The organism is Membranihabitans marinus (genome assembly GCF_021729155.1).
Classification (GTDB): Bacteria; Bacteroidota; Bacteroidia; order Chitinophagales; family Saprospiraceae; genus Membranihabitans; species Membranihabitans marinus.
In genome coordinates, this window is the sequence record NZ_JAJQYA010000010.1 from 115,344 (window position 1) to 158,760 (window position 43,417).

33 protein-coding genes and 1 tRNA gene (1 of these 34 running past the window's edge) are annotated in these 43,417 nt (G+C 38.2%); 19 read left to right on the forward strand and 15 right to left on the reverse strand.

Annotated features, from left to right (window positions below):
- The 6 genes from LVD51_RS08645 to LVD51_RS08670 form a co-directional block, all read right to left on the reverse strand.
- Positions 1-187: the 5' portion of an IS1595 family transposase gene (locus LVD51_RS08645; RefSeq protein WP_236970821.1), read on the reverse strand. It extends 737 nt beyond the left edge of the window; the window shows 187 of its 924 coding nt (coding positions 1-187); the start codon lies at positions 185-187; its stop codon lies beyond the left edge, outside the window.
- A 401-nt stretch (positions 188-588) separates the two neighbouring features.
- Positions 589-909: a hypothetical protein gene (locus tag LVD51_RS08650; protein ID WP_236970822.1), complete on the reverse strand. Its 321-nt coding sequence runs from the start codon at positions 907-909 to the stop codon at positions 589-591.
- Positions 910-926: 17 nt separating this feature from the next.
- Positions 927-1,193, reverse strand: coding sequence for a hypothetical protein (locus LVD51_RS08655; RefSeq protein ID WP_236970823.1), 267 nt, complete (start codon positions 1,191-1,193; stop codon positions 927-929).
- A 29-nt stretch (positions 1,194-1,222) separates the two neighbouring features.
- Positions 1,223-1,399: a hypothetical protein gene (locus LVD51_RS08660; RefSeq protein ID WP_236970824.1), complete on the reverse strand. Its 177-nt coding sequence runs from the start codon at positions 1,397-1,399 to the stop codon at positions 1,223-1,225.
- A gap of 18 nt (positions 1,400-1,417) precedes the next feature.
- On the reverse strand, positions 1,418-2,203 hold the full coding sequence (locus tag LVD51_RS08665; RefSeq protein WP_236970825.1) for an ion transporter: 786 nt from the start codon (positions 2,201-2,203) through the stop codon (positions 1,418-1,420).
- A gap of 331 nt (positions 2,204-2,534) precedes the next feature.
- Entirely contained in the window at positions 2,535-3,155 is a 621-nt protein-coding gene (locus LVD51_RS08670; RefSeq protein WP_236970826.1) for an RNA polymerase sigma factor, read from the reverse strand.
- A gap of 277 nt (positions 3,156-3,432) precedes the next feature.
- On the opposite strand from LVD51_RS08670, the gene LVD51_RS08675 reads away from it, so the two are divergent.
- The 7 genes from LVD51_RS08675 to LVD51_RS08705 all read left to right on the forward strand — a co-directional run bounded on the left by LVD51_RS08675 (position 3,433) and on the right by LVD51_RS08705 (position 17,638).
- Positions 3,433-4,479 (forward strand): FecR family protein, encoded by a 1,047-nt coding sequence (locus LVD51_RS08675; RefSeq protein WP_236970827.1) that lies wholly within the window; start codon positions 3,433-3,435, stop codon positions 4,477-4,479.
- Between the two features lie 10 nt (positions 4,480-4,489).
- The gene (locus LVD51_RS08680) at positions 4,490-7,873 is read left to right on the forward strand and encodes a SusC/RagA family TonB-linked outer membrane protein (RefSeq protein ID WP_236970828.1); all 3,384 of its coding nucleotides are present in this window, start codon (positions 4,490-4,492) and stop codon (positions 7,871-7,873) included.
- A gap of 4 nt (positions 7,874-7,877) precedes the next feature.
- Positions 7,878-9,356, forward strand: coding sequence for a SusD/RagB family nutrient-binding outer membrane lipoprotein (locus LVD51_RS08685; protein ID WP_236970829.1), 1,479 nt, complete (start codon positions 7,878-7,880; stop codon positions 9,354-9,356).
- Positions 9,357-9,432: 76 nt separating this feature from the next.
- Entirely contained in the window at positions 9,433-10,179 is a 747-nt protein-coding gene (locus LVD51_RS08690; RefSeq protein WP_236970830.1) for a hypothetical protein, read from the forward strand.
- 7 nt (positions 10,180-10,186) lie between these two features.
- The gene (locus LVD51_RS08695; protein WP_236970831.1) at positions 10,187-11,788 is read left to right on the forward strand and encodes a PKD domain-containing protein; all 1,602 of its coding nucleotides are present in this window, start codon (positions 10,187-10,189) and stop codon (positions 11,786-11,788) included.
- A 66-nt stretch (positions 11,789-11,854) separates the two neighbouring features.
- Positions 11,855-14,461 (forward strand): family 10 glycosylhydrolase, encoded by a 2,607-nt coding sequence (locus LVD51_RS08700; RefSeq protein ID WP_236970832.1) that lies wholly within the window; start codon positions 11,855-11,857, stop codon positions 14,459-14,461.
- 576 nt (positions 14,462-15,037) lie between these two features.
- The gene (locus LVD51_RS08705) at positions 15,038-17,638 is read left to right on the forward strand and encodes a CHAT domain-containing protein (RefSeq protein WP_236970833.1); all 2,601 of its coding nucleotides are present in this window, start codon (positions 15,038-15,040) and stop codon (positions 17,636-17,638) included.
- A gap of 1 nt (position 17,639) precedes the next feature.
- On the opposite strand, the gene LVD51_RS08710 is transcribed toward LVD51_RS08705, so the two are convergent.
- Positions 17,640-18,329, reverse strand: coding sequence for a hypothetical protein (locus LVD51_RS08710; RefSeq protein WP_236970834.1), 690 nt, complete (start codon positions 18,327-18,329; stop codon positions 17,640-17,642).
- Between the two features lie 94 nt (positions 18,330-18,423).
- Between LVD51_RS08710 and LVD51_RS08715 the strand changes: the two genes are divergently transcribed.
- The 6 genes from LVD51_RS08715 (at position 18,424) to LVD51_RS08740 (ending at position 25,856) form a co-directional block, all read left to right on the forward strand.
- Entirely contained in the window at positions 18,424-18,960 is a 537-nt protein-coding gene (locus LVD51_RS08715) for an RNA polymerase sigma factor (protein WP_236970835.1), read from the forward strand.
- Positions 18,961-18,975: 15 nt separating this feature from the next.
- Complete coding sequence (locus LVD51_RS08720; protein WP_236970836.1) at positions 18,976-19,653, forward strand: hypothetical protein; 678 nt, start codon at positions 18,976-18,978, stop codon at positions 19,651-19,653.
- 185 nt (positions 19,654-19,838) lie between these two features.
- Complete coding sequence (locus LVD51_RS08725) at positions 19,839-21,143, forward strand: Nramp family divalent metal transporter (RefSeq protein ID WP_236970837.1); 1,305 nt, start codon at positions 19,839-19,841, stop codon at positions 21,141-21,143.
- Positions 21,140-22,156 carry an NAD-dependent epimerase/dehydratase family protein gene (locus LVD51_RS08730; RefSeq protein WP_236970838.1) on the forward strand — a complete coding sequence of 339 codons (1,017 nt, stop codon included), beginning with the start codon at positions 21,140-21,142 and terminating at the stop codon, positions 22,154-22,156. The genes LVD51_RS08725 and LVD51_RS08730 overlap by 4 nt, the downstream gene beginning before the upstream one ends.
- A 20-nt stretch (positions 22,157-22,176) precedes the next feature.
- Positions 22,177-23,232, forward strand: a complete 1,056-nt coding sequence (locus LVD51_RS08735) for a dihydrodipicolinate synthase family protein (RefSeq protein ID WP_236970839.1) — start codon at positions 22,177-22,179, stop codon at positions 23,230-23,232.
- Positions 23,233-24,452: 1,220 nt separating this feature from the next.
- Positions 24,453-25,856, forward strand: coding sequence for an MBL fold metallo-hydrolase (locus LVD51_RS08740; protein WP_236970840.1), 1,404 nt, complete (start codon positions 24,453-24,455; stop codon positions 25,854-25,856).
- 232 nt (positions 25,857-26,088) lie between these two features.
- On the opposite strand, the gene ruvB is transcribed toward LVD51_RS08740, so the two are convergent.
- The 5 genes from ruvB to LVD51_RS08765 form a co-directional block, all read right to left on the reverse strand.
- The gene (gene ruvB / locus LVD51_RS08745) at positions 26,089-27,123 is read right to left on the reverse strand and encodes a Holliday junction branch migration DNA helicase RuvB (RefSeq protein WP_236970841.1); all 1,035 of its coding nucleotides are present in this window, start codon (positions 27,121-27,123) and stop codon (positions 26,089-26,091) included.
- 107 nt (positions 27,124-27,230) lie between these two features.
- Positions 27,231-27,704, reverse strand: coding sequence for a hypothetical protein (locus tag LVD51_RS08750; RefSeq protein WP_236970842.1), 474 nt, complete (start codon positions 27,702-27,704; stop codon positions 27,231-27,233).
- 7 nt (positions 27,705-27,711) lie between these two features.
- The gene (locus LVD51_RS08755; RefSeq protein ID WP_236970843.1) at positions 27,712-28,197 is read right to left on the reverse strand and encodes a BatD family protein; all 486 of its coding nucleotides are present in this window, start codon (positions 28,195-28,197) and stop codon (positions 27,712-27,714) included.
- Positions 28,198-28,249: 52 nt separating this feature from the next.
- Positions 28,250-29,449, reverse strand: a complete 1,200-nt coding sequence (locus tag LVD51_RS08760; protein WP_236970844.1) for a hypothetical protein — start codon at positions 29,447-29,449, stop codon at positions 28,250-28,252.
- Positions 29,450-29,549: 100 nt separating this feature from the next.
- On the reverse strand, positions 29,550-30,602 hold the full coding sequence (locus LVD51_RS08765; RefSeq protein ID WP_236970845.1) for a tetratricopeptide repeat protein: 1,053 nt from the start codon (positions 30,600-30,602) through the stop codon (positions 29,550-29,552).
- A gap of 182 nt (positions 30,603-30,784) precedes the next feature.
- Here LVD51_RS08765 and LVD51_RS08770 point away from each other — a divergent pair, with 182 nt between their 5' ends.
- Together LVD51_RS08770 and LVD51_RS08775 are read left to right on the forward strand one after the other, a co-directional pair.
- On the forward strand, positions 30,785-32,179 hold the full coding sequence (locus LVD51_RS08770; protein ID WP_236970846.1) for a glucosaminidase domain-containing protein: 1,395 nt from the start codon (positions 30,785-30,787) through the stop codon (positions 32,177-32,179).
- The gene (locus LVD51_RS08775) at positions 32,176-32,886 is read left to right on the forward strand and encodes a hypothetical protein (RefSeq protein WP_236970847.1); all 711 of its coding nucleotides are present in this window, start codon (positions 32,176-32,178) and stop codon (positions 32,884-32,886) included. The genes LVD51_RS08770 and LVD51_RS08775 overlap by 4 nt, the downstream gene beginning before the upstream one ends.
- Before the next feature lie 642 nt (positions 32,887-33,528).
- Here LVD51_RS08775 and LVD51_RS08780 read toward each other — a convergent pair.
- Complete coding sequence (locus LVD51_RS08780; protein ID WP_236970848.1) at positions 33,529-33,945, reverse strand: DUF1801 domain-containing protein; 417 nt, start codon at positions 33,943-33,945, stop codon at positions 33,529-33,531.
- A gap of 504 nt (positions 33,946-34,449) precedes the next feature.
- Between LVD51_RS08780 and LVD51_RS08785 the strand changes: the two genes are divergently transcribed.
- Positions 34,450-35,634 (forward strand): PepSY-associated TM helix domain-containing protein, encoded by a 1,185-nt coding sequence (locus LVD51_RS08785; protein ID WP_236970849.1) that lies wholly within the window; start codon positions 34,450-34,452, stop codon positions 35,632-35,634.
- 15 nt (positions 35,635-35,649) lie between these two features.
- On the opposite strand, the gene LVD51_RS08790 is transcribed toward LVD51_RS08785, so the two are convergent.
- Positions 35,650-36,468: a hypothetical protein gene (locus LVD51_RS08790; protein ID WP_236970850.1), complete on the reverse strand. Its 819-nt coding sequence runs from the start codon at positions 36,466-36,468 to the stop codon at positions 35,650-35,652.
- Positions 36,469-36,640: 172 nt separating this feature from the next.
- On the opposite strand from LVD51_RS08790, the gene LVD51_RS08795 reads away from it, so the two are divergent.
- Positions 36,641-36,713: transfer RNA gene (locus tag LVD51_RS08795), tRNA-Phe, on the forward strand.
- Between the two features lie 1,205 nt (positions 36,714-37,918).
- Complete coding sequence (locus LVD51_RS08800) at positions 37,919-39,328, forward strand: alkaline phosphatase (RefSeq protein WP_236970851.1); 1,410 nt, start codon at positions 37,919-37,921, stop codon at positions 39,326-39,328.
- Positions 39,329-39,627: 299 nt separating this feature from the next.
- Here LVD51_RS08800 and LVD51_RS08805 read toward each other — a convergent pair whose 3' ends face one another.
- Positions 39,628-41,595, reverse strand: coding sequence for a fasciclin domain-containing protein (locus LVD51_RS08805; protein ID WP_236970852.1), 1,968 nt, complete (start codon positions 41,593-41,595; stop codon positions 39,628-39,630).
- A gap of 173 nt (positions 41,596-41,768) precedes the next feature.
- Between LVD51_RS08805 and LVD51_RS08810 the strand changes: the two genes are divergently transcribed.
- The gene (locus LVD51_RS08810; protein WP_236970853.1) at positions 41,769-42,644 is read left to right on the forward strand and encodes a MerR family transcriptional regulator; all 876 of its coding nucleotides are present in this window, start codon (positions 41,769-41,771) and stop codon (positions 42,642-42,644) included.
- The last annotated feature ends 773 nt before the right edge of the window (positions 42,645-43,417 follow it).

Genomic DNA, 43,417 nt, shown 5'->3' on the forward strand with positions numbered 1-43,417 from the left:
TATATCCGCATGAAGTACAACGACGATCATATTTTTTAGTGGATTTACAGAACTTTTCTTTTTTACAACGCTGACATTTATAGCCGTCCTTCCATTTTTTTTCAGATAAGTACTTCAAACAACTTTCATCGTTGGGAAATAGTTGCTGGAAGTCAAATAATGATAGGCTTTTTGACATTGCTTCCATGATATTATAGTTTTATGCATTAATGATCGATATTATAGGGTGATGCAATTGCGCCTAAAGCGGAATTTTTTTCCAGTCAACCTCACCAGCTATCCACCCTCAGATATTCATCTATTCCAGCCATTCTTTACCTCAAAATCTTATTTCACTTTTTGTTTGCCGAACAATTATCCGAGTTGTAATCCTGATTTCTATATATCCTAGAAATCCATTTTCGAAGCTCGAATCCATGATTCTAGTTACTAATTAACCAGTGATCTTTAAGCTGATGTATTATTGCTTAATAGTGAATACTTTATCAAAGTAATTCTAACATATATTCTTAAAGATGTCCCTAAAATAAAAATGAAAACTAATCCCTAAATAGTTCCTGAAAATGAATAATCCAAAATATGTAAAGACTAAAAAATCAACTCCATCATTTTTTGAATTGAATCTGATTTTTTTAGTTCTTCTTCGGCATATTTTTTTAATTGGATTTTTTCTGCGAATTTTTCTTTTTTCAAAGTAGTAAATCTAAAATATGCTATAATCGTTCCTATTAGGTATGATACCCAACCCCAAGAAGGGTAGAAATAGATTAATGCAATACAAATGATATGAGCAAATAAGAAATTAAAAGGTTGAAATCTTCCAGTTTTTGCAAAATTATAAAGCCAAATTGAGCCTAATAGTAAATACTTTTTTGGTTTTATATCTATATGAAATTCCTCTAATTTCATAAGATAGTGATTATGTTTTATTTAAAGCCATTAATGGAAGTAGCTAAAACTGTTTTCAATACTGATTTTAATTTTGAAATTAGGATTGAAATTTGTTGCAATTCATTACTGTTTTTTTCTTTATCTAGTTCAAGAATATCGACAATGTCAGAGGACTTTTTTTGAAATTCAATCATCATATTTACTAATTCAACTGTCTCTTTTGGATCTAAATATTCGTCTTCAACAAATCTATTTGCTTCATTTTTTAGAACAGTATATGATCCTGCTAATTTGTTTACCAAAGTAGATGGACGATAACCTAGGGTGAAACTTATTGCTTTGTCGAATTCAGTTTTTGTAATATTTTTTTTTTTTTTTTTAATTCCACAGAAAATTCACCACCAACTGATCTGATAGGAGTAGAATGCGCATCTTTAAATATTATATTACTAGTGACTTTACCTAGATCCCGTCCTACTTGATTAATGGCACTTTGTAAAAAACTCATTAGTTGTATTTTATATAATTAAATTAAATCCTTTCCGCAATGAGGACATTTTTTATCCTTGTTTTTGATTCGTATTTCATCTATAAAACCACTGCTTATGATTCCAGTTGGGAGGGCAATAAGGCCAATTCCAATTATTGCGATGACTCCACTAATAAAGCGTCCTATGCCTGTAACAGGATAAATATCACCATATCCAACTGTTGTTAGTGTGGCAATTGCCCACCAAAAGCTATCAAGAATACTAGAAAATTTATCAGGTTGGTGAGGATGTTCTACGTAATACATGATAAAAGATGAAATTAATATGATTATCAAGGATATAAATCCAGTCATGATTAATTCAGATTTTTTATCTCGAATAACATTGCCTATAAGGTGAATAGATTTATCGTATCTGCCAATTTTTAAAATTCTAAAGAAGCGAATGAATCGAAGTATACGAAGAAACCTTAAATCCATTGTTATAAAAAGTGGTAGGTAAAAAGGTAGTATCGATAGGAGATCGATAATACCGAAACCTGAAAAAATAAATATAACTGCGGATTTTATTTTTGAAGAAGTTGGGTGGGTATACTCAGAAACATATATTCGAATTAAATATTCAATTGTAAAAATAACGATGGAAGTCAATTCAAATATTTCTAAAAATTGATTAAAAATAATTGATCTATTTGAAGTGGTCTCAAATATCATTGCTGCTAAATTGAGCAATATTAAAGTCATGATAAAAAAATAGAATATCAAATTAGATTTTGATCGATTAGTTTCGTTGCTAACTATTTTATATAATTTCTTTTTCAATACTAATTTTATCTAAATTTTTTCAAATTGAATTGTGTTGAATACAAAAGTGTTTTATGGAAAAAATGCTTTACAATATAAATATAAAATTATGATTATATTATAATGTGCAAAATAGAATTAATGCAAAGATGGTTTGTGGTCAAATTATTGTAATGCTTTATAGCCTCTTTTGATAATTGAAGATTTAAGCGATTAATAACTTTTGTATCTGTCTACTAAGTTTACTAACTGTGTTGATAAGCTTTATTAATAATTTATTGTTGGTAATGTGGCTACATATACCCTCCACGTCCTATTTTCCTCAAATTAACCCGGCTAAAAAATACTTTTAAGTAGATAACAGAATCCAAAGGATGAGAATAGGAACCAATATCTGAAGATGCTGGTTGAGGCGATCTCGATTGTTGAATTTTTTTCTGACCTTAGTCATGGCTCTGTAGGCCAAATTGCGCACTACTTGATGTTGAATGGATAGAATACTGGCAATTTCTTTGGCATCTAACTCTTGAAAATATCTTAAATAAATGATTTCACGCTCTCTTGGGGTGAGTTCATCCAAGATGGCTGAGGTCTGAGCCGATCTTTCTTCTATTTCTTCTTCTCTACAAATCTGTATTTCTGGACTCTCACCTACTGAGGGTTGAAAGGAAATATTTTGTAATTTTTGTTCTTTTTTCTGTGACTTGATAATGAAATGTCTAAAACTTCTCAGAATATAGGGCAATGTATTGCCCTTGGGGATGAATTTGTCGGTATTTACAAAGAGTTCTAAGTAAAAATTTTGCAAATAGTCCTTTAAAAATTCTTCGTTTTTTTCAATTTGCAATCCATATATATACAATTCGTTGTAACTATCCTTGTAAAAGGACTCAAAAGCCCCTTCCTCACCCCTAATGTGGGACTGAAGTTGATTTTTAAAATTTTTGGATAGAGATTGCTTCCTCACCATGTCTAATTTGGAGTAATTAAAGTAAATTTAATAAATACAACAAGCATTTCACATAAGATCATAGTTTTTAGACAAATTTAGAAGGATTAGTATTTGATTTTTATATAAAGTCAATAATTTTCAACCTCAATCGCAAGTCTTAATTTCCTTATCTATTCCCCCATTCTACACCTTTTTTTTAAAAATAATTTAAAAAAAATATAAAAACGGGTTACACTGCCTTCATATTTTGACTGGGTATGGTATATAACTTTGATAAAAGATAAAACACAAACTTTTGGATCAGAATAAATATATTCATTTCACCGCGGTCGATTTTATGGACGACACCAACTTTAGAAGTTGGATTAGACATAATACCGCAAATGAAGATTGGCTGAATTTTCTTGCCAGCCATCCTCAACAAAAGCGAGAAGTCGATACCGCACGACAACTATTACAAGAATTATACGGAAAATATAAAGCCGATGAATTGCCCGCTAATCTTATCGAATTGGAATGGGTGAAATTCAAACTAAAAGCAGAAGGAGAAAAAAAGTACCCTAAACAGGCTGCAAGAAAAATATCTTCTATATATAGTAGCCTGGCCATCGCCGCTTCCCTTCTCGTCCTTGTCGGATTGGGATTTTGGCTCTTTCAATCAGAAGATGGTCCCCAATCCTTTATGGAATACCACACCCAAGCGGGACAAATAGAAAAAATAAATCTCCCAGATTCAACCCAAGTTGTGCTTAATGCAAATTCAAGTTTGATTCTTCCCCAATCTTTTTCTTCGGATAAGCCCCGACGTGTCCAATTGATAGGGGAAGGACATTTTGATGTCACTCCAGCTGTGAATGCCCAAAACGCATTTGTGGTAGAAATGAACAAGTCTTCCATTCAAGTATTGGGAACAAAATTTAATGCTAAAAATTCTACCAACATTGTTGCCGTGGCTTTGGAAGAAGGCAATGTCAGATTCCACTACTTAAATGCATTGAATAAAATGGATGAAGTAGATATTCGCCCAGGAGAATACCTCAGTCTGGATAACCAAAGAAGGATATCTACTGAGAATATTGATGATATAGAGCAATTTGGACGTTGGACAGATGGCTATTTTATATATGATAAAACAGAAGTTGATCAAATTTTAAAAGATATCGAAAATCAATTTAGCGTTGAATTTACCTCCATGCCCAAAGACTTAAAAAATCGCAAAGTCAACGGTGTCGTGTCGGCTACATCGCTATCTGAAGCCCTAGAGGTTATACAAATACTGTTGGATGTGGAAACCACTCTAGCACAAGATTCTAGTATTGTCATTAATTATCGAAAAAATTAAACAATAAAATATGAATACATTTTATCATCGAATGAAGCATCCCTTACTCAATGTCTTGCCATTGGTAGTCTTGCTGTTTAGTTCATTTAATAGTTGGTCTAATCCAGATTATCTAAATGTCCAGTTTGGCAGCAAAGAAGTAACCTTTGATCGTGGCACCCCTGTGGTATCAGTGATAAAAGCCATAGAAACAGATTTCAAAGTAAGATTTACTTATGAGGCGGGATTGTTAAAAAATTTGGGACTTACCAAACCCTTTACCGTTAAAGAATCTAAATTGGATGAAGCTTTATTGGCTTTGTTTTCAGAATTTAAAGTGGAGTGTACTAAAATAGGACAAAAGTTATATGTCCTTAAAGGCAGTCCTCCGGCTGAAATGAAAAATCAAACTAAGCCACAAGGTAATGAAGCCAATACTCCCAAGGCTGAGCCCATTGAAGTATCTGGTAAGGTAACCGACGAAGCCAATGAACCTTTAATAGGAGTAAACATCTTCGAAAAATCAAACCCTACCAATGGAGTGAGTTCTGATTTTGATGGCAACTTTAAAATAAAAGTTAGCGATGCAAGTGCTCAGTTGGTGTTTTCATATTTGGGTTATGAAACTCAAGAAGTCAAAGTAGCTGGTCGACAGAATATCAATGTAGTACTAGCGACCAATTCTGCACTGATTCAGGAAGTGGTGGTAACTGCCTTGGGTGTAGAAAAGGATGAAAAATTATTAACCTCAAACGTCCAGGCCATTCAATCCGAAGATATTAGTCGGGGTCGACAAGAGAGTATATTGAGTGCATTGGAAGGAAAAGTTTCCGGTGTGCAAATATCTTCTACTTCTGGTGCCCCAGGAGCTTCTACTGAGATTATACTTAGAGGAGCTACTTCTGTGGATGGAGACAATCAACCTCTAATCGTAGTGGATGGTATTCCCATTTCCAATGCCAGTACTTCAGGTACTATGAACAGAGCGTCAGATATCAATCCCAACGATATTGCCTCGGTTTCTGTACTAAAAGGTGCGTCAGCGGCAGCACTCTACGGTATCGATGCCGCCAATGGTGCCATTATCATTACAACCAAAAGTGGAAAAAAAGGAAAAATCCAAGTGGGATTCAATTCATATTACGGAATGTCACAAGTCGTGAATCTTCACGATCAACAAGATCTTTATACCACAGGTTATAGCGGTCTGTACAACGGAACTACTTTTTCTCATTGGGGTCCGAGATATCGAAAAAGCGATGAAGTGTATAACAATGTCGAAGACTTTTTTCAAACAGGTACCAATTTCAAAACAGACTTGAGCTTAAGTGGTGGAACGGATAATTTAACCTATTACTTTTCTGGTTCCAACCTCAACGAAGGTGGAATTGTACCCAATACAGATTACACCAAACGATCGCTCTTGATGAAGGTAGGTTCACAATTGACCGATCGCCTTAAAATGAATGCCACCGTCAATGCTATTTATGTAGACAATAACTACGGAATCGTCGGTGCATCTGGAGGTTGGTTGTCTTCCGTTTACCGATGGCCGAGATGGGACAATATGGCTGAATACACCAATCCCGATGGTTCTGAGAGAAATATTTGGGATCCCGTTTCTGGTGATCTTTCGACCGTGCCCGACAATCCATGGTGGACGGCTTACCACAAAGTGAGAAACGATGAAATGAATCGTGTTTTAGGAAACATTCATTTGACCTATAAATTGACAGATTGGTTGGACTTGGATTATAGAATTGGTCGAGATTTCTACAATCAACACTATAAGTCCGTTCAAGAATGGGGTTCATCGGGAAGTGCCTATGAAGGTGCCATCAGTGAGTTTGATAGAAATAGCAATAAATGGACATCAACATTCCTAGCCAAAATGGATTTCACCCTAGCAGATGATTTCAATTTCAATGTGATCTTGGGTAATAATATACAGTCGGATTATGCGGAGAGAACCAGTGTAAGTGGAACTCAGTTTAAAAACCCCGACCTTCACAGTATCAACAACCTCAAAGATATTCAAAACAGTCAAGCCACTGGACAAAGAAGGGTGATTGGTGCCTTTGGAGATGTGAAATTGGATTATAAAAGAATGCTAATCCTAGGGGTTACCATGAGAAACGACTGGTCATCAACTTTGCCATTGGCCAATCGATCTTTCTTCTATCCTTCATATAGCATGGGCTTTATATTTAGCGAGTTAATGGATCCAAGTAGTCAAGACATCTTGTCTTTTGGTAAGATTAGATTGTCTTATGCCGAAGTGGGTAAGGATGCACCAGCTCATAAGTTGACCCAGGTATTGGAACAGTACTTAGGTATTGGCGGTGGTTGGAAAAATGGTGCCTTTGCGGGTAACCCAGCTCTAAAGCCCGAAATCACGAGAGAATTCGAAGCCGGTATCGACTTGAGATTCTTTAAAGGTAGATTGGGATTAGATGCGACTTATTACCAGCGAGTCAGTGATGATCAGATTATCACCCCACGGGTAACTCCGGTTACCGGTGCCATCTTACAGACGGTGAATAGCGGTTCTGTGGAAAACAAAGGGGTGGAAGTGGCCATTAATGCCAAACCCATTGAATCCGATAACTTTAAGTGGAAAATTACTTTAAATGCCTTTGGCAATAGATCTAAATTGACCAAACTATTTGGTGACTTGGTTGAGTTCCCAGTAACTTATGGACAGGTATCCTCTATTGCGATAGCGAGTTCTCGACTAGGAGAGCCTTTGTTTAGTGTGATAGGTACCGATTATCAGCGCACCGACGATGGAGTAGTCATCGTAGACGAAGAAGGATATCCATTAATAGATAATGAGAAAAAATACATTGGAAACCGCGAGCCAGATTTATGGTACGGAATAGTCAATACTTTTGATTTGTTCCGCGATTTTGAATTCAGTTTCCAAGTAGATGGTGCCATCGGTGGCGATGTGCTCAATGCCACTGGAGCTTCTATGTTGCAGAGCGGTCTTCATACCATGGTAGAAGAATACCGACGTGAAGAATTTGTATTTGATGGAGTAGTGGAAAACGAAGATGGAAGTTATTCACCAAATTCCACTCCTGTGGTTTTGGATAGAAACTTCTTTACGCAGAATTATGGTCTTGTAGGTAGCAACTTTGTAGAGACGGTTAATTGGTTGAGATTGAGAAATGTCGGTTTGACTTATTTCTTGCCCAATCATATAATCTCTAGGCTGAATATTTCTTCGCTTTCTTTCAATGTGTCGGCTCAAAACCTATTTTTAATGACTGATTACTCTGGTGGAGATCCCCAGGTAAACAATGCTGGACCTAATGGTGGTGGTGCAAGTGGTGCTGGAACCATGGGTGTAGATTACTATCAGGTGCCTGCACGAAGATCTCTTTCTTTAGGACTCAACGTAAAATTTTAAGAATATGAAAATCAACTCAATATTTTATATACTCTTCGTTGTGCTAATCTCAATGTCATGTGATGACTTTTTAGATATCAACGAATCAGTGGATACGCCAGAAACCACTTCTCCTAATTATTTAATGCCTGCTTTGCAGGGCAATCTTGCAGCTACTCATTATGAGCAAGGCGAGACGATCTCTTATTTCACTCAATATGTAACTACCCTTACTGGAGGTTATTCGCAAAAAGATCGATGGGATTATCGAAATACTTTGCGTGTGGGATTGTGGAGAAAAAATTATTTTGACGTTGCGGGAAATGCGCACAAAATGATTGAAATAGCTCAGGAAGAAGGATCTGATAATTATGCTGGTGTTGGCCTTACCTTGAAGGCATTCTCATTTTTGACAACAACTGATATTTTTGGTGAAATGCCAGTAGATGATGCATTTACTGGTATTTACAATCCAACTTATGACAATCAAGATATAGTATACGATTATATCGATCAGTGGTTGGACGAAGCATTGGATCATTTTTCTAAGTCGGATGAAACCGATCGAATCATGGATAGTAGTGCCGATTTGATCTACGGTGGTGATATCGATGCATGGGTGAGTTTTACCCACGCCATTAAGGCGCGTATGTATTTGCATACAGCCAATTTTGAGAATAAATACGAAGAGGTTTTATCGGAAATTGATTTGGCCTATGAAAATTGGGAAGATCCGGTTTACAACTATTCCAGCGATCCGGTTAACGACTGGGAGCGAAATATGTGGGGACCATCACAAGCCCGACCTCAGTGGGATTTTGTAACCAATGCCTTGAACAATAGTATTTCCACCGACTTTTTCATGAATGCTATGAGATTTGGAGATGAACTCGATCCCCGGATTAAAAAATTGACAACTCCTGGTGAAAATGGCAACTATTTTTCAGTGCCAGCGAGTGAAGGCTTAAGTGGTAATTCGCAAAACGATTTTGCCGATCTATACAATGGATACTGGACCAAGGATGATTCTCCCATCATTGTAATTACAGAAGAGGAATTAAACTTTATCGAGGCGGAAGCTGCTTTTTATACCAATGATAAATCGAGAGCTTATGACGCCTATCTTGCAGGTATAGAAAATAATTTTCACAGACTTGGTGTTACTCTAGATACCATTGCCCTGTATATGGAGTCTCCATCGGTAGCTCAGTCTGCTGCGGAATTGACGATATCTGATATTATGATGCAAAAATATATTGCCTTGTACTTGCAACCAGAAACATGGGTGGATATGCGTAGATATCACTACAATCCAGAAGTGTATACGGATTTGGAATACCCTGCCAATGTCTTGGATTTATACGAGGGCAAATACATTCAACGTCTTCCCTATGATCCTCAGACCGAATATATATACAACCCCAAAGAAATAGAAAGACTCGGGGCAAGAGATCCGCTCTGGTTGGTCGATATGGTATGGTGGGCCCAAGAGTCAACCTTGTAATTATTTTTATTTTGAATTCAATTAATTGATAATGATGATACGATATATAATATTAATGACATTATGCTTGATCGCAATGAGTTGCGAAAAAAGAGATGTTTTGGCTGAGCAAGGGACAAAAACGGGTAAGGATTATCCATATATCACCCTTTCTAGCATACCGGATAGTCGCCCAGCGGATACGGTCTATATCTCTACTCGATTTTGGGCCATCAATGACGATATCGAAAGACTCGATGTTTTTCAAGATGGGTTTAAGGTAAGAGATTTGGATCTTCAATGGGAGTGGACGGTAAATCTAGATTCTACTGTGGAAACAAGGACATTGGCATACACCGTGTCCAGTGACAGTGTTTTTTATCCAGAAACTCCGTTGTTTGAAATCCAAAATACCGGTGTAGCCCTCGATACTTTTTACCGAACCAGCGACAATGCCTATGTGTTTATTAAACCATGGGTAATTCCCGACAATTACGCCATTGCCGATTTGGACGGAGAAGAAGTAGTCGATTCCCTTAGCAGTGAAGATATGACCAGTGCTGTTGATTATTTGATAAGTCAGGTGGATCGATCAGATGTTTTGCAATGGTTGCCAAATGCTGATTCTTCCTATTTTGTCCTAGACAATTCTGGTGAATTTACAGGAGAAATTTCAGTAGAGGGTAAAACCAAACTGAAAACCGATCTCGATAAAACAGCTTTGAAGGCGTTTTTAACTTCGGCTAGTTACGTTGAAGAATCTGAAATAAAGCTGCGTGCAGCAGTCGAAAATCAGGCTGCCATTGTTGTAGAAGACGAATCCACATTTGATATTTTAAATTAAATATACCATGCAATATATAAAGAAATTAAAACTGAGATCAGGATTATGGGCTATGTTAGCTCTTGGATTATTGTCCATTGTGAGTTGTGATAAGGACGATAATGACATTACTTTTGGTCCTGCAACTACTTATTTTAGTATTGGGAATTCCGATACTTTAGAAGCTCCAGTGACGGTTCTATTTATCAACGGTTCCAAAAATGTTGATACTTATCAATGGCAGTTTCAAAACGGTGATGTAGTAGTGGACAATGCACTTACTGGATTGGAAAGCTATACGGGGATTCAACCCGATGGTGTGCGCTATGAAGAACCCGGTCAATACAGTGCCAAGTTAATAACCACGGTGGATGGAACATCGAATGAAATGGACCTGAGCTTTGAAGTTTTCAAACCACAGCCCAGAATTTCAACCGATCCCGAAGCCATTAAATTCTTGGAGCCCGTAACATTTAATGCTTCATTGTATACTTATCCGGGCAAGGAGAATGACGTTACTTATCAGTGGGATTTTGGGAATGGAGAAACTTCTACCCAGAAATCGCCGACAGTTACTTTCCAAACACCTGGGTTTTATGATGTGACCTTGACGATTAACGATACTGAGGAAACATTAACGACTACTAAGGTAATCGAAGTCAAAGGTGAATTGGCGCCTACATTGTATTTCTCTGATGCCATTACCAATAAATTGATGTCTAAAAAATTGTTTACCGTTGCGCAGTCCTCTGCTCAACCTACAGACTTAAGCTTGGGATTGCATCCATTGGGTATTTCTGTTCATCAAAATTCAGTAGTGGTAAGTATTGCTGGTGACAATATCAAGTATTCTGCATGGGGAACAGCTGCCGATGGTCAAATCATTAAGTCTGATCTCAATGGCAAAAATATGAAGGTGATTACAACGACGAATTCAGGGGGTAATGCCTATGTTCGCGATCCTTTTTCTTCCGTTGTAGATGATGACGGTATCGTCTATTGGCTCAATCGATTCGAAGGAGTAAGAAAAATGCCAATCGCTTCAGAAAATGCTGAATATCCTGCCGTTTCATTCGGTGTATTGGCTGCAGATATTGGGGAGTCATCTACTTATGGATGGACTGATGGAGATCTCAAAATTGTGGATGGAGAATTGTGGTATAGCAAGCACGGATCTGGTAAGGGTCTATACAAGTTTAAAACCGATGGGACTTTTATTGAGAAGATTGACAATCTAGCCAGCTATAAGATTCGTTCTTTTGCTGTAGATTTGCAAAATTTAAAAATATATTTGGCTATTAATATTGCCAGCGGTGGTTTGGATCCGGGATTATATGTTTCTGATATTGATGGAAGTAATATTCAATTGGTTGATGAAATGCCAGATTACTCTGGGGAAGGAAGTGCTGCTGAAAGGACTTACATTACCGATATGGAAATCGATGTACAGAATGGTTATTTGTACTATCCTTACAGAGATAAGACCGATATAGATGACAATGGTGGAGTAATCGGAGACGGTAGCAAATCTGGTATTAAGAGATATAAATTGGATCAAAGCGAAGCACCGGAATTTTATTTACAGGGATTCTTGCCTTATGGCGTAGGATTAGATAAAGAAAATAGATAGTCTTTTTTGTGGGTATTACCCATGCGGGAAGGGCGAATGTATAAAAATATGATAAATACCAATTGTTTGAAGAATTTAGGAATTGTATTGTTTTTGTTGATCCAAGGGTATGCTTTGTCGGCTCAATCCAATGATGTGGAGTTTAGAGCAGCCTGGGTGGCTACGGTGTATAATATCGATTGGCCAGATGTCAAAAACGATCCTGAACAACAGCAAAAGGAATTATTAGCCATATTGGATTCCGCTAAGCAGGCCAATATGAATGCTATTTTATTACAAATTCGCCCTAATGCCGACGCGTTGTATGCTTCGTCTATAGAACCGTGGTCTGAGTGGTTAACTGGGACCAGGGGGCAAGATCCTGGATACGATCCACTGGCATTTGCTATCGAAAAAGGACATGAAATGGGTATCGAAGTTCACGGTTGGGTTAATCCATATCGTTTCGAGACCGAGTCTGGACGATATAGTGGCAAGGCCGGAGATTATAAAGAAAGCCATCCAGACTGGATATTGGATGTAGATGGCAAGAGTTATTTCAATCCAGGCCTTCCTGAAGTAGCCCAATATATTAAGAATATCATCGGCGATATTGTATCCAATTACGATATCGACGGTATATGTTTTGACGATTATTTCTATCCTTCAGGTATCTCTGACGAAGACGATGCCGCTTTCAATGCCCACGGATTGGAGAACGAATCTAGGGGTGATTTTAGAAGACGATCCGTCAATCAAATGATAGCTGGGGTCTACGATACGATTAAAATTCAGAAACCTTGGTTGCGATTTGGGGTAAGCCCTGCCGGTATTTATACCATTGACCCTTCTGTAGCTAGTAAATACAACACTACCCTGCCTTCTGGCATTGTAGGTCGAGACAACTATCACGCTATATATTGCGATCCATTGGCGTGGATCCAAATGGGTATCGTTGATTATATATCTCCACAGTTGTACTGGCAGATAGGTGGGGGACAAGACTACCACAAGTTGCTTGAATGGTGGTCCAAAGAAGCCGATAAAAACAATGTGCAATGTTATCCTTCCCTAGCTACCTATCGTCTCAGTGTACATCAGCCTGTAGTAGATGCCTCTGATGGATGGGCTCTTAGTGAGTTAATAAATCAAATAGACTATACGAGGACACAGCGAGACCATGGTGCCAATGGGATAATATTTTATAAACAATCCGATATTGAGAAGGTCGAAAATTTAAGCAATGCCCTTCAATCCGATCCCTATATGGACTTTGCTTTATGGCCTGAATTTTCAACATCAGATATTCCTTTAGTTGGGACAAATGGCAGATTGGAAAAAATGAGTCAAAACCCAATTGCCGGATTTGTTTGGGATGGTCAGAGCAATAACAAATATTTAGTGCAGGGATTCGACGCAGAAAATGAAGTTACTTTTCAGCAAGTGAGCTATTTAGACCGCCTTATATTGCCCAAAGATACTACAACGGTACGTTCTAACGTCTATACCCTTAATCGATATGGAAAGATTAATGATGTGTCATTGGCTATCGATGTAAGTCCAGTTGGTGACGTTGATATTGAGCGGTTAGAGGGACAGATCATTGCCTCAACAGATGAATTGAAGTGGTCCTATGTGGAGAATGCTTCCGTGTATACCATGGAAGTAGCTCAAGATTCTCTGTTTGAACAAATGGTTTTTCAAACGGATTTACTGAGAGATACGTTTTTAAATATTTCAGACCTCGTTCTCGTTGGCAATAGCAGTTATTATTGGCGAGTATCTGCCTGCAATGGCTTGGGATGCAATACCAGTACGACAGATGACTTTAAAACTGGCTTCCCAGAAGCAGTGTCTATTGTGAGTCCAATGACTGGAGACAATCATATTTCTTTGATGGCCAATATCTCCTGGACTTCAGTGGATGGAGCTCAGAGTTATATCTTGCAATTGAGTAAAGATTCTTTATTCAATAATGTGGAATGGCAAGAAGAAGTCTTCGATAAGACAGAGACAAGTACAGCTATTTTGGGTAAATGGCAGAAATACTTTCTTAGAATATTGGCCGTCAATTCTTTTGGCCAAGGCCCATGGTCGGAAACCGTTGATTTTAGGACAACGACAGATATCCCAGATCATCCTTTGGTCATTCATCCGGATAATAATAGTCAGATTGAGGCTCCAACCGTAGATATCCAATGGGATAAAACCGATTACGCCACTGGCTACCATGTAGTCTTGGCATTGGATTCTGGTTTTACCAATCTAATATTGGATACGGTAGTGTCACAGTATAGTCGACAATTGACTGTGGATGTAGAAGACGATAAAGATTATTATTTTAGAGTATGTGCGACTTATATAGGAGGTTGTGGAAATTGGAGTGAAATCATACACTTTTCCCGTACCCTTACTGGACTTTATCCTAGTCAACCTTTGACATTTTCGGTTTTCCCCAATCCCGCGAGTGAAAAAGTATTTTTGAGATTTCCCAAGTCCTTATCTGTGGATAGAAATCAAGGGCAGATTTATATGTACAATGTCTTGGGCCAGCAAATCAATATCCAACCTAGATTTTCTAGTTTAGCGGAAATATCAGTCAATATTGTCGATTTGAATAGTGGGATGTATTTTGTAAAAATGATAAATGCTGAGGGTAGAGTAGTTGCCATAGCGAGATTTGTAAAAGAGTAGCCACCAACATAGAATAGCATGAAAACGAGTTAGTGACTACCTCCATATGTAGTATGGTGAGTTATATGAAAAACATTTGTAATTGCACCCAGAACGCGGAGGTGAACGAGCGAATTGCTTGCACCGTAGAGACGCAATGCCTTGCGTCTCCAAAAATCGGGCTCTGGCGAGAACGACCAAATGCAGTACGAAGTCCTGAATTCGGTCATGCTCGGTCATCTTTTGATTGATTAGGATAGAGACACAACCTAAAGAATTAGTCTTATCCGTCATTATTCATGTATTTCGTATTAAACTATTGATCGATGGAGTACTGATGATATTCAGTTTTCATTCATCGAATTATGTGTTTCAGACAAAATCCTCATATGCATTTACTATAAGTGTGCATTTATTGCAGAAGTAACCTCTGGAAATTATTTTTTTTATAATTATTTTATTCTAGATCCCCGAAATCGTGTATAATTAGATGTAATTGTTTGGTTTTCTGCGGTAAAAGGCGGAATTCTTAATGAGGAACTATTATTTTTTTTCTGAATATCATTATATTGACGACAGATATAAGACTATTGTCCGATGATATTCCTTCCCCGTCTAGCCATCCTATATTTTGTTGTTCTCTGTATTCTATTATCGTCTTATGGTTGTAGTGATAATAAAACGACGAAGGAGAATGGTTTTTCAATCCCTGAATACATGGTTGAGGCTGATTCTCTCCTCAACGCTTTTGAGATGGAATCTGCGGTTAGGGCCTATCTCAAATTGTTGGATGATGAAAAAGCAGCAGACAACCAGGATTTTATCCGCTTTAGGATCCGCAATATTTTGCGTTATTTCCCCGAGTTAGACAGTGTGATTAGCCAACCACATCTCCATCAATTGAAGGATGATGAGTTTTTTAAGATTAGTGGATTTTCTAGTGAAGTAGATTCATTTTATCATTGGATGTATCTGTCTTACCGGAGTTTTGAAGTGGATGAAGATTTTAGACAAGCCCTGGCTTATATTTATAAAGCTTATGGGGAACTGCCTTATATTGACTTAGTAAATTACGATGATTTTTTGGTCACTATGCAGTTTTCAGCATCGGCGTCGGCGAATAGAGACTATAATTTAACCGCGGCATTGTTGGAGATTAAATTTGAAAATTATTCAGCGATTTCCGCTCCGCTTCCTATCCTCAATCACCTGCGATGGAAACGAGGCATAAATTTTTTAAGTCAACAGAAATGGGGAGAATTGGACGGTGAAATGGAAGTGTGGGAAAATATGGCTGCTCAAGATCATCGTCATTGCTTTGCGGCCATTATGGGATTTTATCAGACGATGTACCGTCCTAATTATAGGACAGAAGATTTGGAGTCTAAATTGTTGAATTGCTATGGTGGGGGGCATTCTTTTTTTAATATACCTCGGTTGTTGGGTGAGTATTATATGGAAATTCAAAACGATCTTGATAGGAGTGAGGCATATTTTCAGCAGGCAAAAGTGTTTGAGCAAAATGCCATTGTCCAAGATCGCAAGTCATTGAACATTTTGCAATACCTCTGGTCCAAGAATTTGGAACAAAGTAATCGGTATAGTGAAGCGGTGGAAGTGTATAAAGAGATATTGCCGACCTCCATATACGACGGCTCACGGGATAAATTTAAAATGGGGGAGGAGGGAATAGCCATGGTACATTTTTATAGGTTGGCTGAGATTTACAAACATCAAGGACAGGTAGAAAAGGATAGCAATAGCCTAGTTCAGGCATTAGAATTTTATAAACGAGGTGAGGAGGTAGAGGATAAAAATTTTAATGTTTATGATGAGTCTACCTTGCTTCAATTGTTATATTATCAAAATCAGCGCATAGAGGGCTTGTTGGATATTTATGATTATTTATACGAAATCAGTGGTAGGGAAAAATATAGACTGCTCAGGGCAGAAACCATGATCAATGAAAAGCGGGTATTGCATCAGTTTAATGTCCAAATGAATAATCAGCGTTTGGGTGATTATAAAAAAATATGGCAAGCAAAACAGGGAATTAATCGATCGAGAAAGTATGAAAATTTCAGTGAATCCATCGATTATTATCGGCAGCTATCTTTGAGTATTGCCGAATTGAAATTGAAGTTGGAAGAGGATGAAAGACTGAAACCGCTTTTTGAACGCACTAGTTTTTATATTCGGATGGAGGATCTTCAATCCAAGCTCGATGTCAATGAAGTCTGTCTGGTGTATACTGCCCATCAATCCAATCTGTTAATCTTAACTATTTCCAAAGATAATTACCATTACACAAGTATATCCTATGGTTCGGCCACTCGGTCAAAGTTAAAAAAACTTCAGGCTATGCAACAAGACCCCGATGTGGTCATGGAGGACTATGCCGCTCTGGCCAAGGAAATGACAAAGCTATTGTTGCCTGAGGAATATCAAGAGAAGAAAATATTTATTTTGGCTGATCAGAGTTTGGAACAATTGAGTTTTGAGGCTTTGATTTCGCCGATTACCGGAAAATATTTGGTGGAGGAAAACGATGTTTATTTTCGCTATGATCCACAATACATAAATCCAGATAAGTTGTTGAAATCCGATAAAGAAACAGTCCAGGGTTTTAGTTTTACCGATGAGGATCCTCAGCAATTGAAGCAATTAACGAGGTTTTCTGAATTGCCAGGAGCCCTGAGGGAAATGGAAATGTTAAAGCAACAATTTCCCAAATCCAAGATTTATGCTGGACAGAAGTGCAATCGGCTGAGATTTTTGAAAGCTTTAGGTCAAGACAATAAGTTGGTTCATTTAGCGACTCACGCTATATCTAATGTCGATCATAGGGATGATATCCGACTCTATCTCAAGACCTCCGATGGAACACTGGATAGCTTGTTTGCCTTTGAGTTGCTCAATTTGGATATAGATACGGAAATAGTCGTACTATCGGCTTGTCAAACAGGGACGGGCAGAAGTGTGAGTTATGAAGGACAATATCACTGGCCACGGTATTTGTTACAGCAAGGAGCTCGACGTGTGGTCTCTACTTTGTGGAATCAACACGATTTTGCCAGTACTGCTCTGTTTTATTCCTATTATCAAGATTGGAATATGAATCGCGCTAAGCGGCAATTTCTTTACAATCACCCTCGATTGAGCCGACCCTTCTATTGGGCCGGCATTCGAGAGTATTAGATCAATGACTGTGGTTCCATTCAATATCTTTAACAATGACGTGGAATTGATCGATTATATATTGGTCTCTGGCTACGCCGAGATTGAGTTTTCCCAACAACATATCTACCAATCGACTTTCGATTTTTTCTTTGTCTCCTGGCTTAAGATAATATTTGCCCATGGTATGGATGGTTTCAGAATTTTCAGGGTGAAACATCAGGGGAAAAACAATGTATTCGGAATGCGTATTTTCGGTATGGTCTAGCTGTGTGATCAATTTTAATTGATTATTGACTATTTTGTAACTGACATAATTGTAACAGCCGGCACCACCACTACATACTTTCGACAAGTTGTAGGCCATACAGTTTGGTCTGCGATGTGGGGGTATGATATTCGGGCTGATAATATTGATCCATTGATTGGTATTGGATTCATAGGCATAATGGGCGAGGTTATTCCCTAAGATAGATCTTTCCATGTCGTTGTTACTGAGGATTAATTCATAGTTTTTCGATAAATCATCCTTTAAGTGGGGCATGTGTGAATCGAGAAAAATGTAGGCATTGGGAGGCATGACGGAAGGGTCAATTTCTTGATTAAATAATTTTTGGGCCTTTACCAATTCAGCTCCTAAATAAACAAGGTCACATTGTAAATCGGAAATTTGCGAAGGTTGTGAGGATTGGGGGGATGTGTTGTTTGACATAATACGATATTTAAAGATTAAAAAAATACTTGTCAAAATCGATTTTGGATATTTAAATATAAATATTTTATATTGTTTGTTAAAATATAATTGAATGACGCAGTGGATCTCTTATATAAAAGAAAATGAAGACGAAGCCCTCGGTGTAATATATAAAAAATACAGACCGACGTTAATACCTTATTTTTCTAGACAATTTAATGTGTCTCAGGAGGATGCAATTGAACTTTTTCAGGTCTCTGTTGTGTTATTATATGATCAGGTCATCAGTGGAAAGACAAAAGAGATAAGGAATATTAAAAATTATTTAATATCTATTGCCAAATATAATTTAATTAAGAATAGAAAATACGATGAAAGAATCGGTGGATTAGACTGGTCTTTAATGGCTTCTGAAGATCTTGAGGAAAATGACGAAAGAAATTTGGATATTGTGAAGCTGGAAAGATTATTAAATGAATTAGGTAATCCGTGTAGTACTTTGTTGGAATTGTTTTATTATAGAAAGCTAAGTTATTCAGAGATTGTAGATAAGATGGGATATCATACAGTGGATGCCGCCAAAACGGCCAAGTATAAATGCCTGAGACGATTAAAGAAAATGTTTTTAATAGACACAACTTTGAGTTGATAAATATTATAGAAGATGGATCATATCGATGAAAAAGTTAGGAATCAGTTGGCTGCCGATCCCAATTGGTCAAAGGAGGAATTGGATGAATATCAATTCTTAAAGAAGGTGTCGGAAGGTCAGAGATCTAAGGTATTGAACGCCAAATTGAATTTGGTGCGCCAGATAGAAGATTCATCGGATTTAGATTCGCGAAAAAGATCTACATCCATTTACTGGATTATCGGTGTAGCTGCCGCATTGATTTTGCTTTTAGTGATATTTATTCCCGGTAGTCGTTCCGACAATGTATTTGCCAATGAATTTCAACCCTATCCCGATATGGATTTGGTCAGAGGAGAAGTAAATGTATCCCAACGTGAAGCGTTTACATTTTACAATGCAGGAGACTATCAGTCTTCCATGGTCTTATTTGAACAGGTGCATAAGGAGACTAATGACGACAAATATCTTTTTTATGCCGGCAATGCCGCATTGGCCAATGAAGAGTTTGATATAGCACTTACTTACTTTCAGCAAATAAATATCGATATCAATTTTTTAAGTCAATATCCATATTATTATTATCTAGGTCTGACCTATCTCGCTTTAGACCGCCATTCTGAGGCTGTAGAGTCTTTGGAGAAACAAGGAGAAGTGCTGCCATATTATTTCGATAAGGCAAAAAAGATTTTATCTGAACTTTCTTTGTAATGCAATAAGGGTTTTCACCTTTGTTTTATTGAACTTTTATGTTAATTTATAGGGTTTTACAGGGGATGATCTTTCGGGGAATATCCTTATAAATATCATTATTTTTTGGATATCGGAGATTATTTTCTATCTTTCGGTAACGTACACGGTGGAATAAAATAGGAAAGTGTCATCTAAGTCATTAGATGGCCTTATTATTGTATAGTGCTGGGTCTGCGCATAAGAGACCAGCCGTTGAATTATTTAATGACAAAAAACCCAACTATTTGAAAAAGGAAAACAATTCTAAGCCCGTAGGAATATTAAAATGGTTGGCCTATTTAGGACCAGGTATTATTACAGCAGCCTTGGTATTTGGGCCAGGTAGTTTGACCATAACCTCTAAATTGGGTGCTCAATATCAGTACCAATTGTTGTGGGTTATCGTGGTTGCGGTAATATTGATGATGTCCTATACCACCATGGGGGCCCGCATTGGGATAGCTACAGAAAAATCTTTGCTCGCTACATTTAAAGAAAAATGGGGCTCATGGGCTTCAATCTTTACAGGGATAGGAATATTTTTGGTAGCGGCCTCATTTCAAGCTGGTAATTCGGCAGGTGCGGGATTGGCTTTTTCGGAGTCTTTTGGTACGGGGGCGGCACCATGGATCATATTAATTACCGCTATGGGGATTTCCCTTTTATTTTTTAAGTCATTTTATAAGATATTAGAAAAAGTCATGTTGATAATGGTAGGGGTAATGTTGTTATCCTTTCTATTTACCTTAATTATAGCTCGACCGCAAATAGGATCTGTCTTAGCTGGAGTAGTGCCTCAGATGCCATCGGGTTCATTGCTGTTGGTAGTGGCACTGACGGCTTCTAGTTTTTCCATAGCCGGTGCTTTTTATCAATCTTATTTGGTACAGGAGAAGGGTTGGACGGCTGGTTCTGTCAAACAAGTGGTCAAGGAAAGTGTGATAGGGATATTGGTATTGGGAGGTATTTCGGCCATGATCATGATAAGTTCAGGTGCCATACTATTTCCACAGGGGATTACGGTAAAATCGGCTACTGATATGGGATTGGCTCTGGAGCCATTGTACGGTAAATGGGCAACCAGTCTATTTATGCTCGGTCTTTTTGGAGCTTCATTTTCATCTATTATTGGAAATGCCACCATTGGAGGAACCTTATTTGCCGATGCTCTGAATTTGGGACGGGATCTCAACAGCAAACCAGTGAGAATATTGATTTCATTAATTATGGTAATAGGTGCGACCATAGCCATTGTATTTGGACGACTGCCGTTGGAGCTTATTGTATTTGCTCAAGGGGTGACAATCTTTGTTGTACCCTTAATTGCCTTGGGAATATTGTTGGTGGCAAATGACAAGAAATATATGGGGTCTTTGGTCAATAAGGTTAGGGACAATGTATTTGGCATTATAGGATTAGTGGTGTTATTTGGTTTGGCGATATTAAATTTTAAAAATATATTTTTATGAAAACATTAGAGGAGTTAGAAGATCAGCTCTCTTTACCATCGGCTTCTTTGATAGAGGATATCAAAACCATTGAGGGAGATATTCTTATCTTAGGAGTAGGCGGTAAAATGGGGCCTAGTTTAGCAAAATTGGCAGTGAGAGCAATTGAAGCTGCTGGAGTCTCCAAAAGAGTGATTGGTGTTTCCAGATTTTCCGATGCAAGTATGCGAGAGGATTTGGAAAAAAGTGGGGTAGAAACCATTACAGCCGACTTGTTGGTGGAGGAAGATTTACAGTCTTTGCCCGAGGTAAAAAATATTATCTATATGGTGGGTAAGAAATTTGGTACTGCAGGTAACGAACATCTTACTTGGGCTATGAATGCCTATTTGCCGGGTAGAGTGGCCGATAAGTTTAAGAAATCAAATATCATTGTATTTTCTTCTGGTAATATATATCCATTTATGCCAATTGGATCTGGCGGTGCAACGGAGCGAATTGCTCCCTCTCCGTTGGGTGAGTACGCCCAATCTTGTTTGGGTAGAGAGCGTATGTTTGAGCATATGTCACACCGACACAAGATTCCGATGTTGATCTATAGATTGAATTATGCAGTGGAAATGCGCTATGGCAATGTATTGGAGATTGCTAAATCCGTTAAAGAGGGCAAGGCCATAGATCTACGAAGTGGACATATGAATGTTATCTGGCAAGGTGATGCCAATGAAATAGCGCTGCGATCATTACTTCATTGTGATAATCCCCCTAAATTGTTGAATGTAACTGGGCCGGAAACGATTTCGATTCGTGCTTTGGCGGAGGAGTTTGGCAGAAGATTTGGGGTAGAACCTGTCTTTGAAAATGCCGAGGAAGATACCGTTTTGTTAAATAATGCATCTCATTCACATCAATTGTTTGGGTATCCATCAATATCCTTGAATCAAATTATTGATTGGACAGAGGAATGGGTCAATGAAGGTGGATTGACATTGAATAAACCGACACATTTTCAGGTGAGATCGGGTAAATTTTAAATTATAAATTAGTTGAATAAATGTTGAAACCAGGTTTAAAAGAATTTATACATGCAGGGACAGTTATCCCCGCACATCCATTGGCATTGGATGCAGATCGAAAGTTGGACGAGGATAGACAGCGATTGTTGTCTCGATATTACATGGCCAGTGGTGCAGGTGGTATAGCCGTAGGTGTTCATTCAACGCAATTCGAGATTAGAGATAAGGAAGTCGGATTATTTGAGCCCGTACTTAGATTGGCTGCTGAGGAGGTTGAAAAAGCCAAATTGGATCGACCTTTTGTAAAAATTGCCGGAATTGTGGGACCTACAGATCAGGCTGTTGCAGAAGCTGAATTGGCTGCCGAATTGGGATATGATCTCGGTTTGTTGAGCATGGGTGGTTTACAGGATTATTCAGAGTTGGAATTGGTAAAAAGGGCTGAAAAGGTAGGAGAGGTTTTGCCAATTTTTGGTTTTTATTTACAGCCAGCTGTGGGTGGACAATTGTTGAGTTTTGATTTCTGGAAGGATTTTGCAGAGATTCCAAGTGTTCAGGCGATTAAAATGGCTCCTTTTAATCGATATCAAACCCTAGATGTAGTTCGGGCAGTTTGTCATTCATCGCGAAGAGAGGAGATTGCATTGTACACGGGAAATGATGACAACATTATTGCCGATTTATTGACGACTTACCAGATCAAAGTAGATGGAGAGATTGTCCGCAAGTCAATTGTCGGAGGATTGTTGGGACATTGGGCGGTATGGACGAATAAGGCAGTGGATTTGTTAAACGAGATCAAGGAGATTAGAAATAGCGGTGATTCCATGCCCAAAGAGATGTTGACTCGAAATATTGAGGTCACCGATTCCAATGCGGTATTGTTTGATGCGGCCAATGATTTTCACGGATGTATTCCTGGGATTCACGAGGTTTTAAGACGACAGGGTTTGTTGAAAGGCACCTGGTGTCTCAATCCCAATGAGCAGTTGTCCAAAGGACAATCTGAGGAATTGGATCGAATATATGCCAGTTATCCGAGTTTAAATGACGATGCATTTGTAGCGGAATTTTTACGAGGAGAGGGCTTGTAGTATTAGAGTAGGCGATAAGGTTTTTGATAAATAATGTTGGGACTACCATGAATTTGGTAGTCCCGATTTTTATATGATGACTGAATGCAGTTGCACGAAGTGCAACCCAATTGATTAAATATCAATTGGATGAAGGAACCGAGGACACTGTTCCGAGGCGTGACTACAACGTAATTCGCAAGGTTTTTTACCACTGGCTCCGGCGTGATTGCCCTCTAATTCGATAGGTATTTAGGCCACTGTGCCGAGGTGAACGAATGAAGTTGCACGAAGTGCAACCCGATGGATTAAATATCCATCGGATGAGAGAAGTCATGCCCACTGCGGCATGACTAGTATTTATGAAAACTGACGGTATGGTTTAGATATTAAAAGATAATAATATGTGTCAGAAATTCTCCCGATGCTATTATGTCGTCCTTTCAGGACTTAATTTCAATGCTTTAATCAATTCATAGGGTTAACACCCTATGCTGATACATGTCGTCCCTTCAGGACTTTTCATTGAACATAAACATATATGCAACAAACATTTACTTCGTTTAAATGATTAAATAGATCAGCATTTCGATACTTATGGATTTGTCACACTTTTTGCCCAGATTTTCCAAATATATAATTGTAAAAACTGAAAAAATTTGATCTTTTCGTTTCGCGCGAAAGTTGATGCAAAAAGTCCGCCAAATCAACGTTAATTTCACTTTATGGAATCTCGTCGCAGCACAGTGATTGCCCTGTATATCGCAAGTTTATTTTACCACTGGCTCCGAGGTCATCTTCTATTTAATATATAAGAAAATTATAAGCGCGGCTGGTATTCAAACTATTCCATGACTTAGCGGCATACCCATCCTCTACTGCTAGATTAACAACTTTGTTTCAACCATTCCTGGTTAATGATTTATTTCTCTTTACCTTTGACTCGCATATAAATTAAAGCATAATTGGACTACTGCTAGGGTGCCTTTCCACATGAAGGATTGACCTTATTCATAGAGCCAGATTACTATATCGAAAGAACTGATGACTAGAACTACCACGGTAATTTCAATCATCGAAATTATAGATTTGATTATAATGCCAAATGTATGAACATGGTCAACTTAGCGTCTCTTTTTGCATTCCATCGATTAATGTTTTAATTTGTCTGGAGTATTATAATATATTGGGCATTCAAGCACTGACTTTAAAACATTGTCTATTCTAAAAACTACACTATTATGATCATAGAACAAATATATACAGGATGCTTAGCACAAGGTGCTTATTATATCGAAAGTGAAGGGGAGGTAGCCATCATTGATCCCTTGCGAGAAGTGCAACCCTATATCGATAAAGCGGCCAATGCTCAGGCCGAGATCAAGTATATTTTTGAGACCCATTTCCATGCGGATTTTGTAAGTGGCCATATTACACTGTCACAAAAAACCAATGCCCCAATTGTCTTTGGTCCCGAAGCCAATCCTTCATTCGATGCTATCATCGCAACCGATGGCCAATCTTTTCAGCTGGGCAAACTAACCATAATAGCCCTACACACTCCTGGTCATACCATAGAGAGTACTACATACTTGTTGAAGGATGAATCTGGGCGGGATTTGGCTATATTCTCAGGAGATACCTTGTTTTTGGGAGATGTAGGTAGACCAGATTTGGCACAAAAGTCGGCTAATATGACGATGGAAGATCTGGCTGGTATGCTCTATGATAGTTTGAGAAATAAAATTATGCCCCTGTCCGATGACGTCCTCGTATATCCAGCCCATGGGGCGGGTTCTGCATGCGGTAAAAAAATGATGAAGGAAACCATCGATACCCTTGGCAACCAAAAAGCTGTCAACTACGCCTTGCGCAGCGATATGACTAAAGCAGAATTTATTCGAGAAGTCACCGATGGACTATTGCCGCCACCGGCTTATTTCCCCCACAATGTCAAAATGAATAAAGAAGGCTATGATTCTATAGATGAGGTATTGTTAAAAGGCAAACAGGGTTTGAAACCCCAAGCCTTTGAAGATGTAGTCAATGAAACAGGAGCTATCGTTCTCGATGTGCGCCATCAAAATGATTTTGCCAAAAGTCATATTCCTCGTTCGATTTTTATCGGTCTCAGTGGTAATTTTGCGCCTTGGGTTGGCGAATTAATCAAAGATGTTCATCAAAAAATAGTGCTGGTTGTCGACGAAGACCAACTAGATGAAGCTATTACCCGACTGTCTAGAGTAGGATTTGATCAAATCTTAGGCTATTTACAAGGAGGTATTGACTCATGGGTAGCTGCTGGTAAGGCAACCGACAGTGTCAAATCCATATCTGCTGCAACATTCGCCGATATAATAGGTGGAGACCCTGTTTCCAAACCCATTGTGGATGTGAGAAAGGTGGCAGAATATGAAGCCAATCACATTTTGGACGCCAAAAATTTTCCCCTAAGTCAACTCAACCACTATATTTCTGTTTTCCCCAATCAAGAAGAGGTATTCATCCACTGTGCTGGCGGTTATCGATCCATGATTGCCAGTTCTATTCTTAAATCTCGAGGAATACACAATCTTGTAGATGTGGCAGGAGGATTTAAATCAATTGTGAAGGTCGGAATTCCACTAGTAGCCGAAGTCGTGTAAGAACCTAGGGATTTCTCTTGTCGTATTGGTAAACAAGAAGTTGATTTGAATATCGATTTCATCAATTCATTTAATTGATTGACGGTATTTCGTATTAGCTATTATTGCGACTTCAATATTATGGTGTATTTCACCATCTATCGATATCAGACATAGAGAATATAAGCACAGCACAAAGGGCTATATACTTGAAAAGTCATGCAAAATCCGTAATGACAAGAGAGAGGTTTGATTAAAACTCAAACAATTGACCATCTTGAGCACTACTGGGTTTATTGCGACCGAGATGAGTATAAGCCTTATCTAATACGGTGCGTCCCCGTGAAGTGCGTTGGATAAATCCCTCCATAATTAGGTAAGGTTCATAGACCTCTTCAATGGTGCCAGCTTCTTCTCCCACGGCCGTCCCAATGGATCCTATACCTACGGGGCCCCCTTGAAATTTGTCGATAATGGTCGTCAATATTTTATTGTCCATTTCATCGAGTCCGTGTTCATCTACATTGAGGGCATCTAGGGCAAACTGGGCAATGGCCAAGTCGATACTGCCATCTCCTTTGATCTGAGCAAAATCCCTAACTCTTCTGAGCAAGGCGTTGGCAATCCGAGGCGTTCCTCTGCTTCTGCGAGCTATTTCCAGAGAACCTTCTTCATCGATCCCTATCTTCAATAGATGGGCAGACCGCTTAATAATGCCCTGCAAAGTATGGTGGTCGTAGTAATCCAAATGAAAGTTGATGCCAAATCGAGCCCTCATAGGTGCGCTGATCAAACCCATCCTCGTCGTAGCTCCCACTAGGGTAAATGGGTGCAAGGCGATTTGAATATTTTTGGCGCTAGGTCCGGTCTCTATCATGATATCTATCTTGTAATCTTCCATGGCCGAGTACAGATATTCTTCTACCACAGTATTGAGTCGATGAATTTCATCAATAAACAATACGTCTCCGGGATTGAGGTTGGTCAACAATCCTGCTAAATCACCGGGTTTTTCTAATACTGGACCACTGGTGGATTTCATCTCACTGCCCAATTCGTTGGCTACGATGTAGGCCAAGGTAGTCTTACCCAGACCGGGAGGTCCGTGTAATATTACATGGTCGAGTGCTTCCCCTCTTTGATTGGCAGCAGCAATAAAAATGGCAAGGTTTTCAACCAATTTCTTCTGCCCAGTAAAATCGCTTAATCGCTCTGGTCGCAATGCCTTGTCGATCATTCGGTCTTCTGAAGAGGCAGTTTTTCCGGAAGGATCTAAATTTTGATTCATATTCAATTCAAATATAGGGTGAAAACCTAGGATTTTAATGAAAATATATTTTTCTCAACAGGGATAGAGTAGGTTTTATCTAGGGTAAAATAGTCCGAGAACTTATACTATATCGGTCCTTTTCGATTGATTAATCGCCAAAGTGCGACCATCAGTCTAAAGGACAGTATAATGGCCAGAACAATGGTGGTTACTGATATTATTCTAAATTCGGTAATAATATACTTGGACAAATCCATCTTTTCATTGGCATTGAGTAAGTATGAAAAATGGTGACCCCAGGTTGATGTCTCAAAGAAGAGCATCATAAAACTGTAGTGTCTAATGGTATAAAAACAAATCGGTATACTTACAAAAACAAAGGGAATCATTATCCATTTTCGACTGCCCAATAAGCTGTATCTCAAAAAAAATATATGCCGCAGACATTGCACCATGAGTATCGATATAATAATGTTGGGTACCATAAACGGAACAGTATCGATCATCACATCGTAATATGGCAATACCAAGACAATCCCTGTCAGTATCGACACCACCCACCAAAATAACTCTACTGCCCAAATGATTTTCGATCCCATATATTGTCTAAAATTTTTGCCGTTGGCCTCTTTTGGGGGCCGTCGGTGTACTGCGGTCAAAACTAAACCTATTATTGGATACTATCTGTGGATTCTGTTGAATATTTTCAGGATTTTCCAAGATGGTGATGATTTTCTCATCTGTCCATTTTTCACCGTCTTCACCCTCTAATTTTTGAGAAGGAATGGTGTAAATTCCCGGTTCACTCGGAGGATTTAATATAAAGGTGTAGGATTTTTTGCTTTTTCTTTGATTGCCCGATATCGACATGGTAGAAGATGTGTTGGGACCGGCGATGATGGTGAAATCCCCTAAATCAAAGTCCGCAAATTGACCCTCCCAATTGTAAATGGTATATCGCAAACCTAAATAATTGCCCATATACACGGTGTCATAACTCACCTCGGTTTCTACCTCTTGGGCTATAGTGGAACCAGTACAACATAAAAGAAATAAACCAATAGTTGATGTTACATTATATAACCAATTCATAATAGAAGCAATTTTTTTTTACTGCAAAATTAATATTCTTCTTAGAACGAAATTAATCTATGTATAATTTTTCTCTATAGGGGGCAAATCTTTGCATGTACACATCTACATCTTGTTTTTTAAGATGATAGACCATTCTACCAAAATAAGTGTTGTAGTCTGTAGATATCATTAATCCGATCGGGGTAAGAGATAAATGATACTTTAATTGCCCAGCAGCTTTGGGGAATAATTTGTATAAATCGGATTGCTCTTGTTCGAATATTTGCCGTGCTCTTATCTGAAATGTTTCTACCCATGGGGTATTGCTTCGGAAGAAACTCGACTGATCCAAGAACTTTTTATTCTTCTTGTCATATATAAAGGTGTAGGAATGTAGACTTTCTGAACCGTAATACTGAATCGACAACATACCACTTACAATTTCATCGGAAATATAGTCTGGGGTGAACCAGACCAAATGGTGATCACTCCATCTATTGTCGGAAAAAATTTCATCATTTTTTACGAATATTTTGTCCTTCCATTGGGACAACTGCTTGGTTATCGTTGAATTAAATTCTTCATCATGAGGAATGAGGGGGATTTCGCCCCACATGATTCGCTGAAGATCTAGTTCTACGAGGGGATAAGTAGATAGGAGGGCTGAGGAACAATATTTTGACATTTTCTCTTCACGAGTAATGAGGGCACATGAATTAACCATTTCCCTATTATTCCAATCGTCTTCATTTATATATTTGTTTTCGAGAAGGATTTCGTTTTCTGGAGTGATTTGAGTGGCAAAATATTCTTCATCGCTGTAGTATTGCCGAAATACAGAATTTGAAGTCCAACTGGCTTTTTCATGGTTAAGCGGAATTTGGATCGTGCGATCCATGTTATACCAATATCCATGAATGCCTTGATCTGATATTTTTAGTTCTAATCTTCCCGACTCATCATCATTATACCATTCTATTAGGGTAAGTGTATCATGGTGGATGATACCCCGAAGTAAGAGATTTTCTTCGATTTTGTCTACATGCATCAACCCTATGACTTCGTTGCTCGATGTCAATTGGCCTAAGATAATCTGTCCTGGTATTTGGCCGTGAAAGAAAAGAGAATAATCTTTTACCCAAGAAAATTCTTGATCCTTTTCCAGTAAAAGATTTAATTGCAAGGTTTCAATTTGTCCAAATCCGTTAACCTTCCCTATCAAGAGAAATAGAATAATCCAATAGTTTCTGGTGTAAAATAATGTAATCAATTAATTATATTTTATTTACATATGATGCAAATATATAATAAATAAGAAGAATCCCTACATTATTGACGATAAGCTTAGGAAAAGGTTTCAAAAAAAACCATTATTTTACTTTCTCTTCAATGGCCTTTAAAGCCGCTTGAATGCTGGGCAATGTGGGATCTAAGTCCGCAGCCAATACGTAATCGGCCTTGGCCATTGGGTATTTTTCACTTAATTCGAAACATATGCCTCTATAATAATAGTATTTTCCCTTGGTAGAATCAAGTTTTATTAAATAATTCCAATAATCGATGGATGAGGCGAAGGAGTCTTGATCCATAAGCAGTAGACCGGTGTTGTACAAAGCGGCCTCGTAGTTGGGGTAGTGGTCAATGATTTTTTGATACTGTTTTTTGGCGGATTCCAAATCGTTTTGGTTCTGAAAGAATAGGGCATAGGAGTGCAACAATGAGGTGTCGTGGGGTTCTATCGTCAACCCGTTTTCATAGTAAATTTTCGATAATTCAGGGTTGGAATTTTGAGTCAATTCTGCCAATTCCTGCCATGCTGCGATTTGGTCTGCATCCAATTCAACTGTTTTTTTGAAATAGCCAATGGCCGCAGTGCTGTCTTGTTGGAGTTTTGATACCCAACCCAATAGAAAAAATCCTTGGGCAGATAGGGGTTGAATTTTTAGAATTTCATGGGCCTGGGTTTTGGCTAAACTGTACTGTTCGACGAATATATAGACTTCGGCCAATTTTGCTTTTAAATCTAAGTCGTCTGGCCATTTTTCAATACCGTCCTTTAAGGTCTGGATACTGGCCAAGGAACGATAATAATTTAGTTCAATATCTGCCTTGAGTATTACGGCTTCGCGGTTTTCGCCATCTAGGTTGATGGCTTTTTCCACATCGCTTAAAGCAGCCGCAAAGCTTCCTTTCGCCATAAGCCATCGACTTCTGTCCAAATACACAGATGGCATCGTTGGATTATTTTGAATTTCAATATTTAACATTTGCAATTCACTCGGTATAGTATCCAAAACTAAGTCATTGGATGAGGAATCTGACTGAGATGATGGCTGACAAGAAAAGCTGAAAACGACCATGCAGATAATGGCAAATAAATAGTTGGGATTGAGTAAATATGGCTGTCCTGACCGATTTTTCATAGCTGTAATCATAATGTCGTCAAAAAAATATATGAATTGAAAAGCAATTGATTTAACAAATTTATCCTAAATTTATTATCTTAACGCCTCTTTACCTCGTTTTGTCGATGTAATTATATCTCAAAAATCGATTGGTTTGGCATAATTTTAGTACTGAATATATACTATAAATTTCTAATACCATGAATAAATTATGTAGTCTGATCTTGCTGTTGATGGCCTCTCAATTATCAGCTTTCAATAATTCTGATGCATTGGAGTACATCGATCGATATAAAGAAATAGCCGTATCTGAAATGCACGCCCACGGTATACCCGCCAGTATCAAGATGGCTCAAGCCTTATTGGAATCCAATTTCGGGAAAAGTGATTTGGCGGTATCGGCCAACAATCATTTCGGGATAAAATGTGGAGGTTCTTGGGATGGTGACACCTATTATAAAAAGGACGATGATAGAGATCGCCACGGAAGATTGCGCCCTTCTTGTTTCCGAGTCTTTGACAGTGCAGAACATTCATTTGTGGAACATTCCCTATTTCTTAAAGACCCGCGCAAAGCCTATAGGTATGGTCCTTTGTTTGATATTGAGAAAACAGATTATAAGTCTTGGGCTTGGGGATTGAAAAAATCCGGCTATGCAACCAATCCAGCCTATGCCAATCTCCTTATTAGTTTAATCGAAAAATATTCACTTTATACCTTCGATTATTACGAGGACAATAATGTGAAATATGTTCAGCCCTCTGATTTAATTGCACAGGCCAAAGATGTTCGAACCCACGATAAGATTTCTACAAATAGTCATCCGACAGCATTAAAATCAAAGCAGGGAAGTCCCTCCAAAAATATAGTGATTAGTGATCAAATATTGGTCAACGATCGAAAGGCCGTGATTATTCAACACGATCAAACCATATATGACATCGCCAATCAATACGATTTAAGTATCGACAAGTTGACTCAGTACAACGAATTTTTTACCGATGAAAAGCAATATCAAAAAGAAGGCGACTTTGTATTCTTAGAAAAGAAAAGCAGAAAATATAGAGGTAGTGCGACTTATCACACGGTAAAAGAGGGAGAAGATCTCTTGTCTATTGCTCAAAAATACGGTATTCGATTGAGCAGTTTAGAAAGAAAAAATAAGATTACCCTGTCCATGGTACCATTGCCTGGTCAAAAAGTAAAATTAAAAGGTTCGCCAATCCCTACTAGTGAAATACCGCTTACTTACGATGATGTTGAAATCATGGAATCTAGTACAGTGTCCAAACCAACCCTATTGGATCAGAAAGAAGTGGTTGAGATGATGCCACAAGAAGGGGATGAGTCTGAGGTAGCTAGTGAAGCGGTAGTACTAGCAAACAATAGTTTCGATCTTTCAAAACCAGCTTTGGTGTCTGAAGAAGTTGAAGAAACCGACAATAGCCAAGTATTGCACTACGAAATAAGCAAGGGAGATACCCTCTACGGTATCAGTCGACAGTTTAATGTATCGGTAGAAGATATCATTAAAGTCAACGGCTTGACATCAAATAATTTGAATATTGGTCAAATTTTAAAAATATACCGTTGATCTATAATCCCCAACTAGGGCATAGAGTCATCTATGCTTGTATTTTATTAATCGCTGGTTTGGTATCAGCTCAAGGACAGTCGAAGTATTTTGGTATCAATGGAGGTCCGACGATTGCTTTTCAAAAATGGAATGGTTTTCAAGAATCCAATCCTCTACTTACTTATCACTTAAAAGCACATGTGGAATCCTATGGACAGTCCTCAGCCTTTTTTGCCAATGCAGGCATCAGTAATAAAGGACGGGGGATTAGATACAATGATTTTGTAAGTCCTATATCTGGAGGCCTCATTCGGGGAGGATATGTCAATGTGGTGTTTAAGAATGTAGAGCTAACCCTAGGGCTTAAAAAGTATTTTGAGTTAAATCCTTATTTTGAATTTTTCTATTCCTTTGGTCTTAGAGGGTCTTATACCTATGATGCCAAATATGGACAAATCGATTATATAACCAACGATGCTACTAGAAAGTGGAACTACGGTGTAAGTGCTGGTGGAGGAATTCGCTGGTCAGAAAATGAGTTTTTTAGACCATTGCTACATATTATTTTTAGTCCAGATTTGTCCCAACAGGTCAAAATCCCGGCCCAAGAATACGTCAGTCCTTCTGGGGGAACCTATGTTTTGGCAGGTCAGGAAATTAGAAATATTAGTTTAGAAATTGGATTTACCCTTCAGTTTTTGAGGAAGGTAATCTACAGAGAGTAATCGCTATTTGTTTTATATCCAATAATACCCATTGTGTAAATCATTGTCTAATAATTGTATTTCGTATTACTTGACTATTAGATCTTCCTACCTAAGTATTCCAAATTCAATATATGCATCATCAAAAAAACTTCGATGTATTGGAGAAAGAAAAGAGAAATGGAAGCATTGTTATGTGGAGCAATGCTTCCATTTTTTAGATGTTGAATAGGTTGTCATTTCACTACCAACCTATGGTGAGTATTGAATCTTAAGGTTTAAGATTCGCAATTTCCTAATAGGGAGCCTTAACTAACATTCGGCGTGGAAATTTTTAAATACCCTTTTAGAAACTTCCCTCTTTTGACTGAATCACATTGAAAAAGTCACAATAATGGAGAAGAAAAATCCATTTTTACCTGTAATTTTTTGAAATTCTATGTTTTTTCCTACAGAATTGGGGAAGATGTTGCCTTGATATCTATTAATTGTTATTTAGTAACAGGGGAGGAATATTGTATAAATCTTGTGTATGAGATTGTAATACAGGAATTTAAGTAGATTGTATTCAATGTATTATATGATGAAGAGGTTGAAATAGTATATTTTTTCACCATTTCTTAAGTCGGAATAATTATTTTGATTCACTAAATCATTATTACATTATTTTTTCATCATAAAGTCATAAGATTGTTGAATCATCATCTTCAATACTTTTAAATCTATATCATCGAGTTTGTTGATATATAGACAGCTTTTACCAATTTTATGTTTACCCAATTGATTGAGCAAGTCTTCGTATTTGTCAAATCCTGGCATAATATATAGGGTCAAACTTTGTTTGCGAGGAGAAAAACCTATGGCCATCCATTCGCCACTGTGACCAGATGCATAGGTATAGCTGTATTTTCCAAAACCGACAATAGACTTGCCCCACATTTTTCCTTTGACCTGGGTGATCTCCGTCATTAATTCGTGGATGGTTAGGGCATCTAATCGACGATTTTCAGGTTCTACAGCGTTTAAAAAAGCCATTACATCGTCGTCATTCACTTTAGTTTTAAGTTCGTACTTGGCCATTGTTTATATTTTATAAGTGAATAAGATGTTCTATGCTTACGTTGATTTCAGTCTATCTAAGATAAAGGATTAAATCGGTTGGAGGAAATTTTTGAAAATCAGGAAGAAATTAGAATAGATTTTTTAGTAAAAAATCTATTCTAATTTGGACTTAGTCTTAATAGGTTTATATTTGCAAAGACTAAAATTATGCGTGGTAAAAATTATCTCTTTTATATGGTCAATTTCATTTTCTCAGTGGACAAGATTCCAATGTCCATTTTATGGTAGGTGAATTTCATGATCAAATCCATACAAAGAATACGGATATAAAAGATAACTATACTGACATTGGTATGAGAGTGGGGGATTGGTACTATTTTATAAGTCTCAATATTTACACCATCTTTCGTTGGAGGTAGAAAATTATTCCATGAAGAGCTGGGAATCTTTTTTACCCTTTATGGCGATAAAGTGGTTTGACGATATCGAATTATTAGTTTAATTAAATAAATACAGCATCCTATGAAAAGGAAATATACATGGCGAACCTTTTTCAACGACATCCATCTTTGGTTGGGTGTAGGTAGTGGCCTTATCTTGTTTATCGTTTGTTTGAGTGGGACGATATTGACTTTCTGGCCAGATATGGATCGATGGCAACATCCAGAAAAATATAAGGTTGCCGTCACTGAATCCGCGCCATTGTCAATAGCTGTACTAAAATCAAAGGTGAGTGAACAAATAGAAGGCGAAATAGTCTCTGTACAGATTAGTGATCGTCCTGATGAAAGTTATACTTTTAGTGTGAAGGAGGATCCCAAACAGCGTCGAGGCACAGCTTATTTTGTGCAACCGTATACCGGTGAAGTATTGGGAGATGGCAAGGCCATATATGGCGGTGGTTATAGGACGTGGTTTAGGATGCATCGATGGTTGCTTCTCGATACGGAGATTGGTCGGCCCATTGTCGGTATATCTACAATAATATTTTTATTTCTAATGATTACTGGTTTTATATTGTGGTTGCCCAAGCGTATGAAGTATATGAAGCAGGGATTGGTCATTAAGTCTAAGAGTGGATGGAAGAGATTGAATCACGATTTACACAATGTTCTCGGTTTTTATGCTTTGATTTTACTTTTAGTCATGGGACTGACTGGACTTAATTGGTCGTTTGAATGGTATAAGAATGGATTGAGTCAAGTCCTCAATGCCCAAGTCTTTGGTGGACGGGGTGAAAAGAGTGAGCCATTGTCGATAATTGATTCTACCGCTGAGGTGATGTCGGCCGATGAATTTTATGAAAAAAGTAAAGCCCTGTTGGCAGGTGGGGGAATTACCTCATTGCCATTACAATATGATGCGACCAAACCTGTAGCCATTCGAAAGGTGGCCAATGGATTTTTCAGTGTTCGCGGTGCCGACAACTTACAGCTTCATCCCATTACGGGAGAACCTTTGGCTGTAGAATTGTTTTCAGAAAAGACTCTAGGACAGCAGATCGCTCAATCGATTAAACCATTGCATACAGGTGAAATCATGGGGACGTTTTCCAAAATCCTTTATTTTATTACCTGTCTGATAGGTACTACTTTGCCTATCACTGGTATTATTATTTGGATCAATAAGCTGAAAAAGAAAAGAAGTCGCAAGAAAAAGGCAGTGGCTAAATCACAAGCGGTAGAGGCCAATGTAGCTGCTGTTTAATATAAACACGATAATTTATATTTGAATTAGCTGACCATCCAGTTTTTCTTTTAGTTCGGGGAATTGACTACCGAGAGCTTGGTTTTTGGTATAATAGATTACAATGGAAAGCGCGATTAAGTCGATCTCCGATTGAGGCAGTCCGATGTATTTTTCGAGGCGCTCTGGGGTATATCCACCAATTTGACATAGTTGAGATAGGCTGGGTAAATGATTGGATTCTAATGAAGGGAATTCCACCACTTTGGCTGTTTCGTAGAGGGCGATGTTGAAATATCTAAGAGGTTCATTGTTGCCCTTAATCAAATGAGGAATAGAATACATCATGGCTCCGTCTTCTAAGTGAGTCTCTGATATGTGGAGGAGTTGTTCATATTTCGGTGAAGGGAAGGGATGATTATAAAATATATACACCAAGATATTGGACAGGGGAATCTGATATTCATTTTTATTGTTTTCAAAGAATGCCGCATAGGCACCGCAAAGTAATATGGCTTGATAAGGAGTTTTGTCCATGCCTTGAGGTAAAAATTCTTTATCGACTTTAAAAAGACTTACTTGTTGATAGAATAGTGATCGCTTGTTTTCTGGGATGAAATGGATAAGGGGAAAATTATTTTCGAGGTATTCGCGTTCTTTTTGACCTAGATTACGCCTTTTGCGCTTATGTCCATAAATGTTGATTTCTTTTTTAAATATATAGGTCAACATCAGACCTACAGCGCAGGGGAAGAGGAGGATTAGGCCAAGATTTGATTCCAAATATTCTAAGATAACAAAGCCGATTATACCGCCCAAAGCAAAAAGAATGGTTAACTTAGCGTTTAGAGTCATCTATATTTTTTAATTAAAAGTAAATTTTCTTTTGGTTAAACAAAAAAAGAAATTAAATTTGCCTTTCCAAATTTGAAGCTGTATAAAGTTAGAAACTTTTTTTGGACAATTTTATTGTTTTGAGGGGTTTTCTTTACTTGGAGTCAAATAGATAGGATAAGAAATATAGGTTGGTACCTTAGCTCAGTTGGTAGAGCACAGGACTGAAAATCCTGGTGTCCCTGGTTCGATTCCTGGAGGTACCACAAAATCCAGTAAGATGGATAGCCTTAAGGCGCTTTTGTTAGCGTCTTAAGGTTTTTTTTTGCCCATATGTGAGATGTTATTTCCATAATTCTTTGTGCAAATGAATTCGTATAAGTATTGCATCTCGCTTCTTGGTTTAAAGAAAAGTCTTGAAAGCGGCGCACTGAGTTGAGTCGAAGTGGACGCAATAATAACATCGGGTGAATTCCTGATATATATTCTTAAATTATGAAATCAAAACCATACCGTCAGTTTTCATAAATACTAGTCATGCCGCAGGGGGCATGACTTCTCTCATCCGATGGATATTTAATCCATCGGGTTGCACTTCGTGCAACTTCATTCGTTCACCTCGGCACAGTGGCCTAAATACCTATCGAATTAGAGGGCAATCACGCCGGGCCAGAGGCTAACCCACCCGAAACACGGAGGTTTCGGTTCCTTCATCATTGACCGATTTACGGTCAATGGCTCTCCGAGCTTCATTCAGTCATCTTCACCAAAGGTCGATTTACGACCTTTGGTTGCCCTAATGGGCAACTACGTTCAGTCAGGGATGATGTTTTATAGCCGTGGTTTGAAAAACCACGGTATTGGCATCAAATAATGTTGATTTGGCGGACTTATTGCATTGTCAATCTGCTGACACAAAGAGATCATATCTTTTCATTGCCTCTATTGATATAATAGAATAGATGGGGCAAAAAGTGTGACAAATCTAGGAGGATGGAAATGCTGATCTATTTAATCATTTAAACGGTGTAAATGTTTGTTGCATATATGTTTATGTTCAATGAAAAGTCCTGAAGGGACGACATGTATCAGCATAGGGTGTTAACCCTATGAATTGATTATAGAATTGAAATTAAGTCCTGAAAGGACGACATAATAAGCTAAAGTAAATACCTAACAATTTAAATGTATTCTCGTCGCAGCGCAGTGACTTAAATACCTATCAAATTACGTTGCAGTCACTCCATTTTGTAGAGTCACGACCGAATGCAGTACATGACCGAATGAAGATTGACATTATAAAATGCATTTGCTATTAGTCATAGGGTAATCATTGTTGTGAATAAATTTCTGCCCATATATTCTTTGTGTTTTTCACTATCTATTAATATGATATTAAAAATCTGCCTGTGTTAATAAGAGATCTATATTTTTTTTACCTTGTCATTTTTATTATTAAACATTAAGGCAAATGAATCGCAGACATTTTCTTCGGAATTCAGCTATGGCGGGAGCTGGAGCTACTTTATTCTCGTCAACCATCGGTAAAGCTCAAAATGTTGATTTTACAGGGAAAGGGAAGAAGGCTAAAAATGTAATCATGTTTATCAGTGACGGAATGAGTACGGGTACTTTAAATATGATGGATTTATTCAAGTTAAGACAATATGGCTCTGGGTCAAATTGGTTGCAACTCTATCGTGAAAATCGCGTTTCGAGAGCCTTAATGGACACGGCCTCTGCCAATTCTATCGTGACAGATTCTGCCGCTGCAAGTTCCTCATTTGGCGGTGGGCAAAGGGTTAAAAATGGATCCTTGAATATCAGTCCCGATGGAAAACCAAACCTTCCCATTCTACAAAAATTTAAAAAATCAGGAAAGAAAACCGGATGTGTTACTTCGGTTACCATCACTCACGCCACACCTGCTGGTTTTTGTATTACTCAGGACAATCGAGGCGATCAAGCGGCTATTGCAGAAAAATATTTAGAAGGTAAATTCGATGTCTTAATGGGTGGTGGAGACCAATATTTCAATCCAGAGCTACGCAAGGATAAGAAAGATTTATATAGCGAGTTTCAAAAGGTAGGATATCAGATTGCTAAAACTAGGAAAGAATTATTGTCTTTAAAAGGAAATTCCCCAGTACTAGGTATATTTTCAGACGGTGCACTTCCCTACAGTATTGATAGAAAGTCCTCAAAAGAACTCACTGAAAAAACACCGACTTTGGCTGAAATGACTAGTAAGGCCATAGATGTATTGAAAGATCATCCAGAGGGATTTGTACTTCAAGTAGAGGGGGGGAAAGTAGACTGGGCAGCACATGCAAATGATATCGCTGGACTTCTCTACGATCAGTTTGCTTTCGATGACGCTATTAAAGTAGCCCTCGATTTCGCCGAAAAAAATGAAGATACCTTACTTATTATGACTACAGATCATGGTAATGCCAATCCAGGTACAATATCTGGAAGCTCGGCAAACGATCAATTTGACAGTATCGCCAATTATACCCAAACCAATGAATGGCTACTAAATCAAATTTCAAGTGAGTCTTCATTGAATGAAATAAAAGATCTTATTTTTAGAGCTAACGGAATTGAACTATCTCAAGAAGAAGTTGAACATATTTATTCTTATTATCACGGACTAAATAAGGAGTCCGGACTCTATAATTATAAAAAGCTACCTTTTGAAACCTACGCTAAAATGCAAAAATCACGCAATTCCGTGGGTTGGATCAGTATGAGTCATTCCGGTGATTATGTTGAATTGGCCATGTATGGTCCAGGTAGTGAATATTTGGAACCCTATATGTTAAATACTGATATTCATTATTTAATGTTGCAAGCGACGGAAGTGGAAAACCGGTTTTGATCTAATTATTCTTTACCATGAAATCCATGCTGCAACTCTGAATATACACTTTGACCGATTTACGGGTTTTGGAGTAAGCACTTCCCCTGTTCAACTCTGTGTATCGGGTGAATTGGTCACTGGTCTCGGTATGTTATTCAAAAAAATGAAGCCACGGAATAAATCCCGTGACTTCAAACTGGTATAAGTAGAAGTACGCGCTTAAATTATTTTCCTATCCCAAGCTCTTATCACCAAATCAATTCTGGGTGGTTGGTCGCGGATTTGGTATTATAGAAGGCGTTGATTTTACCTTCCTTTTAATTGCTCGGTAGTAATACCTTGTCTATTACATGGACTACGCCATTGCTTCCAGCGATATCTGCACTTAACACAGTGGCATTTTTGTCCGTAGAATCTACGATCTCTACACTTTGATCAATTTTTACACTTACACTTGATCCCAGGGCGGTATTGATTTCTTGGCCGTCGGATAAATCTGTAGAATAAGCGGCTACTCCTGAAACTACATGGTATTTAAGGATATTGGCCAAGAGTGTTTTCTCCTCCTCGGTATCAAAATCGGCCAGACTGTTGTAATCATCTCCTAAATCATCAAGCAAAGCGACAAATGCTGCATTAGTAGGGGCAAATACGGTAAAGGGTCCATCGGTCTGTAACAATTCTACCAAACCAGCATCTGCTTGGACGAGAGCTGCTACAAGTATCGATAAGTCATCACTTCCTTGCGCTAGGTCAACAATGTTGGGTTGAGGGAAGACGGCATCTAATATCTCTTGAGGCAAAAGTACTTTGTCTATAAGGTGAACAACTCCATTGGAAGCTTGAATGTCGGCGGTTTTAACCTCCCCTTTGCCATCTGTGGCATCTGTAACAAACACACCTCCATCCAAGCTAATTCCAATGTCCTCACCTTGAGCTGTAGTAATCATTTGACCTTCACTTAAGTCGGTAGACAATGCTGCGGCTCCCGCCACTACATGGTATTTTAATATTTGAGCGAGTAAAGTTTTCTCTGCTTCGGTATCAAAATCATTTACACTGTTATAATCATCGCCTAATAAATCCAAAACCGCTGCAAATGCATCATTAGTAGGGGCAAATACAGTAAATGGCCCATCGGTTTGTAAAAGTTCGGCCAGTCCCGCATCTGCCTGAACAATAGCAGCTAATAGAGAGCTCAAAGATTCAGTCTCTTGAGTTAATTCAACAATATTTTTATTGTTTAGTGTGGCCACAAAATCGATGGCAGTTTGAGGTAAAAGCACTTTGTCGATCACATGAGCTATTCCATTACTGGCCATAATATCTACCATGGAAATATTGGCATTTATTTCCGAATCATCTCCGATAACAAAACTACTGCCAGCAGCGATTATTTCAATGTCGTTATTGGCCAAAGCTGTAGCCACCGAACCAGGAGCTAAATCGCCAGAACTGACCTTGGCAGGCAATACATGGTACAGAAGAATGTCTTTAAGCAAATTGATTTCATCATCGGTGTCAAAGTCGTCTAAGCTATTGTAGTCATTTCCAAGAACATCTAATAAAGCTATAAAAGCATCATCGCTCGGAGCAAATACAGTAAATGGTCCATCGCTATTTAAAGTGGCTACAAGGTCTGTTTTTATCACCGCAGCTTCAAGTAATGTTAAGGCGTCTGATGCTACCACTATCTCTACCAATGAGCCGATATTAATGGCGTCTAAAACAGATTGTGGAACCAGGACTTTATTGATGATGTGTACTATTCCATTGCTGGCCTCAATATTGGCCGTGGTTACTTGAGCATCGGCATCCGTATCATCATCTAAGGAAACAGTATTCCCATTTATTTTTATGATCACTTTTTCGCCCAGTACTGTGGATATCTCTTGCCCATTTGACAGGTCGGATGAGGTTACCGCTGCTCCCGCCACTACATGGTATTGTAGAATGGAAGACAAAATTGCTTTGTCTTCTTCTGTCGTAAAGTCTGATAGCGAATTGTATTGATCTAATCCAGCGAATAAGGCATCAAAAGCTGCGTTCGTCGGGGCAAAAACCGTAAAAGGACCATTGCCACTTAAGGTAGCTATGAGATTAGAACCATTGTTCTCGTCTGCTTTGGACAGGGCAGCAACCAAACTACTAAGAGTTTCTGTGGATTGGGCTGCTTCTACGATATTTATCGGTGTTTCAACCATTACCTCGTCATCGTCATTACAGGCAACAGAAACCAAAAATAAGCTGAAAATTAATAGGAAGGAATTCTTAAAGTATTTCATTTGTCAAACATTTAAAGGTGAATAGTTAGACAAATATAAGTGAAATTATTTATTGTCCAAGTATTATTTAAAAAAAAGTTGGACAAAATTGTATTTAAATTTTTAAATGATTACTTTTAATCCCTGAGTGTGATAGCAATTCACATGGTGAATAAAAGTGAAATCATAGAGATATGTCAAGATATACAGTAAGTCAAATTGTAGAGTTAACCGGTATTAATGCCCATACCTTACGCAAGTGGGAAAGTAGATATAGCTTCATCTCTCCCGAAAGAACAGAGACTAATATTCGATTTTATTCAGATGAGGATTTAAAAAAATTACTCAATGTTTTGATTCTGACCAATGCCGGATATCGACTGTCTAAGATTAATAAAATGTCTGATGAAGAAATTTTTGAAAAAGTTAGACAAAACACCAATTCTTCAGAAGATCACGACGAAATCAGTCTTTTGATATTGTCTATGTTAGATTTTGACGAGTTGGGTTTCGATAAAATAATTAGGTCAAGTATCAATCGAAGAGGAATACTTACTACGATTACCACCATTATTTATCCTTTTCTAAATCAAGTCGGCGTTTTGTGGGGAACGAATAAGGTAATGCCGGCTCAGGAGCATTTTATTTCCAATCTAATCCGTCAAAAAATCACATCGGCAATTGAGATGTTGCCCATTCCCAGAGGAAATCCCAAAAAGATGGTATTATTCTTGCCGGAGTTTGAATATCATGAATTGGGATTATTGTTGGCCAATTACCTAGCCAAGGAAATGCAGTGGCGGACTTACTACCTAGGTCAAAATGTTCCTACCGAAAATATCATTCAAGTGGTAAAGTCGGTAGAACCCGATTTTCTTTTTACTATTTTCATTTCTCCTATCTCACAAAGGTTAAATACTGTTTTAGAAACCATCACCAAGGAAGTCGATGTTCAACTCCTGGCTTCTGGCACTTCTCAGAATGCTGAACTACTTCAGTCTTTTTCCAATGTAAAATTCATAGCTCATCCTCAGGACTTAGTGGTTTATTTGACTGAGAAAGAGAGCTAGTTTTATATCTTATGATTTAATGAAGTATTAGTTAACCATTCCTTCTCTGGTTCTTCAGATAATATCAATTAAATTTACTTAAAACATACTAATTGCTAATCTAATAATGAAGTTGCTCTAATGTCCCCCGCTGGAGGGACTGCCTGAAAGGCGGGGGTGGATAAAATAGAATTGGTATCCTAAATAATTGGTCGAATGTCAGAAATCAAAATTTTGATAAATGGATTCTGACGATCTAGATTTTATTTATCTATAAGATATTTTTTATTAAGAAACATAATCAAGCCTCGGCATAATGGTGTTTTCCATAGGATTAACAGGGCAGTCACGCCGGAGCACAGTGGTAAAATTAACTTGCGAATTAAAGGGCAATCACGCCGGAGTGAACGAATGAAGTTGTCTTTTAGGCAACACGATGGACTAAATCTAACTGAGTAGGGTCCGCAGGACCATTGGTAGTCAATCTACCAATGACGAAGGCACCAAAGCCACTGGCTTTGGGTGGGTAAGCCGGATGAGAGAAGTCATGCCCACCGTGGCATGACGAGATTCCATGAAATTCGCTATCGAATTAAAGGGCAATCACGCCGGAGCACAGTGGTAAAATAGCCTTACGATATACAGGGCAGTCACGCCTCGGCACAGTGGTAAAATACCTAACAATTTACAGGGTAGTCACGCCGGAGCCAGTGGCTAACCCACCCGAAACACGGAGGTTTCGGTTCCTTCATCATTGACCGATTTACGGTCAATGGCTCTCCGAGCTTCATTCA

Excerpts from the sequence above, each read along its gene's own strand:
- LVD51_RS08735 (WP_236970839.1), top strand. The coding sequence starts at position 22,177 with ATGTTGAAACCAGGTTTAAAAGAATTTATACATGCAGGGACAGTTATC.
- LVD51_RS08705 (WP_236970833.1), top strand. The coding sequence starts at position 15,038 with ATGATATTCCTTCCCCGTCTAGCCATCCTATATTTTGTTGTTCTCTGT.
- LVD51_RS08800 (WP_236970851.1), top strand. The coding sequence starts at position 37,919 with ATGAATCGCAGACATTTTCTTCGGAATTCAGCTATGGCGGGAGCTGGA.
- LVD51_RS08750 (WP_236970842.1), bottom strand. The coding sequence starts at position 27,704 with ATGGGATCGAAAATCATTTGGGCAGTAGAGTTATTTTGGTGGGTGGTG.
- LVD51_RS08695 (WP_236970831.1), top strand. The coding sequence starts at position 10,187 with ATGCAATATATAAAGAAATTAAAACTGAGATCAGGATTATGGGCTATG.
- LVD51_RS08790 (WP_236970850.1), bottom strand. The coding sequence starts at position 36,468 with ATGACTCTAAACGCTAAGTTAACCATTCTTTTTGCTTTGGGCGGTATA.
- LVD51_RS08715 (WP_236970835.1), top strand. The coding sequence starts at position 18,424 with ATGACGCAGTGGATCTCTTATATAAAAGAAAATGAAGACGAAGCCCTC.
- LVD51_RS08685 (WP_236970829.1), top strand. The coding sequence starts at position 7,878 with ATGAAAATCAACTCAATATTTTATATACTCTTCGTTGTGCTAATCTCA.
- ruvB (WP_236970841.1), bottom strand. The coding sequence starts at position 27,123 with ATGAATCAAAATTTAGATCCTTCCGGAAAAACTGCCTCTTCAGAAGAC.
- LVD51_RS08810 (WP_236970853.1), top strand. The coding sequence starts at position 41,769 with ATGTCAAGATATACAGTAAGTCAAATTGTAGAGTTAACCGGTATTAAT.
- LVD51_RS08780 (WP_236970848.1), bottom strand. The coding sequence starts at position 33,945 with ATGGCCAAGTACGAACTTAAAACTAAAGTGAATGACGACGATGTAATG.
- LVD51_RS08725 (WP_236970837.1), top strand. The coding sequence starts at position 19,839 with ATGGCCTTATTATTGTATAGTGCTGGGTCTGCGCATAAGAGACCAGCC.
- LVD51_RS08710 (WP_236970834.1), bottom strand. The coding sequence starts at position 18,329 with ATGTCAAACAACACATCCCCCCAATCCTCACAACCTTCGCAAATTTCC.
- LVD51_RS08650 (WP_236970822.1), bottom strand. The coding sequence starts at position 909 with ATGAAATTAGAGGAATTTCATATAGATATAAAACCAAAAAAGTATTTA.
- LVD51_RS08770 (WP_236970846.1), top strand. The coding sequence starts at position 30,785 with ATGAATAAATTATGTAGTCTGATCTTGCTGTTGATGGCCTCTCAATTA.
- LVD51_RS08670 (WP_236970826.1), bottom strand. The coding sequence starts at position 3,155 with ATGGTGAGGAAGCAATCTCTATCCAAAAATTTTAAAAATCAACTTCAG.
- LVD51_RS08785 (WP_236970849.1), top strand. The coding sequence starts at position 34,450 with ATGAAAAGGAAATATACATGGCGAACCTTTTTCAACGACATCCATCTT.
- LVD51_RS08805 (WP_236970852.1), bottom strand. The coding sequence starts at position 41,595 with ATGAAATACTTTAAGAATTCCTTCCTATTAATTTTCAGCTTATTTTTG.
- LVD51_RS08660 (WP_236970824.1), bottom strand. The coding sequence starts at position 1,399 with ATGAGTTTTTTACAAAGTGCCATTAATCAAGTAGGACGGGATCTAGGT.
- LVD51_RS08690 (WP_236970830.1), top strand. The coding sequence starts at position 9,433 with ATGAGTTGCGAAAAAAGAGATGTTTTGGCTGAGCAAGGGACAAAAACG.
- LVD51_RS08755 (WP_236970843.1), bottom strand. The coding sequence starts at position 28,197 with ATGAATTGGTTATATAATGTAACATCAACTATTGGTTTATTTCTTTTA.
- LVD51_RS08720 (WP_236970836.1), top strand. The coding sequence starts at position 18,976 with ATGGATCATATCGATGAAAAAGTTAGGAATCAGTTGGCTGCCGATCCC.
- LVD51_RS08740 (WP_236970840.1), top strand. The coding sequence starts at position 24,453 with ATGATCATAGAACAAATATATACAGGATGCTTAGCACAAGGTGCTTAT.
- LVD51_RS08765 (WP_236970845.1), bottom strand. The coding sequence starts at position 30,602 with ATGAAAAATCGGTCAGGACAGCCATATTTACTCAATCCCAACTATTTA.
- LVD51_RS08680 (WP_236970828.1), top strand. The coding sequence starts at position 4,490 with ATGAATACATTTTATCATCGAATGAAGCATCCCTTACTCAATGTCTTG.
- LVD51_RS08730 (WP_236970838.1), top strand. The coding sequence starts at position 21,140 with ATGAAAACATTAGAGGAGTTAGAAGATCAGCTCTCTTTACCATCGGCT.